This is a genomic window from Dietzia sp. IBK-p2-15D (assembly GCF_057773105.1).
In genome coordinates this window covers 393,087-449,756 of sequence record NZ_JBYMTK010000001.1, presented here as the reverse complement: position 1 = coordinate 449,756, position 56,670 = coordinate 393,087, and the positions used below count along the sequence as shown (strand labels likewise).

General features: G+C 72.1%; 53 protein-coding genes, 4 tRNA genes and 1 pseudogene (2 of these 58 running past the window's edge). 24 read left to right on the top strand and 34 right to left on the bottom strand.

Annotated features, from left to right (window positions below; genetic code table 11):
• On the bottom strand, window positions 1-507 hold the 5' portion of the coding sequence (gene rplJ / locus AC3DEV_RS02175; protein WP_260488502.1) for a 50S ribosomal protein L10. It extends 6 nt beyond the left edge of the window; the window shows 507 of its 513 coding nt (coding positions 1-507); it begins with the start codon at window positions 505-507; its stop codon lies off the left edge, out of view.
• 344 nt (window positions 508-851) lie between these two features.
• Here rplJ and AC3DEV_RS02170 point away from each other — a divergent pair, with 344 nt between their 5' ends.
• Complete coding sequence (locus AC3DEV_RS02170) at window positions 852-1,838, top strand: diacylglycerol/lipid kinase family protein (RefSeq protein ID WP_096907022.1); 987 nt, start codon at window positions 852-854, stop codon at window positions 1,836-1,838.
• Window positions 1,839-1,866: 28 nt separating this feature from the next.
• Here the strand turns inward: AC3DEV_RS02170 and AC3DEV_RS02165 are convergent, their stop codons facing one another.
• Both AC3DEV_RS02165 and AC3DEV_RS02160 read right to left on the bottom strand, forming a co-directional pair.
• A complete protein-coding gene (locus AC3DEV_RS02165) occupies window positions 1,867-2,457 on the bottom strand; it encodes a TetR/AcrR family transcriptional regulator (RefSeq protein WP_488371162.1) in 591 nt (196 codons plus the stop codon).
• 39 nt (window positions 2,458-2,496) lie between these two features.
• Entirely contained in the window at window positions 2,497-3,330 is an 834-nt protein-coding gene (locus AC3DEV_RS02160; protein WP_488371161.1) for a lipase family protein, read from the bottom strand.
• A gap of 212 nt (window positions 3,331-3,542) precedes the next feature.
• Here AC3DEV_RS02160 and AC3DEV_RS02155 point away from each other — a divergent pair, with 212 nt between their 5' ends.
• The 8 genes from AC3DEV_RS02155 (at window position 3,543) to AC3DEV_RS02120 (ending at window position 13,813) form a co-directional block, all read left to right on the top strand.
• Entirely contained in the window at window positions 3,543-5,354 is a 1,812-nt protein-coding gene (locus tag AC3DEV_RS02155) for a multicopper oxidase family protein (protein WP_488371160.1), read from the top strand.
• Window positions 5,354-6,514: an alpha/beta hydrolase family protein gene (locus tag AC3DEV_RS02150; protein WP_488371159.1), complete on the top strand. Its 1,161-nt coding sequence runs from the start codon at window positions 5,354-5,356 to the stop codon at window positions 6,512-6,514. The genes AC3DEV_RS02155 and AC3DEV_RS02150 overlap by 1 nt, the downstream gene beginning before the upstream one ends.
• Window positions 6,511-7,833 carry an oxygenase MpaB family protein gene (locus AC3DEV_RS02145; RefSeq protein WP_488371158.1) on the top strand — a complete coding sequence of 441 codons (1,323 nt, stop codon included), beginning with the start codon at window positions 6,511-6,513 and terminating at the stop codon, window positions 7,831-7,833. The genes AC3DEV_RS02150 and AC3DEV_RS02145 overlap by 4 nt, the downstream gene beginning before the upstream one ends.
• Window positions 7,834-7,956: 123 nt before the next feature.
• Complete coding sequence (locus AC3DEV_RS02140; RefSeq protein ID WP_472982301.1) at window positions 7,957-9,027, top strand: lipocalin-like domain-containing protein; 1,071 nt, start codon at window positions 7,957-7,959, stop codon at window positions 9,025-9,027.
• Window positions 9,024-10,349, top strand: coding sequence for a homogentisate 1,2-dioxygenase (gene hmgA, locus AC3DEV_RS02135; protein WP_488371157.1), 1,326 nt, complete (start codon window positions 9,024-9,026; stop codon window positions 10,347-10,349). The genes AC3DEV_RS02140 and hmgA overlap by 4 nt, the downstream gene beginning before the upstream one ends.
• 90 nt (window positions 10,350-10,439) lie before the next feature.
• Entirely contained in the window at window positions 10,440-11,918 is a 1,479-nt protein-coding gene (locus AC3DEV_RS02130) for an aldehyde dehydrogenase family protein (RefSeq protein WP_488371156.1), read from the top strand.
• Window positions 11,919-12,012: 94 nt separating this feature from the next.
• Window positions 12,013-13,191, top strand: a complete 1,179-nt coding sequence (locus AC3DEV_RS02125) for a CaiB/BaiF CoA transferase family protein (RefSeq protein WP_488371239.1) — start codon at window positions 12,013-12,015, stop codon at window positions 13,189-13,191.
• Window positions 13,181-13,813, top strand: coding sequence for a hypothetical protein (locus AC3DEV_RS02120; protein ID WP_488371155.1), 633 nt, complete (start codon window positions 13,181-13,183; stop codon window positions 13,811-13,813). The genes AC3DEV_RS02125 and AC3DEV_RS02120 overlap by 11 nt, the downstream gene beginning before the upstream one ends.
• A gap of 8 nt (window positions 13,814-13,821) precedes the next feature.
• Here AC3DEV_RS02120 and AC3DEV_RS02115 read toward each other — a convergent pair whose 3' ends face one another.
• Window positions 13,822-14,757 (bottom strand): beta/alpha barrel domain-containing protein, encoded by a 936-nt coding sequence (locus AC3DEV_RS02115; RefSeq protein ID WP_488371154.1) that lies wholly within the window; start codon window positions 14,755-14,757, stop codon window positions 13,822-13,824.
• Between the two features lie 59 nt (window positions 14,758-14,816).
• On the opposite strand from AC3DEV_RS02115, the gene AC3DEV_RS02110 reads away from it, so the two are divergent.
• Window positions 14,817-15,293, top strand: coding sequence for a hypothetical protein (locus AC3DEV_RS02110; RefSeq protein ID WP_488371153.1), 477 nt, complete (start codon window positions 14,817-14,819; stop codon window positions 15,291-15,293).
• Window positions 15,294-15,397: 104 nt separating this feature from the next.
• Here AC3DEV_RS02110 and AC3DEV_RS02105 read toward each other — a convergent pair whose 3' ends face one another.
• The 15 genes from AC3DEV_RS02105 to hadA all read right to left on the bottom strand — a co-directional run bounded on the left by AC3DEV_RS02105 (window position 15,398) and on the right by hadA (window position 28,748).
• Window positions 15,398-16,720: an MCE family protein gene (locus AC3DEV_RS02105; RefSeq protein WP_488371152.1), complete on the bottom strand. Its 1,323-nt coding sequence runs from the start codon at window positions 16,718-16,720 to the stop codon at window positions 15,398-15,400.
• Between the two features lie 17 nt (window positions 16,721-16,737).
• A complete protein-coding gene (locus AC3DEV_RS02100; protein WP_488371151.1) occupies window positions 16,738-17,934 on the bottom strand; it encodes an MCE family protein in 1,197 nt (398 codons plus the stop codon).
• The gene (locus AC3DEV_RS02095; protein ID WP_488371150.1) at window positions 17,931-19,196 is read right to left on the bottom strand and encodes an MCE family protein; all 1,266 of its coding nucleotides are present in this window, start codon (window positions 19,194-19,196) and stop codon (window positions 17,931-17,933) included. The genes AC3DEV_RS02100 and AC3DEV_RS02095 overlap by 4 nt, the downstream gene beginning before the upstream one ends.
• Entirely contained in the window at window positions 19,193-20,287 is a 1,095-nt protein-coding gene (locus tag AC3DEV_RS02090; RefSeq protein WP_488371149.1) for an MCE family protein, read from the bottom strand. Before AC3DEV_RS02090 ends, AC3DEV_RS02095 begins: the two co-directional genes overlap by 4 nt.
• On the bottom strand, window positions 20,284-21,486 hold the full coding sequence (locus AC3DEV_RS02085) for an MCE family protein (protein ID WP_488371148.1): 1,203 nt from the start codon (window positions 21,484-21,486) through the stop codon (window positions 20,284-20,286). Before AC3DEV_RS02085 ends, AC3DEV_RS02090 begins: the two co-directional genes overlap by 4 nt.
• Window positions 21,483-22,658, bottom strand: coding sequence for an MCE family protein (locus tag AC3DEV_RS02080; RefSeq protein WP_488371147.1), 1,176 nt, complete (start codon window positions 22,656-22,658; stop codon window positions 21,483-21,485). Before AC3DEV_RS02080 ends, AC3DEV_RS02085 begins: the two co-directional genes overlap by 4 nt.
• 1 nt (window position 22,659) lies before the next feature.
• Window positions 22,660-23,472, bottom strand: a complete 813-nt coding sequence (locus AC3DEV_RS02075) for an MlaE family ABC transporter permease (RefSeq protein WP_488371238.1) — start codon at window positions 23,470-23,472, stop codon at window positions 22,660-22,662.
• 59 nt (window positions 23,473-23,531) lie between these two features.
• Entirely contained in the window at window positions 23,532-24,284 is a 753-nt protein-coding gene (locus AC3DEV_RS02070; protein WP_488370503.1) for an MlaE family ABC transporter permease, read from the bottom strand.
• Between the two features lie 466 nt (window positions 24,285-24,750).
• Window positions 24,751-25,479 (bottom strand): 50S ribosomal protein L1, encoded by a 729-nt coding sequence (gene rplA, locus AC3DEV_RS02065; RefSeq protein ID WP_163375563.1) that lies wholly within the window; start codon window positions 25,477-25,479, stop codon window positions 24,751-24,753.
• A 91-nt stretch (window positions 25,480-25,570) separates the two neighbouring features.
• Window positions 25,571-26,005 (bottom strand): 50S ribosomal protein L11, encoded by a 435-nt coding sequence (gene rplK / locus AC3DEV_RS02060; protein ID WP_096907015.1) that lies wholly within the window; start codon window positions 26,003-26,005, stop codon window positions 25,571-25,573.
• 248 nt (window positions 26,006-26,253) lie between these two features.
• Window positions 26,254-27,222: a transcription termination/antitermination protein NusG gene (gene nusG / locus AC3DEV_RS02055; protein WP_488371146.1), complete on the bottom strand. Its 969-nt coding sequence runs from the start codon at window positions 27,220-27,222 to the stop codon at window positions 26,254-26,256.
• Window positions 27,223-27,285: 63 nt separating this feature from the next.
• Entirely contained in the window at window positions 27,286-27,627 is a 342-nt protein-coding gene (gene secE / locus AC3DEV_RS02050) for a preprotein translocase subunit SecE (RefSeq protein WP_256820289.1), read from the bottom strand.
• Between the two features lie 36 nt (window positions 27,628-27,663).
• Window positions 27,664-27,736: transfer RNA gene (locus AC3DEV_RS02045), tRNA-Trp, on the bottom strand.
• Window positions 27,737-27,900: 164 nt separating this feature from the next.
• A complete protein-coding gene (locus AC3DEV_RS02040) occupies window positions 27,901-28,350 on the bottom strand; it encodes a MaoC/PaaZ C-terminal domain-containing protein (RefSeq protein ID WP_488371145.1) in 450 nt (149 codons plus the stop codon).
• The gene (gene hadA / locus AC3DEV_RS02035) at window positions 28,347-28,748 is read right to left on the bottom strand and encodes a (3R)-hydroxyacyl-ACP dehydratase subunit HadA (protein WP_096907011.1); all 402 of its coding nucleotides are present in this window, start codon (window positions 28,746-28,748) and stop codon (window positions 28,347-28,349) included. The genes AC3DEV_RS02040 and hadA overlap by 4 nt, the downstream gene beginning before the upstream one ends.
• Before the next feature lie 181 nt (window positions 28,749-28,929).
• On the opposite strand from hadA, the gene AC3DEV_RS02030 reads away from it, so the two are divergent.
• The 6 genes from AC3DEV_RS02030 (at window position 28,930) to AC3DEV_RS02005 (ending at window position 35,494) form a co-directional block, all read left to right on the top strand.
• A complete protein-coding gene (locus AC3DEV_RS02030; RefSeq protein ID WP_410494220.1) occupies window positions 28,930-30,603 on the top strand; it encodes an acetolactate synthase in 1,674 nt (557 codons plus the stop codon).
• 6 nt (window positions 30,604-30,609) lie between these two features.
• Window positions 30,610-32,130, top strand: coding sequence for a molybdopterin-dependent oxidoreductase (locus AC3DEV_RS02025; protein ID WP_067716827.1), 1,521 nt, complete (start codon window positions 30,610-30,612; stop codon window positions 32,128-32,130).
• 1 nt (window position 32,131) lies between these two features.
• Window positions 32,132-32,395: a hypothetical protein gene (locus tag AC3DEV_RS02020; protein WP_067716829.1), complete on the top strand. Its 264-nt coding sequence runs from the start codon at window positions 32,132-32,134 to the stop codon at window positions 32,393-32,395.
• Between the two features lie 12 nt (window positions 32,396-32,407).
• The gene (locus AC3DEV_RS02015; protein ID WP_082923936.1) at window positions 32,408-33,148 is read left to right on the top strand and encodes a Crp/Fnr family transcriptional regulator; all 741 of its coding nucleotides are present in this window, start codon (window positions 32,408-32,410) and stop codon (window positions 33,146-33,148) included.
• 136 nt (window positions 33,149-33,284) lie between these two features.
• Window positions 33,285-33,521: a heavy-metal-associated domain-containing protein gene (locus AC3DEV_RS02010; protein ID WP_271799461.1), complete on the top strand. Its 237-nt coding sequence runs from the start codon at window positions 33,285-33,287 to the stop codon at window positions 33,519-33,521.
• Between the two features lie 47 nt (window positions 33,522-33,568).
• Window positions 33,569-35,494, top strand: a complete 1,926-nt coding sequence (locus AC3DEV_RS02005; protein WP_488371237.1) for a heavy metal translocating P-type ATPase — start codon at window positions 33,569-33,571, stop codon at window positions 35,492-35,494.
• Between the two features lie 76 nt (window positions 35,495-35,570).
• On the opposite strand, the gene AC3DEV_RS02000 is transcribed toward AC3DEV_RS02005, so the two are convergent.
• Together AC3DEV_RS02000 and AC3DEV_RS01995 are read right to left on the bottom strand one after the other, a co-directional pair.
• Window positions 35,571-35,644: transfer RNA gene (locus AC3DEV_RS02000), tRNA-Met, on the bottom strand.
• A gap of 42 nt (window positions 35,645-35,686) precedes the next feature.
• Window positions 35,687-35,759 (bottom strand) — tRNA-Thr (locus AC3DEV_RS01995).
• 131 nt (window positions 35,760-35,890) lie between these two features.
• On the opposite strand from AC3DEV_RS01995, the gene AC3DEV_RS01990 reads away from it, so the two are divergent.
• Window positions 35,891-36,625 (top strand): glycosyltransferase family 2 protein, encoded by a 735-nt coding sequence (locus tag AC3DEV_RS01990; RefSeq protein WP_271799460.1) that lies wholly within the window; start codon window positions 35,891-35,893, stop codon window positions 36,623-36,625.
• Between the two features lie 42 nt (window positions 36,626-36,667).
• Here the strand turns inward: AC3DEV_RS01990 and AC3DEV_RS01985 are convergent, their stop codons facing one another.
• The 6 genes from AC3DEV_RS01985 to AC3DEV_RS01960 all read right to left on the bottom strand — a co-directional run bounded on the left by AC3DEV_RS01985 (window position 36,668) and on the right by AC3DEV_RS01960 (window position 42,163).
• A complete protein-coding gene (locus AC3DEV_RS01985; protein ID WP_308202008.1) occupies window positions 36,668-37,969 on the bottom strand; it encodes a prenyltransferase in 1,302 nt (433 codons plus the stop codon).
• Window positions 37,966-38,343, bottom strand: a complete 378-nt coding sequence (locus AC3DEV_RS01980; protein WP_488371144.1) for a lycopene cyclase domain-containing protein — start codon at window positions 38,341-38,343, stop codon at window positions 37,966-37,968. Before AC3DEV_RS01980 ends, AC3DEV_RS01985 begins: the two co-directional genes overlap by 4 nt.
• Entirely contained in the window at window positions 38,340-39,995 is a 1,656-nt protein-coding gene (gene crtI / locus AC3DEV_RS01975) for a phytoene desaturase family protein (RefSeq protein ID WP_488371143.1), read from the bottom strand. The genes AC3DEV_RS01980 and crtI overlap by 4 nt, the downstream gene beginning before the upstream one ends.
• A complete protein-coding gene (locus AC3DEV_RS01970) occupies window positions 39,992-40,852 on the bottom strand; it encodes a phytoene/squalene synthase family protein (RefSeq protein ID WP_488371142.1) in 861 nt (286 codons plus the stop codon). Before AC3DEV_RS01970 ends, crtI begins: the two co-directional genes overlap by 4 nt.
• Window positions 40,849-41,883: a polyprenyl synthetase family protein gene (locus tag AC3DEV_RS01965; RefSeq protein ID WP_488371141.1), complete on the bottom strand. Its 1,035-nt coding sequence runs from the start codon at window positions 41,881-41,883 to the stop codon at window positions 40,849-40,851. Before AC3DEV_RS01965 ends, AC3DEV_RS01970 begins: the two co-directional genes overlap by 4 nt.
• Window positions 41,884-42,081: 198 nt before the next feature.
• Window positions 42,082-42,163, bottom strand: a tRNA-Tyr gene (locus tag AC3DEV_RS01960).
• A gap of 193 nt (window positions 42,164-42,356) precedes the next feature.
• Here AC3DEV_RS01960 and AC3DEV_RS01955 point away from each other — a divergent pair.
• From AC3DEV_RS01955 to AC3DEV_RS01940, 4 genes are all read left to right on the top strand, one after another.
• Complete coding sequence (locus AC3DEV_RS01955; RefSeq protein WP_067716850.1) at window positions 42,357-42,851, top strand: YajQ family cyclic di-GMP-binding protein; 495 nt, start codon at window positions 42,357-42,359, stop codon at window positions 42,849-42,851.
• A gap of 10 nt (window positions 42,852-42,861) precedes the next feature.
• On the top strand, window positions 42,862-43,644 hold the full coding sequence (gene modA / locus AC3DEV_RS01950) for a molybdate ABC transporter substrate-binding protein (RefSeq protein WP_488371140.1): 783 nt from the start codon (window positions 42,862-42,864) through the stop codon (window positions 43,642-43,644).
• Entirely contained in the window at window positions 43,641-44,435 is a 795-nt protein-coding gene (locus AC3DEV_RS01945) for an ABC transporter permease (protein WP_488371139.1), read from the top strand. The genes modA and AC3DEV_RS01945 overlap by 4 nt, the downstream gene beginning before the upstream one ends.
• A 91-nt stretch (window positions 44,436-44,526) precedes the next feature.
• On the top strand, window positions 44,527-45,654 hold the full coding sequence (locus AC3DEV_RS01940) for a sulfate/molybdate ABC transporter ATP-binding protein (RefSeq protein WP_488371236.1): 1,128 nt from the start codon (window positions 44,527-44,529) through the stop codon (window positions 45,652-45,654).
• A 284-nt stretch (window positions 45,655-45,938) separates the two neighbouring features.
• On the opposite strand, the gene AC3DEV_RS01935 is transcribed toward AC3DEV_RS01940, so the two are convergent.
• Window positions 45,939-46,985, bottom strand: coding sequence for a polyprenyl synthetase family protein (locus AC3DEV_RS01935; RefSeq protein WP_132063049.1), 1,047 nt, complete (start codon window positions 46,983-46,985; stop codon window positions 45,939-45,941).
• A gap of 157 nt (window positions 46,986-47,142) precedes the next feature.
• Between AC3DEV_RS01935 and AC3DEV_RS01930 the strand changes: the two genes are divergently transcribed.
• Window positions 47,143-48,441 (top strand): geranylgeranyl reductase family protein, encoded by a 1,299-nt coding sequence (locus AC3DEV_RS01930; RefSeq protein WP_488371138.1) that lies wholly within the window; start codon window positions 47,143-47,145, stop codon window positions 48,439-48,441.
• A 69-nt stretch (window positions 48,442-48,510) separates the two neighbouring features.
• Here AC3DEV_RS01930 and AC3DEV_RS01925 read toward each other — a convergent pair whose 3' ends face one another.
• The 5 genes and pseudogenes from AC3DEV_RS01925 to AC3DEV_RS01905 all read right to left on the bottom strand — a co-directional run bounded on the left by AC3DEV_RS01925 (window position 48,511) and on the right by AC3DEV_RS01905 (window position 53,874).
• Window positions 48,511-49,200, bottom strand: a complete 690-nt coding sequence (locus AC3DEV_RS01925; protein WP_132063053.1) for a demethylmenaquinone methyltransferase — start codon at window positions 49,198-49,200, stop codon at window positions 48,511-48,513.
• 160 nt (window positions 49,201-49,360) lie between these two features.
• Window positions 49,361-50,593, bottom strand: a pseudogene (locus AC3DEV_RS01920) (glycosyltransferase family 4 protein); the annotation flags it as partial.
• A 37-nt stretch (window positions 50,594-50,630) separates the two neighbouring features.
• On the bottom strand, window positions 50,631-51,116 hold the full coding sequence (locus tag AC3DEV_RS01915) for a DUF3592 domain-containing protein (RefSeq protein WP_132063057.1): 486 nt from the start codon (window positions 51,114-51,116) through the stop codon (window positions 50,631-50,633).
• The gene (gene menD, locus AC3DEV_RS01910; protein ID WP_488371137.1) at window positions 51,113-52,864 is read right to left on the bottom strand and encodes a 2-succinyl-5-enolpyruvyl-6-hydroxy-3-cyclohexene-1-carboxylic-acid synthase; all 1,752 of its coding nucleotides are present in this window, start codon (window positions 52,862-52,864) and stop codon (window positions 51,113-51,115) included. Before menD ends, AC3DEV_RS01915 begins: the two co-directional genes overlap by 4 nt.
• A gap of 11 nt (window positions 52,865-52,875) precedes the next feature.
• Window positions 52,876-53,874: a helix-turn-helix transcriptional regulator gene (locus tag AC3DEV_RS01905; protein WP_120284184.1), complete on the bottom strand. Its 999-nt coding sequence runs from the start codon at window positions 53,872-53,874 to the stop codon at window positions 52,876-52,878.
• A 107-nt stretch (window positions 53,875-53,981) separates the two neighbouring features.
• Between AC3DEV_RS01905 and AC3DEV_RS01900 the strand changes: the two genes are divergently transcribed.
• Window positions 53,982-54,539, top strand: a complete 558-nt coding sequence (locus AC3DEV_RS01900; protein WP_396444321.1) for a DinB family protein — start codon at window positions 53,982-53,984, stop codon at window positions 54,537-54,539.
• A gap of 96 nt (window positions 54,540-54,635) precedes the next feature.
• The gene (locus AC3DEV_RS01895) at window positions 54,636-55,253 is read left to right on the top strand and encodes a mycothiol transferase (protein WP_488371136.1); all 618 of its coding nucleotides are present in this window, start codon (window positions 54,636-54,638) and stop codon (window positions 55,251-55,253) included.
• 71 nt (window positions 55,254-55,324) lie between these two features.
• On the opposite strand, the gene AC3DEV_RS01890 is transcribed toward AC3DEV_RS01895, so the two are convergent.
• Window positions 55,325-56,670 carry the 3' portion of a WS/DGAT domain-containing protein gene (locus AC3DEV_RS01890; RefSeq protein ID WP_488371135.1) on the bottom strand. Its footprint extends 145 nt past the window's final position, so 1,346 of the gene's 1,491 nt are visible here — the last part of the coding sequence; its start codon lies beyond the right edge, outside the window — the gene reads right to left on this strand; it ends in the stop codon at window positions 55,325-55,327.

Here is a 56,670-nt window from a genome sequence, read left to right as displayed (position 1 = left end):
CTTCTTGTCCTGGAGCGCCGCGAACAGACGTGCCAGCTGCGAAGCGGGCGCGTTGAACAGGCCGGCGGCCTTGGCCTGGTTGCCCTTGAGGGCACCGGCCATCTTCGCGAGCAGGACCTCGCGGGATTCGAGCTCGGCGATCTTGTCGAGTTCGGTGGCGGACAGCGGGGCGCCGTCCATGACACCGCCCTTGATGACGAGCGCCTTGTTGTCCTTGGCGAAGTTCTTGAGCGCCTTGGCGGCGTCCACGACCTCACCGGTGACGAACGCGATGGCGGTGGGGCCGGACAGGAGGTCGTCGAGACCCTCGACTCCGGCTTCCTCAGCCGCACGCTTGACCAGGGTGTTCTTGGCCACGGTGTACGTGGCCGCGTCACCCAGCGTCTTGCGCAGCTCGGTGACCTGCGGAACGGAGAGTCCGCGGTACTCGGTGACCACGGCGGTCGTGGAGTTCTGGAAGTGCTGCTTGATCTCCTCGACGGCCTGGACCTTTGCGGGCTTTGCCATGTTTCGCCTCCTTTCTGCATCATCTCGCCCGAGAAAACACGAACGCCCCGTGCGCAGGCGGCACGGGGCGTGGAGGAGCTGGCACGGATCCTGGGGATCCACTGCACATCCGACGCTGACCGGTGTTCTCCTGCGCGGGCCGTCCGGGCGCTCCCGGACCCTTCGACCACCCCCGGCGGGAGCGGCGACCTGCGGTCTTCGGTGAAACTTGATCAGGTATCCGAGGGCAGGACCCCCGGACGTTCAAACTTCGGCCCCAAGGATATAGGCGGCCGCCGTCGCATACCAAATCGGCCCGGGGGCGACGAATGGCGGGCCGGTCGGCTTTCTGACACATTGGTGCGGTGTCCCCAGCCCCGTCTCGCCTCGCCGTCGTCTACAACCCCACCAAGGTCGGAATCGACGAGGTCCGCCGCCTCGCCGAGGAGCGGGCGTCCAGGCACGGGTGGACGGATCCCGTCTTCTACGAGACCACCGAGGAGGACCCGGGCACCGGTCAGGCGGCACGGGCGGCCGCCGACGGTGTCGGACTGGTGATCGCGTGCGGCGGCGACGGCACCGTACGGTCGGTGGCGCAGGGCCTGCTCGGCACCTCGGTGCCGATGGGAGTCGTCCCCCTGGGAACCGGGAACCTGCTCGCCCGCAACCTCGACGTCCCGTTGGACGATGTCGACCGTGCGTTGCGTGTCGCCATGAGCGGTCGGAGCCGCGCGATCGATCTCGGCGAGGTCCACTACACCGACGGCGACGGCGTGTCCCACGATGACGTGTTCCTCGTGATGCTCGGCGCCGGGATGGACGCCGACATGATCGCGGGCACCGACGACAAACTGAAGGCACGGGTGGGCTGGCTCGCGTACGTCGGCGCGTTCGCCAACACGCTGTTGCGCGGCCACCGGATCCGGGTCGAGTACGCCCTCGACGACGGATCGCCGATCCAGACCCGCGCGCGCACTCTCCTGGTGGCCAACTGCGGGATGCTGCAGGCGGGGATGGTGCTGTTGCCCGACGCCGTCATCGACGACGGACTCCTGGACGTTCTCGCTCTGCGCGCCAAGGGCCCTCTCGGGTGGGCGCAGGCGGGTGCGGTGCTGGCCCATCACACGTTCCAGCACCGGCTCAAGCCGATACTGCGGAGGAACTCCACCCCGGAGAGCGGGAAAGAAGAGCATCGGACCCGGCCACTGGATTTCCGCCAGGGCGTGGGGATCACCGCCCGCGTGTTGGAGAAGCCGGCCGCGTTCCAGATCGACGGCGAGGACTGCGGCACCGTGACCGAGTTCTCGGCCCGGATCAAGCGGAGGGGGCTCACGGTCCGGGTGGCGGTCTGACCCGCGCTCCCCGACCTGGCCCCGGAGGTCAGGTCTCGGGCTTCACCAGCAGCGCCAGGACGTCGTGGATCTCCTCCACGGTGGGCACGGGCAGCGCTGAGCGCCCGTAGACGAACCCGATGCCGGCGTACACCAAGACGCCGGCGCGGATCCTCGCCCCCCGTTCGGAGAACCCGAGTTCGACGAACGCGTCGTGGACCACCCGCAGGATGCGTTGGTCCAGTTCGGCAACCGCCTCGGCGACGGTCTCGTCCGCCCTGGCCCATTCGCGGATCGCGGCCTCCCCCTCCCAGGCGCGGGATTCCACGAGCATCGCGCTCATGGTCTCCAGCCGTGCGTCGGGTGGCATCTCCTCCATGGTGACCAGACCACGGGCGGCGTCCATCTCCTGCGAGAAGTAGAGCCTGGCGATGGCGGCCATGAGCGCGTCGAAGTCGGCGAAATGCCAGTAGAAGCTACCCTTCGTGACGCCGAAGTCGGCGCACAGTCTGCTGATCTTGACCGCGGACCTGCCCTCGGTCATGAGCAGGTCCAACCCCGCGCGGGCCCAGTCCTCCGCCGAGAGGCGCCCCGTGCGCGGACCGGTCGGCCGCGCGGCCCACGTCGACCCCTGGGTCATCGGCCCGCCGCACCGTGTCGTGTCGTCATCGTCGTCAGCCTACGTCGGACCCAGAGCCTCCACGACCAGACCGCGTGAGTCCGGGTCCCGCCCGAGCTCGCCGTGCCACACGGGCCGGCCGCCCGCGAACGGCCGGACGACCCGCACCTCCGTGCCGGGCGGGGACTGTTCCAGCGGTGGGTGCACGAGCAGGTCGACCGTCGAGACGATGTCGGTATAGACCACCCCGCGCGTCCGGAGGCCGTCCGCGTGGAGCCGGACCAGCAGGTCCGAGCCACGTACGGCCTCCCGGCACCCCTCGCAGACCGGGTCCATCCAGGTGCGCTCCCATGCGAGGACCGCCTCGAAGGTCCCCAGGGCGCGGCTGAGGTCCTCGAGGTCGGCGATCCCCAGCACGTTGGTGCCGTTCCACAGCGGCCCAAGCGTGATCAGCGCGCTGATCGGCGGCCCGGCCCGGCCGGTGCGTCCGACGGCGAGTTGGACGGCGCGCTGGACCACGAGTCCGCCCACCCCCCTGGCCACCACCGGTACCCGCTCCGGCGCCCACCCCGTCTCGGCCCCGGTCGCGTGCGCGCCGGACCGCATGAAGGTCCAGCCCCGGTCGCCGGCCAGTTCGACCGCCGCCGCGTCCACTCCGGTGAGGCCGCCGACCGGGAGCGGGACGTCACCCGGGCGGGGGCGTCCCCAGTCGACGGCGACGGGGCACCACCCGGCCGACCGCAGGTCGGCGGCGAGCAGGTCCCAGTCCCCTGGCGTTCCCGCCAGGTCATGGACCAGCAAGACCTCGGGGCCCGTGCACGCCAGGCGCCCCACTGTCGCCGTGCCCGCCGGCGCCGCCAGCGCCGCCGCCGACCCCGCGAGGAGCAACGTCACGCAACCGACCATCAGCTTCCTGCGCCAGCGCATCTCCCCTCGAGCCATCTCTCCCCCGGTAACTCGGTGAACCCCACCTCCACACCATACCGTAGGGTACTGTGACTCGCGTCATAGCAACGGGAGGTCTCATGGTCGGGTTCGATGGCGGCGCTCGGGGGCCCGTGGTGACGCGGCGAAGGCTCCTCGGCACGGCGGCTGGTGTGGCGGGCATGGGTCTCGTCGGCGCGTCCGCCACCCGCGCGCAGGTCGGCCCGGGGTCGCTCGGTCCGAGCCCCCTGTTGTTCCACTCCCCCGTCCTCGAGCCCTACGTGGACGAGCTCCCGCGTCCGGACGTCCTGCGCGGAGAGTCCCTGGAACTGTCCGCGCGGACGGGCACCCACCTGTTCCACCGGGATCTCCCGCCGACGATGACCCTGGGTTACGGCGCGGCCGGTTACCTGGGTCCGGTGATCGAGGCCCACGCCGGAGTGCGGACGACGCTGACCTACCGCAATGAGATCTCAGCCCACCCACACGCCGCGGACATCGACACGAGCCTGCACGGACTGTCGGAGTCGGTGCGTACCCGGGTACCCACGTCGCTACACCTGCACGGCGGGGTCACCGAGCCCGCCAGCGATGGCCACCCGGAGCAGTCGTCCCTCCCCGGGCAGGGCCACGTCCACCACTTCGATAACCGGCAGGAGGCGGCCGGGCTCTGGTACCACGACCACGCCATGGCCATCACCCGCCTCAACGTCTACGGCGGTCTCGCGGGCGGCTACCTCCTACGCGACCGGTTCGACACCGGACGTCCCGACAATCCGCTGGGACTGCCCGCCGGCGAGTTCGAGATCCCGCTCGTCCTGCAGGAGAAGATCGTCCGCCCCGACGGCGCGGCGTCCATGCGCTCCACCCCGATCGTCCCGGAAGGGCGCTGGGAAGGCGGGGCGGTGGGCGACGTCGGACTGGTCAACGGGGTGATCTGGCCGAGTGCGGAGGTCGCCCGCGGGCTCTACCGGCTGCGCATGGTCAACGCCGCATCGTTCAGCAACTGGATGCTGCACCTGTCCCGGCCGCTGGCCATGTGGGTGATCGGGATGGAGGGCGGCCTGCTCGCCGCGCCCGCCAGGGTGGACGGATTCCGGCTGGGCCCGGGTGAACGGGCGGACGTGCTCGTCGATTTCTCGGGTCTCGCGCCCGGCGAGACCGTGGAGCTGCTCAATGCGGAGGAGGCCGCTCCCCAGGCCGCCCAGATCGGAGCGGTGAAGCTCGGGAGTCTCATGCGGTTCCGGGCCACGAACGCCAGGGGCCACACGGGACCCGTCCCGTCGACCCTGCGCGGCGGCACCGGCCAGCCCCCGGCACTCGCGCCGGTCACCCGCGCACCGGCGGTGCGCAACGTCTCTCTGAGCCAGCCCAGCGACATTCGGATTCCACCGTCGATGATGAGTCTGAACAACCTGCGGTGGTCCAGTGAGCAGATCGAGATGCCACGCCAGGGGTCGGTGGAGATGTGGAACATCGTCAACGCCACCCCGGATCCGCACCCGATCCATATCCACCTGGTGCACTTCCGGGTGCTGTCCCGCCAGGCGGTCGACACCATCGCGATGTGTCTGCGGCAGCCCCAACCTCCCACCGGGATCAAGTGGACACCGGACCCCGATCCCTTCGTGGTGGGACCCGTCCGTGCGCCCGAGCCGTGGGAGACGGGGATGAAGGACACCGTCATCGCCGACCCCAACTCCGTGACCAGGGTCCTGGTCCACTTCCCGACCGCCGACGACCTCGGGTTCGACCCCGACGCGACCTTCCCGGCAGCGGTGTCCCTCGGCGGACACGAGGCCGGGGGACACGGAAACGTGCACGCACACGGAGCGGAACCCCGGGTCGACCGCCTCGGAGGCGATTACATCGGGTCCGTCGCTCCCCCGGCAGCCCACCACCGCAAGGACACGCTGCAGGGATACGTGTGGCACTGCCACATCCTCGACCACGAGGACCACGACATGATGCTCCGCTACAGGACGGTGACCTGATGCCCACCGAGACCACTCCCACCGAGAGCCGGCCCGTCGACCACTTCCAACGGATCCCCTATCAACCGGCCACCGACGGCCGTATCGAGATGCACTCCGGTCTGTCGCGTCACTACCCGACCCTGCACGCCAACCTCGTGGAGATCCCGGGGGCCTCGCGCCGTCGCGGGGTCATCATGTGTCACCCGGCGTCGAACTTCCTCAGCCATTTCCTGCTCGCCGCGCTCGCACGGGCGGGCCAGCCCGCGATGGGCCTCAACACCCGGTACGCCAACAACGAACCCGCACTGCTCATGGAGCGGGCGGCGGCGGACCTGGGCACCGGCATCCGGTGGATGCGTGAGGAGCTGGGTTTCGAGGAGATCGTTCTGCTGGGCTTCTCCGGCGGGGGCTCACTGGCGACGTTCCACCAGTCGCGCGCCGACGGCGTCGAGGCCGCCGACGCGCTGATGCTGGTCGGCGCGCACCCCGGCCGGGCACGGGTCCTGAGTCACTGGATCGACCCGGCGGTGACCGATGAGGACGACCCCTGGTCGGTGGACCCGGAGCTGGACCTGTTCGCCCCCGGCCGCACCGCGCCGTTCGACCCGGAATGGGTGGCGCGCTACCGCGCGGCGCAGGCGGAGCGGATGCGCCGGATCGACCGACGGGCCGTCGAGGCCCTCGCGCGTCTCGAGAAGGACGGCGGATCCGACCGCGGGTTCGTGGTCCACCGGACCACTGCCGACCCCCGCTTCCTCGACCTCACCCTGGATCCCAGCGATCGCGAGGCGGGATCGATGTACGGCGATCCGAAGGCGGCCAACACCGCGGCCGGCGGGCTCGCCCGCTTCGTCACCGCCCGCAGCTGGCTGAGTACCTGGAGCCCGGAACACACCGCCGCCGACGCCCTCTCCGACCTGCCCCGCATCACGGAACCGACCCTCGTCGTGAGTCTGCTCGGCGACCAGGCCGCGTTCGCCGAGGACTCCCGGCTCATGGCCGCCTGTTCGGCGGACCCCGAGGTCGAGTTGGTGGAGATGCGCCACCTCAACCACTACCTGGTCGACCAGCCGGACGGCCTCGACCGTGTCATCGCCGGGCTCCTCGGGTGGATGGACGGAAGGCTCGGTCGCTCACCCGCACCCCACACCGCGCAGGACGAGGAAGGACTGTCATGACCAGAACCAGCCACGACTCCGTGACCATCGACGTGGGCGACGAGGTCGGCATCCACTCCGACCGGGCCGCCGTGCCCGACGGCGTCCGCTGCCCCACCCGGTTCGCCTACTGGGAGGGCCGCGAGAACCCCGCGTTCCGTCGCCTGCGCTCCGCGATACTCAGGGTGACCGGGTTCGACCTCCTGCCCACCGACGAGCAGGCGGCCGCCGTCTGCGAGGACCTGTTCTCCGGCGATCCCGTCGCAGAGCGGTTCGTCGACGAGGTGTACCACGGCGAGACGGGGCCCGAGGAGACCAGGCGGATGCTCGACCGGGCCCTCGCGGACGGCATCGACTCGCTCGACGACGTGCCGGACTCCATGCGGGAGCTGTTCGCGGAGTTCGAGACCATCCCGGACTGGGTCGACCCGGCCCTGATCGAGGAGGGCGCCAGGATCTGGCGGCGCTGGGGGACCATGCTGTTCAGCTTCGCCGGCGCCGAGACCCTGGAGATCTACACGGAGTCGGCGGTGGCCACCCCCTTGTCGTTGGCGGGCGGGTACGCCGGGGACAACGCCCTACGGCGCTTCCTCGAGACCTGCCGGTTCTGGATCGACGTGTCCGAACCGGGGGCGCTGCTCCGACCCGGCTCGCAGGGTCGGGCCACGGCGATGAAGGTCCGGGTCATGCACGTCTCGGTCCGCTCACGGGTCGCCTCGCACGGGGAGTGGGACATCGAGAAGTGGGGGCTGCCGATCAGCCAGTCCTACATGGTGCTCACGCTCATCGCCGGCTCCGTCACCCCGGGGTTCGGTCTCTGGGCGCTCGGCTACCAGACCAGCCTGCGCGAGATCCGGGCCCTGATCCACTTCCAGAAGTACATGGGCCACCTGCTCGGGGTGCGGATGCGGTGGTACCCGGAGACCATCGCCGACAGCGTCCGCATGCTGCTGATGGCGATGCTCTCCCGTTCCCACGACTCGGGGGGACACGGGCGCGAACTCATCGAGTCCTACCCGCAGGCGTTCGCACCCCGCGAGGGCCACACCGGCCTGCAACGCCTCCGTGAGCACTACAACTTCCGGATCAATTCGGTCTACTCGGCGATGTTCATGGCCCCGGGCACACGCCGGAAGTACCGGATGCCCGCCGCGCTGCCGTGGGCGCTCATCCCGGTGGCCCGGTTCCCGCTCATCACCGCCGTCGAGATCGCCCGGCGGGTGCCTCCCGTCGGCCGGGTGCACGAGCGCGTCATGTGCTGGCACCGCGAGAACTGGTACCGCGCACAGATGGCCGGCCGCGAGGCCGCATTCGATGCCTCCGGCGCCCTGCGGCGCTGATCCCGTGGCCCGGTGCCGACCGGACCCGAACCGGCCCCGGTGCCGGCCCCGGTGCCGGCCCCGGTGCCGGCCCCGGCCCACCGATTCCCCTGCTCCCCTGCTCCCCGACCGAGAGAGATCCCCATGACCCTCCTGCAAGGCCCGTCCCTGAACATCGTCGAGGCGTGGAACGGTCCCGGTCGCCGGGACGGTCACCTCACGGACGTGGTGCCCGCGGACAATGCCGCCCACCTCGACTCCGACAAGCAGGCGTTCGAGCACTGGTACTTCGACGCCCACCTCGACGACGGCCGGATCGTGGTGGTCATGCTGCAGAGCCGCGAGCTCGTCCGGCGCCGACCCGGTGTGGAGATCCACCTCTACTCCCCGGACGGTCAGCGGAGGGAGTCCAACCGACACCACTCCGACGCCGAGCTCAGCGTCTCCACCGAGAAGGTCGACGTCGCGATCGCCCACCACAGTGCGGTCCTGGTCGACGAGGTGGACGGTCTGCCCGTCTACCGGGTCAAGGCCGAACAGGACGGCATCGGCGTGGACCTGACCTTCCATGCGGAGGTGCCGCCGTGGATGCCCGGTCGCGGCCGCACCAGTTACACGGACCGGGAGTACTTCGCCTGGTGCGTGGGCGCGCCCCGGGCACGGGTCGAGGGCACCGTCAGCGTCGACGGCCGTGCCGAGCAGGTGAGCGGCCGCGGGTACCACGACCACAACTGGGGCGTCGGGGACATGAAGCGCATCATCTCCAAGTGGTACTGGGGGCGCCTCTACACCGACGAGATCTCTCTGGTCTACGCCATGGTGCAGACCACCGGGCGCTACGGCTCCCACTGGTCCCAGCCGATCATGGTGGCCCGGGGCCGCGAGGTGATGCTGTCCGAGGGCGGGGTCGACATCACCGAGGGGCCGGCGGTGTTCGACGCCGTCGCCGACCGCTCGTACCCGTCGTTCCTGCGCCTCGAGGTCCCGGGGAAGATCGACCTCACCCTCACCGTGCGGGAGATCGTCCACGCACACGATCTGCTCTCCGATATTCCGGTGGTGGGTCGCCCGCCACTGAACAAGCTGGTCAAGAAGGCCGTCGGGCACCCGGGATACTTCCGGTTCCGCTCCGACTTCGACCTCACCGTGACCATCGACGGTAGGCAGGAGACCCACACCGGACAGACCCTCCACGAGATGGTCGCGCTGTCGTGAGCCCCGACAGCACCTCAGCCTCGGGCGTCCCGCGACTCGACTACCTGCACGGTTTCGCCGGCCACCACCAGACGGAGGCCGAACCGGGCGCGCTGCCACGTCGCCAGAACTCGCCGCAGCGCGCCCCCCTCGGCCTCTACGCGGAGCAGCACTCCGGCACCGCCTTCACAGAGCCGCGGGCGGTCACGCGCCGCACCTGGAGCTACCGCATCCGGCCGTCGGTCGCCCACACCGCCTTCCGCCGGCGCGCCGGGCTCGACGGCTGGCAGGCCGCACCCTCGGCCGCGGGGATCGCCTCCCCCAACCGGCTGCGCTGGAACCCGCCGCCGGTGCCCGCCCCGGGGGTCGACTTCCTCGACGGGATCCAGACCTACGGGACCTGCGGCGACGTCGGACAGCGCACCGGCGTGGGCATCCACTGGTACGCGGCCTCGGCGTCGATGACCGACCGCTACATGGTCGATGCCGACGGCGAGCTGCTCATCGTGCCGCAGGCCGGGCCGATCATGCTGCTCACCGAGTTCGGACGGCTCGTGGTCTCCCCCGGCGAGTTCGCCGTGATCTGCCGGGGCGTGCGGTTCCGCGTCGACCTGCTCGGTGAGACCGCCGCGGGTTACGTGCTGGAGAACTACGGTGCCGCACTGACCCTGCCCGAACTCGGCCCGATCGGCGCGAACGGCCTGGCCGACGCCCGCCACTTCCGCTACCCCACCGCCTGGTACGAGGACCGTGAGGAGCCCGTCGAGCTGTGGCAGCGGTTCGGGGGTCGCTGGTGGTCGGTCGAGCTGGACCACTCCCCGCTCGACGTGGTGGCCTGGCACGGCAACCACGCCGCGTACGTGTTCGACCTCGACGACTTCTGCCCCCTCAACACCGCGCTGTGGGATCACCCGGACCCGTCCGTGTTCACGGTCCTGACCTCACCGGGTCCGTTCGAGGGGCAGGCGAATGCCGACTTCGCGGTGTTCGGCGACCGCTGGGTCGTGGCCGAGGACACCTACCGGCCTCCGCACTTCCACCGCAACCAGATGTCCGAGTTCATGGGGCTGGTCCGCGGCTCCCACGACTCCAAGGCCGAGGGATTCGTCCCGGGCGGGGCTTCACTGCACAACCAGTGGTCCGCGCACGGTGCCGACCGCGAGACCTTCGAGATGGCCGGCGAGGCGGACCTGGTGCCGCAGAAGCTCACCGGCTCGCTGCCCTTCATGTTCGAGACCAGGTTGGCCCTGGCGGTGACCGACTCCGCCATGGACGCCGGCCACCGTCAACCCGACTACGACTCGTCGTGGACCGGGATAGAGCGTCGCTTCCGCCGCGGATGACCTCGCCGTCGTCGTCGGAGTCGTCACCACCCCGACCCACCCGTCCCGCCACCACCTCGTTCCACCACCACCCTCTATAGGAGTAAAGCAATGACCGCGACGTTCCCCGAAGTAGCACCTCTGACCCTCCCCGACACCGGGCTACGCATCGGCGGCCGGGCCGTCGCCCCCGCCGCCGGCGGGACCCTCGACGCGGTCAACCCGGCCACCGAGGAGCGGATCACCGGACTCGCGGCCGGCACCGCCGAGGACGTGGACCGGGCCGTCGCCGCCGCCCGGGTGTCGTTCGAGTCCGGGGTGTGGTCGCGCATGCCCGGTGCCGAACGGGGGCGGATCCTCATGCGCGCCGCCGACCTCATCGAGGAGCACGCAGGCGAGCTGTCCACCCTCGAGACCACGGAGATGGGCAAGCTCTACCTGCACACCGTCGGTGGGGACATCCCCGCCGCCGCCGGGGTGTTCCGCCACTACGCCGGCTCCGCCGACAAGATCTACGGCCAGAGCGCGCAACTGCCGAACGTCGGCGACCAGCGCCGGTTCGGGTTCACCCTGCGCCAGCCCCTCGGCGTGGTCGGGGCGATCACCCCGTGGAACAACCCCACCGTGGTGGCATCGTGGAAGGTCGCCCCGGCCCTCGCCGCCGGGTGTTCGGTGGTGCTCAAGCCCGCCGAGGACGCCTCACTGGCCCCGCTCCGCCTGGCCGATCTGCTCGCCGAGGCCGGAGTGCCGGACGGGGTGTTCAACGTGGTCACCGGTACCGGGGAGACCGCCGGCGCCGCGTTGGCCGCACACCCGGGCGTGGACAAGATCACCTTCACCGGTAGCCCGCGCGTGGGGCGTCAGATCCAGATGCTGGCCGGGGACAGGTTCCGAAAGGTCACCCTCGAGCTGGGCGGCAAGGCCCCGCAGCTCGTGTTCGGCGACGCGGACCTGGAGACGGCCATGCCGTGGATCGCGATGGGCAACTTCTACCATCAGGGCCAGGTCTGCGCGGCCGGCACCCGCGTGGTGGTGCACGAGTCGATCGCTGATCAGGTGGTCGAGGGACTGGCGGAGTTCGCGCGGTCCTCGGTGGTGGGCGACCCGTTCGATCCCGCGAGCACGCAGGGCACGATCGTCAGCCAGCGCCAGTTCGACCGGATCATGGGGTACATCGACGCGGGCCGGTCGGAGGGCGCGGACCTCGTCACGGGCGGTGGCCGGGTCGGCGACCGGGGCTACTTCATCGAACCCACCGTGTTCCGCGGCGACAACTCGCTGACGATCGCCCGCGAGGAGATCTTCGGCCCCGTTGCCACGGTCATCACCTTCTCCGACACCGACGAGGCCGTGCGCATCGCCAATGACACCCCTTACGGGCTCAACGCGTTCATCTTCTCGCGCGACCTGTCCACCGTGCACTCGGTGATCCCGCAGCTGCGGGTGGGTACGGTCTGGGTCAACGGCTGGGGCGTCCCGGACCCGTCGCTGCCCTGGGGCGGCCGCGAGGCCAGCGGCATCGGGCGCGAGCTCGGGGTGAGCGGCCTGGAGGCCTTCACCGAGGAGAAGACCGTGCACCTAGGGTTCTGAGAAGACCGACCCGCGGGACGAGGAGGCACCGGACGTGACAAAGGGTGTGGGCGAACAGGGCGCAGATCAGGCGCGGACGGGCCCGTTGGCCGGGATGCTCGTGCTGGAACTGGGCACCCTCATCGCCGGGCCGTTCGCCGGCCGCCTCCTCGGCGACATGGGCGCGCGCGTGGTCAAGATCGAGGACCCCGGCCGCCCGGACCCGCTGCGCACGTGGGGCCAGGGCGAGCGTGACGGTCGTCGCCACTTCTGGACCGTCCACGCCCGCAACAAGGAGTCCGTCACCCTCGACCTGCGCTCGGACGAGGGCGCGGCGCTCTTCCTCGACCTGGTCGCCCGCGCGGACGTCGTGGTGGAGAACTTCCGCCCCGGCACGCTGGAGAAGTGGGGGCTGGGCCCGGACCGGCTGCACGAGATCAACCCGGGTCTGGTGATCGGGCGGGTGTCGGGCTACGGCCAGACCGGGCCCCAGGCCACCCGCGCCGGGTACGCCTCAGTCGCCGAGGGCGTGTCGGGCCTGCGACACCTCAACGGTTTCCCAGACATGCCCCCGCCGCGCATGGCCCTGTCGATCGGCGACACCCTCGGTGGCATGTTCGCCGTCCAGGGGATCCTCGCCGCGCTGCTGGCCCGCACCACCACCGGCCGCGGCCAGGTGGTCGACGTCGCGCTGACCGAGTCGTGCCTGGCGGTGCAGGAGTCGGTGATCCCCGACTATGACGCCGCCGGGGTCGTGCGCGGCCCCTCCGGAACCCGACTGGAGGGCATCGCGCCGTCCAACCTGTACCGCGCCGCCGACGGGCCGTGGGTGATCATCGCCGCCAACCAGGACACCGTGTTCCGTCGGCTGTGCGCCGCGATGGGGCGTCCCGACCTGGCGGAGGATCCCCGCTTCGTCGACCACTCCGCGCGCGGGGTGCACCAGGACGAGATCGACGCGATCATCGCCGACTGGGCCGCCGAGCGCACCGCCGAGCAGATACGCGAGACCCTCGAGGCCGCCGGCGTGGTGGTGGGCCCGGTCAACACCGTCGCGGACGTGGTGCGCGACGAGCAGTTCCTCGCCCGCGACATGATCGTGCCGCACACCGTGCCGGGCGTCGACGACACCGTGCTCGGCCCCGGCGTGGTGCCCGTCCTCGGCGACACCCCGGGTTCGGTCCGGCGCGGTGGGACGCCGGAGCCCGGCTTCGACAACGCCGCCGTCTACCGCGACCTGCTCGGCATCGACGCGGATCGCCTGTCCGACCTGGCCGCCCGCGGTGTCATCTGATCCGCCGCGCGGAGCGGCCGGAAGGCGTCCGGCACTGACGACCGTGCTGGTGGTGGCCCTGGTGCTCGCCGCCGCGATCGCCGTGGCCGTGCCTACGTCGTCGGTGTGGGCGCGCCGCGCCGCCGACGCCGACCGCGCGCGCCTGACCTCCGTCGCCACCGAGGTCGCCGTACTGCTGTCGTCACTGTCCACCGGCGACGCCCAGGCCTCCCTGGATCGGCTCACCGCCCTGGGTACCGGCCGGTTCCGCGAGGAGGTGACCGGACGACGGGCGGAGGTACTACGCCTTGTCGACGACGACGAGGTGCGCTCCAGCGCGCGGGTGGTCGCTTCCGGGGTCGAGCAAGACGTGGCCGTCCGCGGCATCCTCGACGGTGGGCTCGTCGACAGCGGGGACGAACCCGCACGGGCTCGCCTGCTGGTGGCGGTCCGGTCCGAGGTGAGCAACACGCGGACCGAGGCCGCGCACGCGAGATCCGAGGCGCGCGGCGATGCCGGTGCCGACGACGTCGACGACACCGGTGAGGGCGACCGTGCCGGTGAGCGGCTGTGGCGCTGGCGGATCGAGGCCGTGATCGAGGACGGCCGCGCCGTCGTGGCCTCGGCCGAGGTGGCGGTGTGAGGGCGAGGTCAACCCCGGGGCAGGGTCCAGTCGAACTCGCGGCCGTTGCCGTGCGCACCGGCCGAGGCCCGCGACCGCGAATCCTCGCCGAGCTCGCCCAGCATGCGATCGGATGCCGCGACCAGCTCGTGGAACCGGCCGGGGTCCAACCAGTCGGGGCGCAGGGCGAACAGCACGTCCTCGGTGGCCGTGTTCCCGGACGCGCCGGGGGCGAACGGGCAGCCCCCGAGGCCGCCGAGCGCCGCGTCCACCATCCGTGCCCCCGCGTCCACGGCGGCGAGGGTGTTGGCCACACCCATCCCCCACGTGTCGTGGCCGTGGAAGACGATCCGGCGCTCACCGGCCGGCTCGACAGCGGCGGCGACGAGGTCGCCCACCTGCCGCGGGTGCGCCTGGCCGAGGGTGTCTGCCAACACCACGTCGACGGTGCCCTCGCCGCGCGGGTCGGCAACCAGCTCGAGCACGCGCGCCGGATCGACCGGCCCGGTGATCGGGCAGGTGAACGTGGTCGCCAGGCAGAGCTGGACGGTGCCGCCCACCGCCGCGGCGGCCTCGACGGCCTCCGGAAGCGCGTCCATGCTCGTGGCGGTGTCGCGGCCGATGTTGGCCGTGTTGTGCTCGTCGGTCACCGACAGGCAGTACTGGAACCGGCGGACGCCGGCGTCCGCGGCCCGGCGGACGTGGCCCGGGGTCGCGACCCACACCCAGCAGCGGTCGCGGTCGGACTCCTCGAGGGCGCCGACGACGTCGAGGGTGTCCGCCAGTGCCGGGACGAGGTCCGGCCGGGCCATGGACCCCACCTCGAGCTCCGGGACCCCGAGGCCGAGCAGGGTCCGCACGAGCTCGACCTTGGAGGTGGTGGACAGCCTGCCGTCGGTGAGCTGGAGCCCGTCGCGCAGGGCGACGTCGCGGACGGCGACGGAACTCATCGGGTGCGTGGTCATGGGGTCATCCTCCCGTATCGGCGTGCGGCGGGGGGCCTGACATGGCGGGTGGCGGCACGGTGAGCCGCGCGCGGGTCAGGACCGTCCTGGTCGTGCTGCTGGTGGTGCTGGCGGTCGCCGCGGTCGGCCTGACCGTGGTCGACCGACGGGCCGCGGAACGGCAGCGGCTGGCCGCCGGTGCGGTGGCCGCGGCCGAGACCGCCTCGCTGGCGGTCCTGGACTACCGGCCCGAGACCGTGGCCGAGGACCTCGCCGCCGCCGAGCCACTCCTGGCCCCGCCGTTCCTCGACCACTTCCGCGAGCAGAGCCGGCAGGTCACCGTGCCGCGCAGCACCGCCGGTCAGGTGGCCTCCTCGGCGCGTTCGGCGGGCTCGGCTCTCGCGGGGCTGGACGGGGACGACGCGCTCGTCGTCGTCTTTCTGGACCGCCACACGATCGGCGCCGACGGCATCCCCCATGTACTCCAGACCGTGGTCGAGGTGGGGCTGATCCGCGACGGGGACCGGTGGCTTGTCTCGGGGTTCACGCCGCGCTGACCCCGGCGACGGCGCGCTCCTCCGCGGGGGTCGCACCTGGGGCTCGCACATCCGGGGCGTGTACAACCGGGGTCGGCGTCACCGGCGCGGACATCGACGCCGGCTCACCGGGGCGGGGACAGCAGATCACCGACGTCCACCGGGCCGGTCGGACGGTCGAACGCCGAGACCCCCGCGCCGGCGGTGGGATACACACCGGTGCCCCGGTCGTACGAGCGCGGCGTGGCGACCACGGAGACCCCCGCGGCCCCGGCCTTCTCCCGGCACAGCGTGACCGTGGCGGCACGGACCCCGGGGTACTCCATGCACGGCATGTTGCGGGCGCCCCGCACCGCGACGGGCGAGTCCTCCGGCACCTTGCAGTACAGGTCGCGGGGCGTCTCGGGCACGTCGAGCTCGGTCGGCGAACGCCGCTGGTCGGCCGGCAGGAATCCCGTGGTGCACGGCGGCGGGTCGTTGTAGCTGTTGACGAAGAAGGTGTTCTGGGCGGGCATCACGTCACCGGAGTTGGGCAGCGCGGCCGACTGGGTGGAGTCCATGATGGCCGGGAACAGCACGAGGATCTGCTCGATCGACGGCGTGTACACGGCCGCGACCTGCTCGACGGTCACCAGGTTGGACAGCAGCAGCGGCCACGTCGGCGACAGTTCCTGGAAGGCCCTGATCGTCTCGCCCGCCGCGGCCGGCGCACCGGTGATCACCCCGCGCAGCGCCGGGTCGGCGGCGGCCACGTCGCCCGCCACGCGGTCCACCGCCGCGGCCCACTCGCGCACGTCCGGCGACGACGCGGCCTGCGCCTCGAGCAGCGGCGCCGTCTGCCGGAGCAACGCCGCCCACTGCTCGCGATCGCGTCCGGCACCCTCGGCCAGCAGGGTGAGCGCGTCGACGGAGGAGGACAGATCGCGTCCCGCGCCGCCGACGCCGCGCGAGGCCTCGTCGACGAGTGAGGTCAGTCGCGCCGGTCCGACCGAGTCCAGGGTGGCCTCGAGAAGGTCCACTGTCTCGGCCACCGACACCGGCGGGCGGACCCGGTCGGCGCTGATGACGTCGCCGTCGGAGAGGTGGGGGCCGCCGGTCGCTTCGGGGACCAGGTCGACGATGAGCTCCCCCACCGCCGACATCGCGCCGACGTACGCCGTCGCGTCGACGGGGATCAGCGCGTCGCCGTCGATCAGCAGCGTCGCCCGCGCACCGGCCGGGGTCATCTCCAGGTGACGCACCCGCCCCACCTCGACCCCGCGGTAGAGGACGTTGGCCCGCGGATACAGCCCGGACGCGTCGCGCATCTCCAGCGCGACCTCCACGCGGCCCCATCCGAGGTGCTGTGGGATGCGGGCGAACGAGAACACCACCAGCACGAACGCCACGGTGCCGACCAACACGAACGCCAACAGCTTGAGCGCCATCGTGCGGTCGGCGCCGCTCATCCCCCGCCAACCCCGCCTCATGCGCCGGCCTCCCCTGCGGGGGCGGGCGCGGCCTCGGGCGACGGCGGCGCCGGGTGCGGGGGCGACTGCGGCGGGGGTGGCGGGGGCGGGGCGAGCACGTCGCCGAGCCCGTCGCGGGCCGGCTCCACGGGTGGGGCGGGTACGCCCAGGATGGTGTCGAGCGAGGCCAGCGACCCCTCGAACGGTGTGCCGATGAGCAGCGCGGTGTCCAGGACCGGCAGCCGAAGGTCGAGGATGACCGTGCCGTTGGCGTAGTCCCCGCGCACCGCGTTGCGGTAGGTGTCCAGCGGGAACGGGAAGGTAGCCAGGTAGCGCAGGGACTCGGTGAGCGAGTCCCCCGAATCCGCCAGTCCCTGCAGGACGGGGTCGAGGGACTCCAGACCGGCACGTAGGTCACCGCCGGAGGCCTCGACGACACGGCCCGCGGTCGCGGTGACGGTGTCCACCGCGCGAGTGGCCTCGACGAGCCGCTGCCGGCGCTGCGCGAGGACCTGGAGTGCGGGCCCGAGGTCGGCGACCCCGCCCTCCACCTCGTCGCTGCGGACCGCGAGTTCGGTCGAGAGCCTCTCCAGTGCCTCCAACGCCTCCACGATGTCCTCCTTCTGCGCCTCGAGCCCGGTGAGCAGCTCGCTGAGGCGTCCCACCACCGCCCGGACCTCGTCGGTGCGGCCGGTCATCGCGACGTCGAGTTCCCCGAAGACCTCCGCCGCCTGGGCCAGGCCGCTGCCGCCGAGGGCCGCCGCGAGCGTGGCCAGCGTCTGCTCGGTGGTGGGGTACCCGCCGCTGCGTTCCACCGGGACGAGGTCGCCGTCGGACAGCGTGCCCTCGGCGGGTTCGCCCGGAGGTGCCGCCAGCTCGAGGTGGGACGCGCCGAGGAGACTGCTCTGCCCCACCCGGGCCGTGGCGTTGCGCGGCAGGCGGACCTCCCCGTCGAGGTCGACCGTCACCTCGGCGAACCCCGGGCCGAGGCCGATGTCGGCGATGCGGCCCACCGTCACGTCGCCGACCCGGACACGGGCATTGCGGTCCAGGGTGGTGACGTCGGCGAGCTGCACCGTCACCGAGTAGCCGTCCGGCCCGCCACCGGCCGTCCCGGGCAGCGGGAGACTGTTGAGCCCCTTCCAGTCGCAGCCGCTCATCGTCGTCGTCGACACCACCAGCAGCGCCGCGCCCACGGCGCGCCGCCCGGTCACCGGACGCCCTCGGTGAGCAGGTCGGTCACGCCGACGCGACCGTCCGCCGGGCCGGCGGGGGTCGGGGACGCGTCGGCGGGGGTCGCGAGGGCGGGAGCCGGCCGCAGGTGGTCGTGGGTGTAGTCGAGCTGGTGCGGCAGCGCCCCGACGCCGCGGCTGGGATTGATCGCCACGGGCGGGTAGTCCACCGCCAGCGCGGTGAGCGTGGGGCCGAGCAGTCGCACGCACTCCTCGGACGCGGTGTGCACGTCGGTCTCCTCTGCAGCGGCCAGGGCGGAGCAGATGAACTGCATCGGGTTCGCGAAGTTGGTTAGCGCGAGGGACGAGATCACCGCGTTCTGCGACGGCTGGTAGATCCCCTGCAGGTTCGACAGCGCGGTGGGTGCGACGTGCAGGATCTGGGCGATGTCGTCGCGCTGCTCGGCCAGCACCGTCAGCAAGTCGGTGGTCGTCCGGGCGGTCTCGATGCCCACCTGCCGGTTGTCGCGGACGAAGTCGCGGACCTCGTCGACGGCCAGATCGAGCTCGGTGAGCGCCGGGCCGATCTCCCCCCGGCCGCGAGACACCGAGACGGTCACCGCCGCCATCACCTCGTTGAAGGTGGTGATCTGCTCGCCGGAGCCCTCCATCGCGGCGGTGAAGGCCTCGAGATTGCGGACGGTGGCGAAGAGGTCGTCGCGGCCGTCGGAGACGGTCTGCAGCGCCGCGCTGAGCTGACGGACCGTATCGCGGACGTCGTCGCCGCGATCGTCGAGCACCTCGTCCGCGGCGGCCACCGCGCGTCCGGCTGGGCCCGTCTCGTCGCCCGGGGACGGGCCGAGAGTGCCCGACAGGCGGTGCAGCTGGGTGACGAGTTCGTTCCACTCCACCGGGACAGCGGTGTGCTCGAGGCCGATGGTGGCACCGGGATCGGTCACAGGTCCGCCGGTGTAGGGCGGGCTGAGCTGGAGGAACCGGGCAGCGACGAGAGTCGGGGCCATGACGACGGCGTCCACCTCGGCGGGCAGAGGCTGGTCGCGGCTGACGAGGAAGTCCACCACCACGCGGTCGCCCCGCGGTTCGATGTCCGTCACCCGGCCGACGGGCACGCCCATCACCCGGACGTCGTCGCCCACGTAGAGGCCGCGCGCGGAGACGAACTCGGCGGTGTAGGTCTCGTACGGGCGCCAGGGCACCCGCAGGTCCACCAGGCCCGCGGCGAGGAGCAACACGAGCATCCCCGCCACCCACGGGGCGACGGCCGCGGCGACGCGGCGGATCATCGCGGGCCTCCCACGGGCGGAGCCGGGGCAGGCGGCACGGGCGGGGCGGGCGGGGCAGGCGGGGCGGGCGGCGCGGGCGGGGCGCCGATTCCGGCGCGGGTGAGGGCGTCGTTGAGGGCGGGTTCGATGACCTCCACCGGCAGCAGGTTCTGGATGTAGGAATTGAAGAACGGCCCGGAGGCCACGGCCTCGCCGAGCTCGGTGGCGTACGGCCCGAGCCGCCGGATCGCCTCGGCCAGCCCGTCCCGGTGCTCGAGGACCAGTTCCTGCAGGCCCTGGACCCGCTCGAGGGTCGGGGCGAGGGTGCGGTCGTGGTCGCTGATCAGACCGCGGATCTGGACGGTGAACGCCCGCAGGTTGCCCGCCAGGGTCTCCAGTGAGTCCTGCTCCTCGCGCAGCGCGGCGAGCAGGACGCGGGCATCACGCAGCAGCGTGTCGATCTCCTCGCCCCGCCGGGCCAGCAGGCCGGAGAGGGTCTCGGCGTCGGCGAACAGTTCACGCAGGGCGGCGTCGCGTTCCGCGATCGAGGTGGACAATCGGCCCACCCCGTCGATCGCGGCATCGACGTGCTCGGGCGCGCGGTCGAGGCTGTCGGTGACGGTGTCCAGGGCGACCGCGAGCTGCTCCATGTCGATCTCCTCGCCGGTCCGCCCGAGCCGACCCAGGGTCTCGGCGAGGTTGTAGGGCGCGGTGGTGCGGTCCAGGTCGAGCACCGCCCCGGGCTCCAGCAGGCCGGGGCCCGCCGGCAGGACGCGGAGCTCGCGGGCGCCGAGTGCGGTGGCCGTGGCGATCTCCGCGCGGGTGTCCGAGCCGAGGCCGAGCTCGCGGTCCACCGTGAAGTCGATGCGCACGGCGTCGCCGTCGATCGCGACGCCCGTGACCTGCCCGGCGTCCTTGCCCGCGATCCGCACGGGGTCGCCCACCCCCAATCCGCCGGTGTCGACGAACCGGGCCGTGTACCCCACCGTCCTGTCGACGCCGGGCAACGCCCGCAGATTGAGCGCGGCGAGCACCACCACCGCGATGAGCACCGTGCCGATCAGGCCCACGAGGAGCGGGTTGCCGTCGCGCAGTCGTCTGTGGATCCTCATGCCGGCGCGCACCTCCCGCCCTGCTGCGTGAACAGCGGGCTGGTGGTGGACCCACCCCGCAGATCCGACACCCGGATCTGGAGCCCGCACAGGTAGTAGTTGAAGAACCCGCCGTAGGCCCCGAGCCGGGTGAGGGACCGGTAGGTCTCCGGCAGTTCGGTGAGCAGCTGGGTCAGGGTGTCACGTCGCGAGTCCACCTGGCGGGCCACCGCGTCGACGCCGTCCATGTCCGCCCGCAGCGACGGCCGGATGTCCTCGGCGAGGACGGCCAGCTCGGCGGCGGTGTCGTCGAGGTTCCGGGTCGCCGAGGCGACCGTGTCCGAGTCGGCGGCGAGCGCGGAGGTGAGCTCCCGCGCGTGGACCAGCGACTGCTCCAGCGCGGGTTGCTGCCGCGAGAGGGTGTCGAGTACCCGCCCCAGCTGGGCGATGACCGAGCCGATCACCCGGTCGCGGTCGGCCAGGTGCCCGGTGACCTCGCCGATCGCCCGCACGATCGCCCCGACATCGTCCTGTTGCCCCTGGAGGACGGCGATCAGCTCCCCGCTGAGCCGGTTGACCTGGCCGGGCTCGAGCACGCGGAACAGCGGCTGGAAGCTGCCCACCAGGGCGTCGAGGTCCAGCGCCGGGGTGGTCCGGTCGACCCCGATCGTGGCCCCCTCCGGTAGCGGGGCGGGCGTGCCGACGGCGACCGCCGGGTCCGCGGGGTCCGCAGGGTCCGCCGGGTCCGCGGGGTCCGCGGCATCTGCCGCATCGAGCAGCTCGAGGTAGCGGTCGCCAACCAGGTTGAGGTAGCGCACCGTCGCCCCCGTCGTGCCGCGGGGCCGGTAGTCGTCGTGCAGGCTGAACCGCACCGTGACCGACGGCGCACCGGCACTCTCCCCCGGCCCCGGATCGGCGGCCGGCGCCGCGTACTCCACCGCGTCCACCCGCCCCACCTCCACGCCGTGCACGCGGACCGTCTCCCCACGCTCGAGACCCGAGACGTCGGTGAACTCGGCCGCGTACGACGCCGACTCCCCGAACCGCACCTGAGCGAACACCACCCACAGCCCGGCCAGGACGAGCAGCATGACCAGGGTGTAGATCGCCGCGGGAATCGTCGATCCGGACCGCCGGCGGTGCGGCCGCGAGGCCCGGTGCGCCGCCGCCCGAGCGGTCCATTCCCGGTGCGCCGCCGGAGCGGCCTGTCGCGGTCTCATCCCATCCCCTCCGTGAGCAGCACCCACAGCGGGGCCGCGTCGAACTCGGGCGAGGTGTTGCCGCGCTCGAAGGGGTTCATCCCGACGTCGGCCACCAGATAGTTCGCGTTCCCGTCCTCGGGCGTGCGCACGGGCAACTCGCCGCACCGTGGACCGCCGCCGGCGCGCACGACGGGCAGGTCGTCCGGGTAGCGGTACGGGTCGACGCCCAGCAGCAGGGTCGAGTTGAGCACCATCGAGTACCCGTTGGCCCCCGACGCCGGCTCCGCCAGCTGCCGCGCCCGGTCGGCTCCCCGGAAGAAGCACGGGATGACCGGTGCGTAGTACTCCAGCAGTTCGGCGGTGGGCCGCAGGTAGCCGAAGGCGTCGGCGATCTCCTGTTCGTGGGGTTCGAGCAGCGCGTTGCCCTCGATCGCGACGCCGGCGATCGCCGGCAGCAGCACGTCGAGGGTGGCCGCCTGGTCGGTGAGGGTCCGCGCGGGCACCCGCAGACCGCCCAGTGCGGAGACCAGGTCCGGGGTGGCCGCCGCGAGACCGTCCGCCGCCGCGGCCCCCGCCCGGAGGTCACGCTGCAGCGGGCCCAGTTCCGGGGTGACCGCCCCCGTGAACTCCGACAGCGCCACGGTCGCCCGTCCGAGCTCCTCACCCCGCCCCCGCACCCCCTGTGCGAGTGCACCCGTGACGGCGGCCGCCTTCTCCGGCTGCACGGCCACCATGACTTCCGTCAGCGACTGGAACACCGTCTGGGTCTCCGTGGTCACCGACTCCGCCCGGAGCGCGTCACCCGAGGCCAGCACGGCGGTGGAGGCGCGACCCTCCTCGTCGTCGTCATCATCCGAGAGCACCACCCGCTTACCGCCGAACAGGGTGCTGGAGGTGATGTCCGCCGTCGTATCGGAGGGCAGCGCCGACGAGTACTCGCGGTCGAGCTCGAGCTCGATGCGCGCACCGTCGCCGTCGGGGTGGACCGACGCCACCGTCCCGATCCGGACCCCGTGCCTCATGACCATCGCGCCCGGCTCCAGCACCATCCCCGATCGGTCGGCGTGGAGGGTGAGGTCCATGGTGCGCGCCCACCCACCCCGGAAGGACACGGCGACGACGACGAGGACCGCCACCACCGAAACCAGCGCCGCCAGCACGGTCAGCCGACCTTTCGCGCGGGCGCCCACGTCAGCCCGCCAGCCTCACCGTGGGCGCGTCGCCGTAGAGGGCGAGCGAGATGAGCAATGTGACCAGCACGACCGCGGTGAGCGACATGCGGACCGCCCGGCCGGTGGCCACGCCCACCCCCGAGGGCCCGCCGGTGGCCGTGAAGCCGTAGTAGGTGTGAATCACCATCACCGTCAGGGCCATGGCGATCGCCTGCGCGAACGACCACACCACGTCCACCGGGTTGAGGAAGGTCTGGAAGTAGTGGTCGTAGACGCCCGGCGACTGGCCCAGCACCGCCACCGTCGCGACCCGACTGGCCAGGAATGACGCGAGCACGGACAGGGAGTACAGCGGGATCACCGTGAGCAGGCCCGCCACGATGCGCGTGCCCACGAGGTAGCGGACCGGGTCGACCGCCATCACCTCGAGCGCGTCGATCTCCTCACTGATGCGCATCGCGCCCAACTGCGCGGTGGTGCCGGCGCCGATGGTCGCGGCCAGCCCGACGCCCGCGGTGACCGGGGCGACGACCCGGATGTTGACGTAGGCGGCGAGGAACCCGGTGAGCGCCTCCACGCCGATGTCGCCGAGCGAGTTGTAGCCCTGGACGGCCACCGTGGCGCCGGCGAACAGGGTGATGAACCCGAGGATCGCCAGGCTGCCGCCGAACATCGCCAGGACACCGGTGCCGAGGCCGACCTCCGTGGTCACCCGCAGCGTCTCGCGGCCCTGACGCACCGGAGCGGAGAGGGCTGCCCGCAGGGCGCGGGCGACGAAGAGCAATGCGGCGCCGAGGTCGTCGACGCGGTCGAGCGGGCCGCGTCCGCCCATGCCGCGGTCGAGCGGGCCGCGCTGCCGCGTCCGGCGATGCTCCCCCGTGCCGCTGGCGCTCACCGGCCGGTCACCTGGATGCCGATCGCGGTGAGGACGAGGTTCGCCAGGAAGAGGGCGACGAACGAGAACACGACCGTCTCGTTGACCGCGTCGCCGACACTCTTGGGCCCGCCCGTCACCGCCAGGCCGCGGTAGCAGGCGACCAGACCGGCGATGAGCCCGAACAGTGCGGCCTTGACCTCGGACAGGATGAGTTCGGCCGGACCGACGAGCAGCGTGACCCCGGCCGCGAACGCCCCGGGGTCGACGTGGTTGAGGTACACGGAGAACATGAACCCGCCGGCCAGGCCGATCGCGCAGACCGCCGCGTTGAGAGTGGCCGCCACCAGCGCCGAGGCCAGCGCCCGGGGCAGGACGAGGTGGGTCGCCGGGTCGAGTCCGAGGACCTCGAGCGCGGAGATCTCGTCCCGGATCGTGCGAGATCCGAGGTCGGCGGCCACCGCGGTCGCTCCGGTTCCCGCGACCACCAGCACCGTCACGAGCGGGCCGATCTGGGTGACCGCCCCCAGGCCCGCCCCGGCGCCCGCCATGTCGCTGGCACCGATCTCACCCAGCAGGGAGTTGAGGGTGAACACCACCAGCACGGTGAACGGGAGCGCCATGAGCACCGTGGGCACCAGGGAGACACGGGCGATGAACCAGTACTGGTCCACGAATTCCCGCCAGCGCCACGGACCGGTGACCATCCCGGCCAACGCGTCGAGGGACAGCGCGTAGAAGTCGCCGACAGACCGCACCGCGGTCGTCATCCGACCCACCATCGCCGCCCCCTTCCCGTGTGCGTGGCCGGCTCAGCGCGTTCCCACGCTGCGTGACCGAACCATACCTGAGGGTATTGTCGTGCGGGTGGGCTAGGTCACAGTGTGCTCCGGGCTGCCGTACCGCGCGTGCGAACGCGAGGGAATCCGTGCCCGCGGCCGCTCGTTGCGATGGCGTCTCGCCCTCGCCGCAGCCCCATCTCGCCCACAGCCGCGCCCGAACATGGCGTCTCGCACGCCCCGAAGTGAAGGCGAGACGCCATCGCGAGGAGCGGCTGCGTGGGGGGCGGGCATGCCAACACGCGAGACGCCATCGGGAGGAGCGGCTGCGGACCGGGAGGCCGGGCGGCCGGGCGGCCGGCGGCTCCAGGCATGCCGGGAAATGCGGGAAGGCCCCGCGTCCGGATAACCGGTCGCGGGGCCTTCAGCCGAGCTGGTGGCGTCTCAGCCGAGCAGATCAGCTCGCTGCGGAGTCGGAACCCGCCTCGAGGAGCTTGGAGATCGCCGACGGATCGACCGGGATGCCGGGGCCGGTCGTCGTGGAGATGGTGACCTTCTGCATGTAGCGGCCCTTGGAGGAGGACGGCTTGAGGCGCATGACCTCGTCGACCGCGGCCTGGTAGTTCTCCGTGAGCTGCTCCGTGGAGAAGGAGGCCTTGCCCACGATGAAGTGCAGGTTGTTGGCCTTGTCGGTGCGGAAGGTGATCTTGCCGCCCTTGATGTCGCCCACGGCCTTGGTCACGTCCATCGTGACGGTGCCCGTCTTGGGGTTGGGCATGAGGCCACGCGGGCCGAGCACGCGGGCCACACGGCCGACCTTGGCCATCTGGTCCGGGGTGGCGATCGCGGCGTCGAAGTCGAGCCAGCCGCCCTGGATGCGCTCGATGAGGTCCTCGGAGCCAACGACGTCGGCGCCGGCGGCCTCGGCCTCGGTGGCCTTCTCGCCCGCGGCGAAGACGATGACGCGGGCGGTCTTACCGGTACCGTGCGGAAGGTTCACGGTGCCACGGACCATCTGGTCCGCCTTGCGGGAGTCGACGCCAAGTCGCATGGCGACCTCGACGGTGGCATCCATCTTCGTCGAGCCGGTCTCCTTGGCCAGGGCCAGGGCGTCCAGAGGCGAGTACAGCTTGGTGCGGTCGACCTTCTCAGCTGCGGCCTTGAAGGCCTTGCTGTTCTTGCTCATGTCAGTTCCATTCCTGCCGCGTCTTCACGCGCGACGGTCGGGTGTGGTGCGGGCCTGAGCTGCCCTCCCACAGATGTTCGGGGGGTGGAGGTCAGGCCTCGACCGTGATGCCCATGGAACGGGCGGTGCCGGCGATGATCTTCGCGGCCTGGTCGATGTCGCTGGCGTTGAGGTCCTCCAACTTGGTCTGCGCGATCTCGCGGACCTGGTCCATGGAGACCTTGCCGACCTTGGCGGAGTGCGGGGTGCCGGAGCCCTTCTGCAGGCCGGCGGCCTTGAGCAGGAGCTTGGCGGCCGGCGGCGTCTTCAGCTTGAAGTCGAACGACCGGTCCTCGTAGACCGTGATCTCGACCGGCACGACGTTTCCGCGCTGGTTCTCGGTGGCGGCGTTGTAGGCCTTGCAGAACTCCATGATGTTGACACCATGGGCACCCAGAGCCGGACCGACCGGCGGGGCCGGGTTGGCTGCGCCGGCCTGGATCTGGAGCTTGATGAGCCCTGAGACCTTCTTCTTCTTCGGAGGCATCGTCTTCCTCAGTCTTCCTGATTCTTCGACTGGATCTCGGCTCCGCGCTGTACACGCGGGAGGCCGACTGTCGTGTGCACCCGGTTCCCCACACGACCCCGGAAGGGCAGGCGGGAACACAGGCGCAACCTTGGAGAGTCTACGCGCGCGGCCGGTCGGAACCCTAATCGCCGACACCGGCCGGGCTGACAGACGAGCGACCCGCCCCACGCCGGGCGCGGGACGGGTCGTCGTGGGAGTTTCTCGGGTCAGTCGATCTTCTCGACCTGCGTGAAGCCGAGCTCGACCGGGGTCTCGCGACCGAAGATCGACACGAGGACCTTGAGCTTCTGCGCGGCCGGATCAACCTCGGAGATGGACGCGGGCAGCGTGGCGAACGGGCCGTCCATGACGGTGACCGACTCGCCGACCTCGAACTCCACCTCGACGGCCTGCGGGGCGAAGCCCTGGTCGTCGGCGGTGCCCGCGGCGGCGGACTTCTTCTCCGGCTTGGGGGCCAGGAACTTGGCCACGTCGCTCAGCGAGAGCGGGGTGGGCTTGCCGGCGGCGCCACCGGTCGCGCTGACGAACCCGGTCACGCCCGGGGTGTTGCGCACGACGCCCCAGGACTCGTCGTCGAGTTCCATACGCACCAGCACGTAGCCGGGCAGGACCTTGCGGTTGGCGACCTTCTTCTGGCCGTTCTTGACCTCGGTGAACTCCTCGACCGGGACCTCGACCTGGAAGATCTTGTCCTCGGCACCGAGGGTCACGGCGCGGGTCTCGAGGTTGGCCTTCACCTTGTTCTCGTAGCCGGCGTAGGAGTGGATGACGAACCAGTCGCCGGGAAGCTTGCGCAGCTGACGCTTGAAGGCGATGATCGGGTCGATCGCGGGCGCGGCCGCCTCGTCGGCCGCGGCCTCCTCGGCCGGAGCCCCCTCGGGCGCCTCGCCGGAAGTCTCGAGCGCCGACTCGGCGAGCTCGTCCTCCGCAACGGTCTCGTCGCCCTCGGGGACGGTCTCACCCTCGACATCCTCGTCGAGCTCGGTCTCGACCGCGTCAGTGGCGGCGTCCTGGTCCAGCTCGGCGCCAGCCGCGACGGTGTCGGCGGCGTCAGCCTCGGCGTCGGTGTCGATGGTGTCGGCGGGATCCGCAGCCGTGTCACCGAGCACCGCGTCCGCCTCGGTCGCGGCCTGCTCGGCGCCCTCGGCCTCGGGGCTCTGATCGATGTCGCTCACGGAAATGCGGTCCTCTCGAAGTTCGGCGGTCCGGATCACGCCCCGGACCCCAGCGGCAGGTCTCTAGCGGTCGAAGACGAGCTCGACGAGCTTGCCCGCGCCGAAGTCGACGCCCGAGACCAGCGCGGTCATGAAGATGAGGAACAGGAACACCACGATGGTGTAGGTGACCATCTGGTTGCGCGTGGGCCAGATGACCTTGCGCAGCTCCTCGACGACCTGCCCGATGTACTGGAACGGATTCGTGCGGGCGGTCCGCGTGTCCTCCGGCTTGTCCGCGTCCGTACGGACCCGTCCGGCCACGGCGGTGTCGCCGCGCCCCGCCTTGCCGGTGGGGACGGCGGCAGCGGCGTCGGAATCGCGGACGCCGCTGACGTCGACGTCGTCGTCGCGATCCTGGCTCACGCGGCTACCTCCGGGTCGTCTGGTGTGCGGTAAGTGCAGGGGCGACAGGACTTGAACCTGCAACCTGCGGTTTTGGAGACCGCTGCTCTGCCAATTGAGCTACGCCCCTTCGGCCGGTCTCCCGGCCACCCGTGCCCTCCCGCGCCTGCGGGCCGCACGAACGCCTCGACTCTACAGTGTCGGCGACTGCCTGGCGGCAGCGCGGTCCGCGACCGCGTTCGGTCGGGCGTCCCAGTGTACGACAGGCGGCCGGTGGCCCGAAATCGTCCGGCGTCACCCCGCGAGCGAGACCGTGACGATCGCCTTGCCGAACACCTTCGACCCGCCACAGGTCACGGCGAGCGCGACGTCCGCGGTCGAGCCGTCCTCGGCCACCTTCCTCACCGACCCCGCCACCTCGAGCCGGGCGGGCGCGTCGGCCGGGACGACCACGGGACCGGCGAACCGGAACGAGGTCGCCACCACATGATCGGCCCCGCCCGCCCAGTCGGCCACGACCCCGATCGCCAGCGCGGAGGTGAGCATCCCGTGCGCCACCACCCCGGGCAGCCCGAGCGCCTGCGCCGCGTCATCGTCCAGGTGGATGGGGTTGTGGTCCCCCGACGCCTCGGCGTAGCGGCGCAGGTCGTGCCGCGAGATCGGCAGGGTCCGCGACGGCAGGACCTCCCCGGCGACCGCGGTCCTCGTCGTCGTCCCCCGCACGTCGTCGCCCCGGTCGGTCATGCCTCCACCTCCGCGGTGAGCAACGCACTGGTCAGAGTCTGGACGGGCTCGCCGGCGGCGTCGCGCAGCACGGTGTCGAACCCGATCATCCGCCCGCCGCGCGCCGACCGCACCCCGGTGACCGTGGCGGTGGCGGTGAGGACGTCGCCGACGCGGATCGGTCGGTGGTGCTCGCTGGACTGCGCGGTGTGGAGGGTCCGCGCCAGGTCGATGCGCAGGGCGGGGTGCTCCATCACCGCGCGTTGGACCGGGGCGGTCAGCGCGGCCGCGAGGGTGGCGGGGACCTGGCCGGTCGGCGCGCCCACCGCCTCGGCGAAGCGCGCCACCACCGCGTCGGTGACCGTGACCGGATCCCCGACGACGACGACGACGAGGTCATCAGCGTTGTCTGTGCTCACAGGCGCCGACGCTACCCGAGGGCGAGTCCGCCGAACCGCTGATACGACCCGTCCGCGCCTCCTACGGTGGGGGCAGTCGAGCAGGGAGTGCGATGTGAGCCACGACGAGCCGGCCCCGCGGGCCGGGCACGAGAAAGCTGGGCGATCGCCGGGCGGGCCCGGCGGAGACGCCCCCACACCGGTGGAGGGGCACGGCGGATCCCACGCCACGGCCGTCGCCGCCGCGCACGGCGTGCGGACGATGTTCACCCTCTCCGGGGCGCACGTGTTCCCCATGTACGACGCCGCGGAGAAGGAGGACCACGGCGTGGCACTGCTCGACGTGCGGCACGAGCAGACGGCCGCATTCGCCGCCGAGGCCACCGGCAAGCTCACCCGCTCGCCCGGCCTGGCCGTCCTCACCGCCGGTCCGGGGGTGACCAACGGCGTGTCCGCGCTGGCGCAGGCCTCGTTCTCCGGCGCCCCGATGGTGGTCCTCGGCGGACGCGCACCGGCCGGCCGCTGGGGCACCGGCAGCCTGCAGGAGTTCGACCACGTCCCGGTGGTGCGGTCGGTGACCGTGTCCGCCGAGACCGCCCGCGACACGGCCGATATCGCCGCCGCCACCCACCGCGCGTTCACCGCCGCCCGCACCGCGCACCGCGGGCCGGCGTTCCTCGACGTGCACATGGACCACTTCTTCGACCGGTGCGACTCCGTCCGGCCCGGACCGGGGCGGGCCGGCGACGGCTCCCCCGCCGCCGCGCCGGACCGCTCCCCCGACACCGACGCCGTCGACCGGATCGCCGACCTGCTCGTCGGCGCCGAGCGTCCCGTGCTGGTGCTGGGCTCCGACGTGTGGGCAGATCGCGGCGAAGACGCAGCGCTGCGGTGCGTCGAGTCGCTGGGCCTGCCCGTCATCCCCAACGGCATGGGCCGCGGGATCGTCCCGGCCGGGCACCGGCTACTGGTGACCAAGGCGCGCGGGACGGCGTTCGGCGCGGCCGACGTGGTGCTCGTCGTGGGCACGCCCCTGGACTTCCGGCTCGGCTACGGGGTGTTCGGCGGCAAGGAGGGCGCGACGCCGGCGAAAGTGGTGCACATCGCGGACTCCCCCGGGCAACTCGGCCACCACGCGTCACCGGCCGTGGCCACCGCGGGCGACCTGGGGCTCGTGCTGGACGCGGTCGTCGAGGCCGTACAGCGCCGATCGGGGGCGGCGCGCCCGGACTGGTCGACCTGGGCGACCACGCTGCGGGAGAAGGCCGATGCCACCCACGCCGCCGACCTGCAGCTCCTGGGCGCCTCGGCCGACCCCGTCCATCCCGCGCGGATCTACGGCGAGCTGCTGCCGCGCCTGGCCGAGGACGCCGTGGTGATCGGCGACGGCGGCGACTTCGTCTCCTATGCCGGCAAGTTCATCGAACCCGCCCGGCCGGGCAACTGGCTGGACCCCGGCCCGTTCGGGTGCCTCGGCGCGGGACTGGGCGCGGCCATCGCGGCCCGCATCGCCCGACCTTCCAGTCAGGTGGTCCTGCTGCTGGGCGACGGTGCTGCGGGGTTCTCCCTCATCGACGTGGACACCCTCGTCCGGCACCGACTGCCCGTGGTGATGGTGATGGGCAACAACGGGGCGTGGGGCCTGGAGAAGGGCCCCATGCAGATGCTCTACGGCTACGACGTGATCGCCGACCTCGCGCCGCGGACCCGCTACGACGAGGTGGTGAAGGCCCTCGGCGGGGCCGGCGAGATGGTCACCGATCCCGCGCAGATCGGCCCGGCGCTGGACCGGGCGTTCGCCAGCGGCGTGCCGTACCTGGTGAACGTGATAACCGATGTAGAGGCCATGTATCCCCGCTCGACATTTGGAGTCTGAACTGACGTGATCAACCCTGATTTCCCGCTGTGGCTACGGGCCTCCCACCTGATCAATTTCATCCTGATCGGCATGTTGCTCCGCTCGGGCTGGGAGATCCTGTCCTCGATGCCGCGACTGTGGTGGCGCAACGACTGCAAGCCCGGGACCGAGTGGTTGCGCTTCACCCGCCGGAAACTGCCACGGGAGGAGGGCGTGTACACCTCCCTGATGGACGAGAAATCCCTGTCGCCGCTGATCGGCCTACCTGGTCGGGAGAACATCGGGCTGGGCCGGCACTGGCACGGGATCTCGGTGATGCTGTGGGTGCTCAACGGCCTGGTGTACGTGGTGCTGCTGTTCGCGACCGGACTGTGGCGCCGCATCATCCCCACCTCGTGGAGCGTGTTCGGCGAGGCGTGGGAGTCGATCCGGATGTACCTCGGGTTCCGGGCTCCGGCGATCGAACACTTCGACCCGTATGACGCCGCACAGATGCTGGCTTACACCGCCGTCATCTTCGTCCTCGCTCCGCTGCTCATCCTCACCGGCGTGGCCATGGCGCCGGCGGTGCGCTCGCGGTTCCCCTGGTACGTCAAGCTCTGGGGCGGCCACCAGGGCGCCCGGTCGCTGCACTTCATCCTCATGGTGCTCATCTCCGCGTTCATCGTCATGCATGTCGGGCTGGTGTTCCTGGTGCACGCCGAGCACAACGTCGTGCACATGGTGTTCGGCACCACCGACACGGCACGATCCGCCCAGGCCTTCACCATCACGATCGCCACCGTCGTGGCCGTGGTCCTGTTCTGGATCGCCCTGAGTTACTGGTCGCTGGCCGACCGCGCCCGGGCGCAGCGGTTCACCGCCGGGGTGTCCGAGATCGGCCGCCGCCTCTTCCTCAACCGGATGCGACCGCGGATGGGGCGGCAGAACACCTACACCGACGACGACATCTCCGAGTTCCACTGGACCAACGGCCTGCCGCCCACCGAGGACGAGTCGCCGGAGTGGGTCGAGGCTCGCGACGATGCCTGGCGCGGCTATTCCTTGACCATCGGCGACGACCTCTCGGGCGCCGAGAAGACCCTGGCCCTGGACGAGCTCACGGAGCTGCCGCGCACCTCTTATGTAGCGGTGCACACCTGCATGCAGGGCTGGTCCGCCACGTCCCGGTGGACCGGCGTACGACTGCGGGATCTGCTCGAGGTCCTCGGCCCCCAGCCGGAGGGAGCCCACTACGTGCTGATCGACTCCTACGGTCTGGCCCAGAAGATGTATGACAACCGGCCGCGGGAGCCGTTCTACGCGGTACTCGACCTCGACACGGTCTACGAGGACGACACGATTCTGGCCTACGAGCGCAACGGAACCCCTCTCGAGACGCACCTCGGCGCCCCCGCCCGCCTGCGGGTGGAGTCAAACCACGGCTACAAGCACGTCAAGTGGGTGCGCTCGATCCGGTGGATAGCCGACTACGCGGAGTACGGTGACGGCCGAGGCGGGACCCGCGAGGATTCCGCGCTGCAGGCGTTCAACGGAAGGATCTGACGTGTCCCACATCGTCTCGTGCCGCTTCGAGGTCAGCGGCGTCCGGAACGACAGGGACGTCAAGAAGGCCCTCCAGGCGCTCTACGACATCTTCGCCGAGCACGGACTGGGCCAGGCGACCTTCGAACTCACCGGGGCCGAACACGCGCAGCTGTACGTCAAACACCCGGACACGGTCCGCCCGGACCCGGCGATCATCGAGAAGGCCCTCGCCCGCGCGGGAGACTTCCGGGTGGTCTCTACCCATCTGCACTCCTCGAACTGAATCGCTGCACCGATGTCCCGAAACCCGGTTCGGCGCAACTGCGCACACCCGCACTCCTGCTCGGACGAGACCCGGCTGCGGGTACTAGCCGATGCCCCACTGACCCGGGAGCTCTCACCTGATGACCGGCGCGACCTCAACGGGCACCTGACCGCCTGGTCCTGGGCCGAGGGCGATCCGATGGTGCTCGCCGGGGATGAAATCCCCGGTTCGTATCTCGTCGTCTCCGGCCGCGCGCGGGTTACCCGGGACACCGCCGATGGCCGGGAGCTCACCGTGGACATCGCCGCCCCCGGAGACACCGTGGGGCCGTTGCACACGGAGGCTGCCGTCGCGACCGAGTCCGCCTGGGCGATGGAGACGACCTGTGCGCTCTTCCTGCCCGCTCACGCGCTGGCGGAGGTGGTCGGCGACCACCCGAGCCTCGCCCTGGGCCTGATCCGAATGCAACAGGATCGGCTCGCGCAGGCCCGGGAACAGGAGATCGGGCACACCACGCAGTCGGTGGAGCAGCGGGTCGGCTCGACGCTGCGGCACCTCGACCGCAAGCTCGGAAGCCTCCAGCGGGACGGCTCGAGTCTCCTCCAGGTCCGACTGCGCCGCGACGACATTGCGGGGATGGCCGGCACCACAGTGGAATCCGCCTCGCGCGCGATGGCGCGGATGAAGAAGGCGGGCGTCATCGACTCCGGCCGCGAATGGGTCTCGGTCCTCGACCGCGCCGCACTCGAGAGGCTGATCGCGGGCGATTAACTGGTCGGCGCCGCTTTCCCGTTGATTGATTGGCGTCAAGGAAGTCTTCTCCGGTTGCTCCTAGGTTCGGAGATGCACGTAAGGAACGTGCACCGTTCCCCCGAGGAACAGCAACCGTAGAGGAGCTGGGATCACCATGAGTGTCCGCGAAGAGGTCAAGAGCATCGTTCTGCGTTCGGATGAATTCTCGTGCCCGTCGTGTGTGGCGAAGATCGAGAACAAGTTGAACGGTCTGGACGGTGTCGAGTCCGCGGAGGTCAAGTTCGCCTCCGGACGAGTACTGGTCGACTACGACCCCGCGAAGGTCTCGGTACGTGACCTCGTCGCCGCGGTCGCCGAGGTCGGCTACGCGGTCAAGCCGTCGGCGTTCTGACGCGACCGCACCGACCGCACTTCGACGAGCGAGGAGACAGGACAATGCTGAAATCATGGAAGACCTGGGGCGTGGTGGCGGCCTCCGGCCTGCTCATCATCGCCTCCTGGCTGGTCGGCCGACTCACCTCGGCCGACGCGGCGGCGGACGGCCTCATGGTCGCCGCCGCCCTGGTGGCCGGCTACCGGATCGCCGTCTCGGCGGTCCAGGCCCTGCGGATCCGGATGATCTCGATCGACCTGTTGGTCGTGGTCGCCGCGGTCGGGGCCATGTTCATCGACAACTACTGGGAGTCTGCGGCGGTCACTTTCCTCTTCGCCCTCGGCAAGGCCCTGGAGAAGGCGACTCTCAACCGCACTCGCCGGGCCCTGTCCGACCTCGTCGACTCGGCGCCCGAGACCGCCACCATCCTTCGTGACGGCGAGCCGGAGACCGTCGAGGTCTGGGAACTCGAACCCGGCGACCTCGTGCTGGTGCGCAACGGGGAGCAGGTCCCCGTCGACGGCCGGGTGCTCTCCGGCAACGGCGGCGTGGACGAGGCCACCATCACCGGCGAGTCCGTCCCGGCCGAGAAGTCCGAGGGCTCCGAGGTGTTCGCCGGCACCTGGCTACGGTCGGGAGTCCTGCGTATCGAGGCCGTCGGCATCGGTGCCGACACCACCCTCGCCCGGATCGTCCACCGGGTGGAGGACGCCCAGGACGACAAGGCCCGCACCCAGACCTTCATGGAACGGTTCTCGACCTGGTACACCCCCGCCGTGATGATCTCGGCGCTGGTGGTGGCCCTGATCCCCTGGTCGTTGGTCGCCACCATGGGCAACATCGAGCTCGCGCTCACCCTCCTGGTGATCGGCTGCCCCGGCGCCCTGGTGATCTCGATCCCCGTGTCGATCGTCGCCGGGATCGGCCGCTCCGCCAAGGACGGTGTTCTCATCAAGGGCGGCGAGTACCTCGAGAGTGCGGCCCGGGTCGACGCGGTCGTCGTCGACAAGACCGGCACCCTCACCAACGGTCGGCCGGTCCTGACCGACGTGGACGTGCTCGACGACGACTATTCGCGTGAGGACGTCCTGAGGCTGGCCGCCCGAGCCGAGACCGCGTCCGAGCATCCGCTCGCCGAGGCGATCATCTCGGGTGCCCGGGAGGCGGGACTGGAGATCGACCTGGTCGAAGCGGCCGAGCCCGTCGCCGGCAAGGGCATCCGCGCCGAGGTGGATGGCCGAGTGGTCGCGGTGGGCTCCGCGGATCTACTCGACCACCGGCCTGACAACGCACGGATCCTCGAACTCAACGACCAGGGCAGGACCGCGATGTTTGTCGGGGTCGACGGACGGGCGGTCGGGATCGTCACCGTCGCCGACACCATCCGTGACGACGCCCCGGCAGCGGTCAGGGCACTGCACGACGCAGGGATCAGGGTCGTCATGGCGACCGGCGATGCCCAGCGGGTGGCCCGTAATGTCGGCGCCGAACTCGGGGTCGACGAGATCCGTGCCGAGCTCATGCCGGAGGACAAGGTCGAGATCGTGCGCGAGCTGCAGTCCCGCGGCCACACCGTGGCCATGGTCGGTGACGGGGTCAACGACACCCCTGCATTGGCACTGGCCGACATCGGGGTGGCGATGGGAGCCGCCGGCTCGCCGGCCGCGATCGAAACCGCCGACATCGCGTTGATGGCGGACAGGCTCCCGCGGCTCCCGTACGCGCTCTCCCTGGCCAAGCGGACCGTCCGCACCATGCGACTCAACATCGCCATCGCCCTGGTGACCGTTGCCGCGCTTCTTGCCGGGCTGTTCCTCGGGGGCGTGACCATGTCGATCGGGATGCTGGTCCACGAGGTGTCCGTTCTCGCGGTGATCGCGATCGCGATGCTCCTCCTGCGGCCGACCCTCGAGAAGGACGGAACCGGGATCCCGGGACACGCGGGGGACCTCGTCCTCGGGACCGGAGCACGGGACGTGAGCCGGGTGTAATCAGACCCTGATGCCGTAGGAGTCGAGAAGACGACGAAGGCCGCCCGCGGCGAGCGGGCGGCCTTCGTGTTGAGAGTACCGGTGGGGGGACTCGATCCCCCGACCTCACGATTATGAGTCGTGCGCTCTAACCAGCTGAGCTACACCGGCATGCCCTGCCAGTCGGACGATCGAGCCGCCCCGCACAGTGCGAGCCCCCTGTCGGAATCGAACCGACGACCTTTTCCTTACCATGGAAACGCTCTGCCGACTGAGCTAAGGGGGCGGGCCGCGCTTCGCTGTTGGTCACCCAACCGCTTGGCGCGTAAGCCTTTAGCAGATTACACACACGGCCGAACGCGGCACAAATCGCCCGGTGAGACGCAGTTGCGCCGGTCCCGCTGGCAGGATGGTCCGGTGCACATCTCCGTGGTGATCCCCGTCCTCGACGACGCCCGCGAACTCGAGGGATGCCTGGCCTCCCTCGCCACGCAGACGCGGTCGCCCGACGAGGTCGTGGTGGTGGACAACGGGTGCTCGGACGCCAGCGTCGCGGTGGCGTTGGCGGCGGACGCGCGGATCGGGGTCCGGGTGGTCGTCGAGCCCGTGCGGGGCATCCCCGCAGCGGCCGCGGCAGGCTACGACTCCGCGACGGGCGACATCATCGCCCGACTCGACGCCGACTCCCGGCCCGGACCCGAGTGGCTCGCGCGGATCGAGGTTGCGTTCACCGCCGATCCCGAACTCGTGGCCGTCTCCGGCCCGGGCGAGTTCATCGGCCTGGAAGGGTGGCGGGCCCGCGCCGCGAAGCTGCTCTACATGGACGCGTTCTTCGTCTCCGTCGGCGCCGCCATGGCCCACCCCGTCTTGTTCGGCTCGAACCTGGCGATGCGTCGCAGCGCCTGGGAACGGGTGCGCGACGGGGTCAACCGCACCGACCCGGAACTGCACGACGACATCGACCTGTCGTTCCAGTTCGGCGCCGACGACCGCCTGCTGGTTGACCGTTCCCTGACCGTGGGGATCTCGGCCCGACCCTTCGACGACCCCGCGGCCATGCGGCGACGATTCTCGCGGGCATTCCGGACGATCTTCCTCAACTGGCGGTCGAGCCCGCCGTCGCGGCGGTGGCTGGAGCGCGTCCAGCGCTGACCCGGCCCGGTCGGCCGAATCAGCCGGTGAGGCGGCGCGGGCTCACGCCCAGACGAGCACCGACCAGAGGATGAGCTGCGTGACGCAGAAGCCCGCCAGCATGTTGAGCACTAGGAAGCGCTTCCAGCCCTCGTTGGTCGCCTCGGCGGTGGCGTCGGTGACCCGCGTGTAGGCGGCCACCGTGGCGAGGTACGGCAGGATCGCGAACGCCGCCCCCGACGCGGGCCACGGCGCGGCGATCAGCAGCACCAGTACCGCGGCGGCGTAGCAGGCCAGCGCGAACCACACGGCTGCCCGTGCGCCGAGGACGGTAGCGACCGATTTCAGGTCGGCCTCGCGGTCGAAGCGCACGTCCTGCACGGCGCCGAACGCCTGGGACGCCGCGCCCCACAGCATGAACGCGATCAGGCACGCCCACACCCCGCCGCCGAGGTCGGCGCCAGCGATGGTCCAGCCGACGATCGCCGGGGAGACGAAGTGGAACGCCGAGGTCACCGAGTCCAGGAAGGGGATCTCCTTGAACCGCAGACCCTTGGCACTGTAGGCGATCACCGCGAACGCGCTCGCCGCCAGCCACAGCGACGACTCGAGCGTCCCGACCACCACGAGGTAGACCAGGAACGGCACGGTCGTCACGGCCGAGGCCACGAGCGTCGCCGTGTGCCGCGACCGTGCCAGCACCGAGCCCTCCACGCCGCCCTTGCGGGGGTTGCGCAGGTCCGACTCGTAGTCGAAGACGTCGTTGATCCCGTACATCGCGAGGTTGTACGGCACCAGGAAGAAGAGCGTGCCGATCACGCCCAGCAGGTCGAACCCGCCCGTGGCCAGGAAGTACGCCAGCGCGAACGGGGCGGCGGTGTTCACCCACGAGACCGGGCGGGACGACCAGAAGAGGGTGGTGAGTAGACCCGGTGTCGCCGGCCGCTCGGGGGTGCGGACCTTGTCGTCGTCGTTCTCCCCCGGTTCCGGGGTGCCCGCCAGCGCGACGTCCCCCCGACCCGACACCGTCGGGCTGCCCACCACGGCACCGGCCCGCGGCCGGGCGGTGAGCACGAACCACACCGAGGGCATGAACACGGCCACGGCCACGGCGTAGGCGAAGTCCTCGATGGGGGCCACGCCCAGGCGGATGCCGCTGGTCAGCGCGTCGTCGTAGGCCACGAGTCCGGCGGAGATCATGACGTTGTCGAAGATCGCCGTGAGGACGAGCAGCACCACGAGGGAGCCGCCGACCGCGATCAGCCAGCGTCGGCGCTCGGGCCCCCGCAGGCGCCACAGCGCGATGAGGGCGGCCGCGATCACGGGGATGGCCATCGTGGCGTTGATGGTCGAGTAGATGCTCACGGGCGCGCCCCCGCCCCGTCGTTCTGGGCGCCGCCGGACCGCGCGCCCCGCCGCCGCGAGACGTACTCGACAGCCGTGACCACGCCCGTCGCGCACACCAGTGCGAGGTGCGACAGGAACGCGAGGAACACGACCTCCTCGAGCGGGATCTCGGGCGCGACCAGCAGGCCGGTCATGAAGTCGGTCTGACCGCGGAAGAACACCCCGCTGCGCACCCCGAGGACGTCCCACGTGAGCAGCAACGCCACCGCTGCGGTCACGGCGAGGGCGGTCGCGGCCGGCGCGCGGAACGCCGCGAGCTTCCAGCGGTGGTCGATGACGAGAATGCCGGCGAACGAGATGACCTGGACCGCCAGGTAGGCCAGCCCGATCACCGGTCGAACACCGAGCCCCGATCGAACACCGTTCCCCCGCCGGGCTCGGCCACGGGTGCGGTACCCGTGTCGCCGCGCACGTGCTTGAGGATCAACTCGGCGCTGATCAGGCACATCGGCAGTCCGATCCCGGGGATGGTCGACGCGCCGGCGTAGTACAACCCGTCGACGTGCGTGCTGACGTTGCGGGTGCGGAAGAACGCGCTCTGCGCCAGGGTGTGCGCGGGCCCGAGGGCGGTGCCGCGCCACGCGCCGAGGTCGTCGGCGAGGTCGGCGGGGGCGATGGTGCGCCGCACGACGATCCGCTCGGCCAGGTCGTCGATGCCGGTCCAGTCGGCGATCTGGGCGATCGCCCGGTCGGCGGCCGCCTCGATCGCGGCGTCCCCCGCACCGTCGACGCCGCCGTGGCCCAGCGAGGGGTCGGCGGGGATGGGCACCAGGACGAAGAGGTTCTCGTGCCCCTCCGGCGCGATGCCCGCGTCCGGGTCGGTATCGGTGGCACTGGGGCGACAGACGTAGAGCGACGCCGGGTCGGGGATGTGGGGCGACTCGCCGAAGATGGCGTCGAACCCCTCCTCCCACCGGTCGGTGAACAGCAGCGTGTGATGGGCCAGCTGCGGGAGCTCCCCGCGGACGCCGAGGAGCATGAGCAGTGCTCCGGGCCCGGGGGTACGCGAGTCCCAGTAGGACTGTGGGTAGGTGCGGAGGTGCTCGGGGAGCCACCGGGTCTCGAGGTGGTGGAGGTCCGCGGCCCCGACGACGAGGCCGGCCGGCAGCGTCCGCTCCGTCCCGGCCCGGTCGCGCACCCGGACGCCCCTGAGCTGCGCCTTCGACCGGCGGGGCCCGCGACCGCGGGCGCCCTCGGATGTGGTGACCAGTTCGATCGCCTCGGTGCCCGTGTGGATGACCACACCCTGCTGCTCGGCGACCCTGCGGACCGCGGCGATCACCTCGGTGAACCCTCCGCGCGGGTAGAGGACACCGTCAGTGAGGTCGAGGTGGCTCATGAGGTGGTAGATCGACGGCGCCAGGTACGGCGAGGACCCGAGGAACACCGCGGGGTAGCCGAGGATCTGCTGGATGCGGCGGTCGCTGAACCGGCGGGCCACGAACGAGTGCAGCGGCTGGACGAGGCGGGCCACCAGCGAACCGGCCCGGGCCACCACGTCGGGGCGCACCAGGGCCGGGTACGAGGTGAAGTTGGTGTAGAGGAACCGCTTGAGCGCGAGGTCGTAGGTCGTCCGCGCCGAGTCGAGGTACCTGCCCAGCACGCGACCGGCGCCCGGCTCGAGCGACTCGAACAAGGCGGTCGAGGCCGCGCGATCCGAGCGGATGTCGACCGACTCGGGGCGGTTCTCGAAGTACACGCGGTACCCGGGGTCCAGGCGCACCAGGTCCAGCTGCTCGTCGGCGGAGGTACCGCAGAGGCGGAAGAAGTGGTCGAACACTTCCGGCATGAGGTACCAGGAGGGGCCGGTGTCGAAGCGGAACCCGCCCGCCGACCAGCTGCCCGCGCGCCCGCCGACGGAGTCGGTGGCCTCGACGAGCGTGACGTCGCGCCCCTCGTGGGCCAAGAGCGCGGCGGTCGCCAGGCCGGCGATGCCGCCGCCCACCACGACGACGGGCCCGTCCGGGGCCTGCCGGCGGCTCATCGGGCCACCGCCCGGCCACGACCGGCTGCAGCGCGGCCGATCACCGCGAGCTTCACCGGATCGGGCACCCGCACCCGGCCCGCGCTCACCCCGGATGCCCCGGCCGCCCGTAGGCGATCGTTGAGCTCGGCGAACAGGTCGTGGGCTGCGGCCACCGCCAGGCGGTCGCGGCCCGGGATCCGGTTGATCGCCGCCCGCGCGATGCGCAGGTCCGCGTCCACGTCATCGGCCAACTCGCGTACGTCCTTCTCCGTCAGTGCCCGCGGGTCACGGCCCGGGAGGTAGTTGCGACCGAGTTCCGTGAAGTCTTCCCGGATGTCCCGGAGGAAGTTCACCTTCTGGAACGCCGCTCCGAGTGCGCGCGCTCCGGCGGCCATCTCGTCGTCGTCACCCAGTCCCCCACCGGCGAACGTCCGCAGACACATCTCCCCGATGACCTCCGCCGACCCGTGGATGTACCGACGCAGCGACTCCTCGGTGTGTTCGGTGACGTCGATGTCGGCCTCCATCGAGTCGTAGAACGGATCCACCAGGCGCGCGTCGATCCCGAACCGACGCGCGGTGTCGGCGAAGGCGTGCGTCACCGGATCGGGGTCCAGGCCGCGCTCGATCGCGCGGTGTGTCCGGCGGCGCGCCTCGGCGATGAGCTCGCGCGCGGCGACCGGGTCGTCCATCGCCCCGTCGACGACCTCGTCCCCGACGCGCGCCCACGCGTAGATGGCGGCGACGTGCGGGCGGGTGGCGGGCGCGAGCAGTCGGCAGGCCAGCGCGAACGACGTGGAGTACCGGCGCAGGATCACCTCGCTGCACCGGCGGGCGGCGTCGGTGAACTCCGCGTGGGGGCTCTGCTGGGTCATCGGGTCCTCTCCAGGGCGGTGGCCAGGTGGGGGCCGAGGGCGGCCCGGACGTCGTGCGGCACGGCCGGGGAGTCCAGCGCGGCGCGGGCGGCGGTGATGAGGTCCTCGGCGATGCCCACCGCGTGCTCGCGGGCGCCGCACTCGCGCAGCAGCTCGCGCGCGGTGTCGGGGTCGGGCGTGGGGCCGTTCATCGTCGCGGGGTCGGCGGCCGGACGGCCGAGGGCGGCGTCGATACGCGGCCAATCGTCGGTGGTGGCGGCGTGGGCCAGCAGGACGGTCGGCGCGCGCCGGAGCAGGTCGCCCTCGTTGGACTTGCCGGTCACGGCCGGATCCCCGAACACGCCCAGCACGTCGTCGATCACCTGGTAGGCGGTCCCCAGGTGGCGGCCGGCCTCACGCAGCGGGGGGATGACCTCGTCGGGCGCGCCGCCGAGCATCGCGCCCAGCACGAGGGGCAGGCACACGGAGTAGGCGGCGGTCTTGGCCGCGCCGATCGCCAGCGCGCGCTCCCGGTCGGCGGGATCGCGCTCGACACAGCCGTGGACGTCCGCGTACTCCCCGGCGATCGACGCGACGACCGCGCCCTGTACCTCGTCGAGCACACGGTGCAGCAGCGGCGCCGGCACGGGCAGGCGGCCGAAGTCGGCCATCGCGGCCACGAGCAGCAGGTCGCCGCCGAGCAGCCCGCCGACCTGTCCGAGGTGCCCCGCGGCCTCGGTCCCGATCCCCCCGGCGGTGGCCCGCGCGGTGGTGCGGCCCTGCAGGTTGGGCTGGCCGCGGCGCTGGTCGTCCCCGTCCGCCAGGTCGTCGTGGACCAGGAACGCCTCGTGCAGCAACTCCAGAGCCTGGCCCGCGGCGGCCCGCACGGCCTCGTCGACGCCCCCGGAGGTGGTGTACACGGCGTCGAAGAGCGCGGAACGCATCCCCTTGCCGGAGCGGGTGGTCCGCCCGAGGTCATCGGCCCAGTCGTCCACTGCGGAACCCAGGCCCGCCGGCAGGTCGCCGGTCGTCATCCGATGTGCGGCGGTCATCGAAAGGAGTGTCATGTCCTGTGGTTCGGAGCCGGGGCCGTCGTGGATACGTCTCACCTCGATTCTTCTCGACGAGACGCGGCGTGACAGGTCGTGGGGTCGTGACACTGGGGACCGCGCGTGTTCACATTTTCACGGATTCCCGGGCGACAAGTCCCGAAATGCACGAAGACCCCCGCTTGTGGCAGGGGTCTCGCGTGCCAGATGATGGATTCGAACCAACGTAGGCTAAGCCGACGGATTTACAATCCGCTCCCTTTGGCCGCTCGGGCAATCTGGCGTGCACCTCAAGGGCGCTACGACACGATACAACGGCTGTGACCCCTGGTGCCAAATCGGGGTGCTCAGGGGTGGTGCGGCGGCGGCCTCCCGGGCCCGCCCGAGGCCGCCTCGAGCCCTGGCCGTGGCCGCCTCGGGCCCCGGCCGTGGCGGGTAGCCTGGCCGGGACATCCCCCAACGACAGGAGTACGTCCATGGCCTCGGAGTCCTCGTTCGACATCGTCTCGGAGTTCGACCGCCAGGAGGTGGACAACGCCCTGAACCAGGCCGCCAAGGAGCTGGGCACCCGCTACGACTTCCGCGGGACCGACGCGAGCATCGAGTGGAAGGGCGAGGACGCGGTGGAGATCGTCGCGAACTCCGAGGACCGTGTGCTGGCCGCCAAGGACGTCTTCGTGGAGAAGTTGGTGCGCCGCGGGCTGAGCATGAAGGCGCTCGAGGTGGGCGACCCGATGCCGTCGGGCAAGTCGTTCCGTCTGGTCGGCTCGCTCAAGCAGGGCATCGACAAGGAGAACGCCAAGAAGATCACCAAGCTGCTGCGCGACGAGGGCCCCAAGGGCGTCAAGGCGCAGATCCAGGGCGAGGAGATCCGTGTGTCGTCCAAGAAGCGCGACGACCTGCAGGAGTGCATCTCGCTGCTCAAGGGTGCCGACTTCGAGGTCGCGCTGCAGTTCACCAACTACCGCTGACCCGCCGACGGTGCCGTTCCGCATCGGCGCTGGGCGTCGGCTCCGCACCGCCTCGGTGGTCGCCGCCGTGGGCCTGTCCACGCTGGTGGGGTGCGCGTCCGGGAGCGACGACGACGAGGGCGCGCAGCAGCTGACCGTCTTCGCCGCCGCGTCGCTCAGCGGGGCGTTCACCGAGATCGCCGAGGACTTCGAGGCCGCGCATCCCGGGGTGTCGATCCGGCTGGGTTTCGACGGCTCCTCCGGCCTGGTGGACCAGCTGGCCGGCGGCGCCCCGGTGGACGTGTTCGCCTCCGCCGATGTCCGGACGATGGACCGCGCCGTCGCCGAGGGGCTGGTCGCCGGCGAGCCGACGCCGCTGGCCACCAACGTGCTCACCCTCATCACCCCGCCCGGCAATCCGGCGGGGATCACGGGTCTCGACGACTCGCTGGACGGCGCACGACTCGTGGTGTGCGCGGCCGTCGTGCCGTGTGGTGCGGCGGCCCGCACGCTGGCGGACGCCGCGGGGATCGACCTGGCCCCGGTGAGCGAGGAGTCCACCGTCACCGACGTGCGCGGCAAGGTCACCTCCGGCGAGGCAGACGCGGGGATCGTCTACGCCACCGACGCCCGCGCCGTCGCCGACCGTGTCGAGCGGGTCCCGATCGCCGGTGCCGACGCGGTGCCGAACGTCTACCCGGTGGCCGTTCTCGACCGCGCCGCGGATGCCGAGATGGCCCGGCGGTTCGTCGGGGCCGTCACCGGCCCCGAGGGTCGCGCGGTCCTCGCCGAGTACGGTTTCGGCCCGCCATGACCCGGCCCCCGCTCCCCCGCTGGCTGCTCGCGGCCGCGGTGCTCGCCGTCCTGCTGGCGGCCCTGCCCCTGGCAGGCCTCGCCGCGCGCGTCCCGTGGGCGCGGGTTCCCGAACTCCTCGCCTCGGAGGCCGCCCGCGACGCCCTGCTGCTGAGCCTGCGGACGTGCGCGCTCTCCACTGTCCTGTGCATCCTGCTCGGCACCCCGCTGGCGGTGGTGCTGTCCCGCAGCAGTGGGCCGCTGGCGGCACTGGCCCGGACGGTCACCGCGCTGCCCATGGTCCTTCCCCCGGTCGTGGCCGGCCTGGCCCTGCTCATCACGCTCGGGCGCACCGGCGTCGTGGGACAGCACCTGTCCGTGCTGGGCATCGAGATCGGGTTCACGACCGCGGCCGTGGTGATCGCGCAGACGTTCGTGGCGATGCCGTTCCTGGTGGTGGCGCTCGAGGGCGCACTGCGCTCGGTGGACTCCGGCCTCGAGCGGACCGCCGCCTCACTGGGCGCCTCCCCGACCCGGGTCCTGACGACCGTGACGTTGCCGCTGGTCCTGCCGGCCCTCGTCGCCGGCGCGACCATGTCGTTCGCCCGCGCTCTCGGGGAGTTCGGCGCCACCCTGACCTTCGCCGGTTCCCTGCAGGGCACCACGCGCACCCTGCCGCTGGAGATCTACCTCAGCCGGGAGGCGGACACCGAGACCGCCCTCGCCCTGGCCGTGGTGCTCATCGCGGTGGCCGCCGCGCTCATGGCGATCTCCGCGCTCGTCGCCCGCAGGGCGGTGGTGGGCCGTGGCTGACCACCGCGACGCGTCGCGTCCCGCCGCGTCGCATCCCGCAGCGTCGCATCCCGCAGCGTCGCGTCCCGCCGCGTCGCATCCCGCCGCCGAGCTGGACTGCCGGGTCGCCGCCCGCGACGTCGACCTCCACGTCAGCGTCCCCGCGGGCCGACGACTCGCGATCGTCGGACCCAACGGCGCGGGCAAGTCCACGGCGCTGTCGCTGCTCGCCGGGCACCTGCGGCCCGACTCGGGCGAGGTCCGGCTCCACGGCCGCGTCGTCGGCTCGCCCCGCACCCACCTGCCCGCCCACCGCCGCCGCGTGGTGTCGCTCGAGCAGCGTCCCGGGCTGCTGCCCCACCTGTCGGCCGTGGACAACGTCGCGTACGGCCCACGCGCCCGCGGCGTCCGCAGGCGGGCCGCGCTCGACCGTGCCCGCACCGAGCTCGAGGCCGTGGGGTGCGGCGACCTCGCCGACCGCAGGCCGCACGAGTTGTCCGGCGGACAGGCGCAGCGCGTCGCTCTGGCCCGGGCCCTCGCCGTGGATCCGGAGCTCGTCCTGCTCGATGAGCCCCTGGCCGCCCTCGACGTGGAGGTCGCCCCCGCGATCCGGCGTCTCCTCGCTGATCGGCTCACCGGACGGGCCGTGGTCCTGGTGACCCATGATCCGCTGGACCTCTGGGCGTTGGCCGACGATGTCGTCGTCGTCGCCTCCGGCCGCGTCACCCAGTCCGGCACGGTCGAGGAGGTCCTGGCCCGCCCCGCGTGCGACTTCGCCGCGCGCCTGGCCGGCGTCTCACTGGTGGAGGGGATCGTCGACGACGACGACCTGCGCACCCCCGGCGGCGACCTCGTCTCGGGGGTCCGCACGAGCGCGGCGGCGGGATGGCGGCCGGGGGCGCGGGCGGTGGCGACCGTCGACCCGCGGGCGGTGGCCGTCCACACCGACCCCGCACCCACCGGCTTCACTCAGGCCCCGACTTCGGCTCCGGCTCCCACGAGCCCCACGCAGCCATCCGCGCACGCGCCTGCGACGAGCCCGCGGAACTCCTGGCCCGCGCGGGTGGTCTCGCTCGTCCCCGCGGGGGCGTTGACGCGGGTGACGGCCGAGCTACGGGACGGTCAGCGCGTCGATGCCGAGATCACCAGCCGCTCGGCCGCCGAACTCGCGCTGGCCCCGGGTTCGCCCGTGATCCTCGTGGTCAAGGCCGCGCAGGTCGCGCTGTACCCGCGCCGCTGACCCCGGCGTCACTGAATCCCGCGCCGCTGACCCGCTGTCTGCCCTCGGCCACAGCCGCCCCTCGGCCACAGCCGCCCCTCGGCCACAGCCGCCCCTCGGCCACAGCCGCTCCTCGCGACGGCGTCTCGCCGTCACCGATGAGCACGCCAGACGCCATGGCAGCGAGCGGCTGTGATGGGGACTGGCAGGCGCGGGAGCGAGACGCCAGGCGCGGGAGCGGCTGCCGGGCCGTGCGGGAGCGAGACGCCAGGCCCGGGAGCGGCTGCCGGGTCGTTGGGGGAAGGTCAGCCGACGCGGTCGACGGTGAAACGCACGAGCCGACGCAGCGCCTCGTTGGCCGGGCCGGCGGGCAGCACGTCGAGCTCGGTCATGGCGTCATCGACGTACTTCTCGAGCGTGGCCCGCGCGCGCCGCATACCGTCGGACGCGCGCAGCAACTCGAGGGCTTCCGCCACCTCCGCGTCATCGGTGAGCGGCTCGGCGAGCAGCTCGCGCAGGCGTGCACTGTCCGAGGAGCCGGCCTCCATGGCGTAGATCATCGGCAGGGTGTGGACGCCCTCGCGCAAGTCCGTACCGGGCGTCTTGCCCGACTCGGTGGACGGCGAGGCGATGTCGATGATGTCGTCGGCGATCTGGAACGCGATCCCCACGGCGTCACCGAGGCGGCGCAGGCTGCCGATCTGCTCGGCGGTCGCCCCCGAGTACTCGCCGCCGAACTGGGCGGCCGCGGCGATGAGCGAGCCGGTCTTCTCCCAGATCACCCGCAGGTAGTGCTCGGCGGCACCCTCGTCACGACCGCCGACGCCCGGGCCGACGGTCTCGCGCATCTGCCCGGTGACCAGCTCGGCGAACGTCTGGGCGATGAGCTGCACGGCCTCGGGTCCGAGGTCGGCCAGGAGCATCGAGGAGTGGGCGAAGAGGAAGTCGCCGGCGAGGATCGCGGTGGAGTTGTCCCAGCGGCTGTTGGCCGACTCGACACCGCGGCGCATGGCGGCCTCGTCCATGACGTCGTCGTGGTACAGCGTGGCCAGGTGGATCATCTCGCACACCACGGCGGCCTTGACGAGCCGCTCGCGGTCGGGCGCGGGGCCCAGCGAGCCCGAGAGAAGGGTGACGACGGGCCGGAACCGCTTGCCGCCGGCGGTGACGAGGTGCAGTGCGACCTCGGAGAGGAAGTCCTCGCCGGTCTGGAGTCGGCTGACGAGCAGCTTCTCGACCTCGTCGAGCCGTTCGCGCAGGTCGGCTGCGAGGTCGGCGTCGCCGACGTCCACGCCCGCCACCGTGTGGTCGGTCGCCGTCTCCGCGGTGCCGGTCACTGAATCGCTCGACATCCCCACTCGTCCTCGTCGCCTGGTGAAGGGTCGGCGTGGCCCGCCCTTCCCGACAGACTACGGTCCCGCGTCGCGGGCGGTGGCACCCCACCCCGCCCGAGGTCCCGGCGACCGCCGCCCCCGTCGACCTGCCACCATGGAGCACATGGAGTCAGGTATGCGTCTTCCCGCGTCGACGGACGTCCTCGTGGTGGGCTGCGGCCCCGCTGGTTCGGCGACCGCCACGTGGTTGGCGCGTGCCGGTCGCGAGGTCACGGTGCTCGACGCGGCACGGTTCCCGCGCGACAAGACCTGCGGCGACGGGCTCACGCCGCGGGCGATGCTGGAGGTCGACCGGCTGGGTCTCGGCGGGTGGGCGCGGGACCGCATCACCATCCGCGGGCTCGAGTTGCGGGGCTTCGGCCACTCCCGCCAGGTGCCGTGGCCGGCCGGAGAGCACGGTGGGACCGGGTCGGCGGTGCGACGGACGGTGTTCGATGACCGGCTCCGGCAGGCGGCCGTGGACGCGGGCGCCGTGGTGCATGGCGGCGTGCGCGTGACCGGCGTGGAGAGGGGCGACGACGGCGAGGTGACCGCTGTCCGGACCGAGGGCGGTCGCGTGGAGTGCCGAACCCTCGTGGTGGCCGATGGCGTGCGGTCGCCGGTGGGCCGACTGCTCGGCCGGACCTGGCATCGCGACACGGTGTATGCCGTGGCCGCGCGATCCTACGTCCGGTCCGGGCGTCATGATCATCCGTGGATCGGCTCCGATCTCGAGCTCCGCGACGAGGCGGGCGCCATCCAGCCCGGCTACGGCTGGGTGTTCCCGCTCGGCGACGGCGAGGTCAACCTCGGGGTGGGTGCGCTGGCGACCTCGGCGCGGCCGGCGAACGTCGCGGTCAAGGAACTACTGCAGCACTACGCCCGTAGCGTCCGCGGCGACTGGGCCCTGGCCGGCGAGCCGCGGGCGGTAACATCCGCGCTGTTACCGATGGGCGGGGCGGTCTCGACGGTGGCCGGTCCCAACTGGGCGGCGGTCGGCGACGCCGCGGCCTGCGTGAACCCGCTCAACGGCGAGGGGATCGACTACGCGCTCGAGGGCGGCCGCCTGCTCGCCGAGCTGATCGTGGCGGGAGCGGGCGGCGGCCGAGGGGCCCCGGGCCGGAGAGCGGGCGCGGCCGGTTCGCACGCGCGGACCACCGCCGGTGACCTGACGCATGCGTGGCCCGCGGTACTCCGCGAGACCTACGGCGAGTCGTTCGCGATCGCCCGGGACGCCGCGCGCCTGCTCACCTATCCGAAGTTCCTGCCGCTGGCGGGGCCGATCGGGATGCGTTCGCAGGCGCTGATGACCGCCGCGGTGCGGTGCATGTCCAACACGGTCGCCGATTCGGACCGCGATGTGGTGGCCCGCGGCTGGCGGGCGGCGGGGTCGATCGCCCGCAGGCTGGACCGCCGGCCCCTCTTCGCGGACTGAGCTGGCCCCGGGCCTCCGCCTCGGCGGCGGGTGCGGGCGCGGCGGCGGTCGGGTCAGGCCACGTCGGGGTCAGGCGGGGCGGCGCGCCAGGTGGATCGCCGCGATGCCGCCGGTGAGGTTGGTGACGCTGCAGCGCTCCCAGCCGCTGGCCTCGATGATCTCGAGCAGTGCCTGCTGGTCCGGCCAGTCGCGGATGGACTCGGCGAGGTAGACGTACGCGTCCGGGTTGGACGAGACGCTGGTGGCGATCTTCGGCAGCGCCCGCATGAGGTAGTTCATGTACAGCGCGCGGAAGGGCGGGAACACGGGCGTGGAGAACTCCACCACGGCCAGCCTCCCTCCGGGCCTGACGACGCGGGCCATCTCCCGCAGTCCGGCAGCGGTGTCCTGCACGTTGCGCAGCCCGAAGCTGATGGTGGCGGCGTCGAAGGAGTCATCGGCGAACGGCAGCTTCATGGCGTCGCCCGCGACCTTGGGCACGTCCCGGCCGGAGCCCGCCCGCAGCATCCCCAGCGAGAAGTCCGCGGCCACGCACCACGCGCCGGACTTGGCGAGCTCGACGGTCGACACGGCGGTGCCGGCGGCCAGGTCGAGGATCCGCTCCCCGGGCCGCGGCGCGAGCAGCGAGCGGGCCCGCCGCCGCCACACGTGGTCCATTCCCCCGGAGAGGATGGTGTTGGTCAGGTCGTAGCGCTTGGCGACACCGTCGAACATCGACGCGACGTCGCGGGGCTGCTTGTCGAGATTGGCGCGGGACACGCCGTCGACGCTACCCGTCCCGGGTGGACGCGGCCGATCAGGCCACCACACGTGGGGCTCGGCTCCCGCCCACACCACCCGCGTTGGTCCGGTCGACCCCGATCGTGCGCGCGCCACTCCTGCCCATGCCACTCCTGCCCACGCCGACCCTGCCCATGCCACCCCTGCCCATGCCGACCCTGCCCGAATCGGACCGGGCGCCCGCCGCCGCGTAGTGGTCGAAGAGTTGGGCGCAGACCGCGTCCCAGGTGCGACCGAGGACGGTGGCGCGCGCGCCGGCGGCCAGTCGCTCGTGGTCGGCGAGCACCGCGTCCACGGCCGGCGACACCTCGGCGGCGTACCGGCGCGGGTCGAGCAGGACGCCGTTGACCCCGGCCTGCACGAGGTCGCGGGGCCCGCCCTGGTCCGGGCCGACGACGGGTACGCCGGACGCCTGCGCCTCCTGGATGGACTGGCAGAACGTCTCGAACTCACCTGGGTGGCAGAACACGTCCATCGTGGCGTAGGCCTGCCCGAGCTGGTCGCCGTGGAGTTCGCCGGTGAAGATCGCGTGGGGCATGGCGGCCTGGAGTGCGGGGCGGTCGGGGCCGTCTCCGACGACGACGAGGTGGAGATCTCCCCCCGGGCCCGACCGGTCGGCCAGCGACTGAAGGCGCTCGACGTGCTTCTCCGGGGCGAGCCTGCCGACGAATCCCACGACGGGCCGCCCCTGCGGGGACCACAGCGCGTGCAGGGCCGCACTGCGCCGGGAGGGTGAGAAGCGCTCGGTGTCGACGCCCCGCCCCCACCGGTACAGGCGCGGGATCCCGTGGGCCGCGAGATCCTCCATCGCGGCGGTCGACGGGGCGAGGGTGCGGTCGCAGCTCGCGTGGATGGCCCGGGTCCAGGTCCAGGCCGCGTCGGCGACGACACCGATCCCGTAGGCGTCGGCGAACCCGGCGACATCGGTCTGGTAGACGGCCACCGAGGGCACGCCCAGGGCGCGGGCCGCGGCGGCACCGGCGGCACCGAGCACGAACGGCGACGCCAGGTGCACCACGTCGGGGCCGAAGTCGCGCAGGGCGCCGAACACGCTCGGGCTGGGTGCGCCGACCGGCAGCGACGACACCACCGGCACCCTCACCGCGGTGACCCGGTGGACGGGATACCCCAGGTGGTGGTCGGGGCCACTGGCGTCCGGCCCGGGCCCGCCGAGCAGTGGTGCGACCGCGCTGACCAGCGGGTGCGCCCGGACGGCACCGGCGGCGCCCTGCCAGAAGCCGACCTGTCCGGAGGGGGCCACCACCAGACAGTCGTGCCCATGCCGACGCGCGTACTCCAGCACGCGCAGGACGGAGTTGGTGACGCCGTTGACGTTCGGCAGGAACGATTCGGTGACGATGGCTACGCGCACGACCCCACTGTCGCCGGGCCGGGACACGGGCCGGTGATCAGCGAGAAACGGTGCGTCGAACTCGTGGTGCCGCCCGGTGAACCCTCGGTGACGCGGCGGCGTAGGCGAGCGCCGCCAACGGGACGACCACCGCGGGCACGGACAGGGCGGGCACGACGGCGACGGTCCAGCTGCGTCCCGAGACCCGCACCAGATCCGGATTCGCGCGCCGGAACTCGACCTGCACCCGCTGCCCCTCGACGAGCCCGGTCGGGTAGAACACGCCGGTCACCGGTCGGACGGTCCGGCCGCCGCCGGCGTCGAACTCCACGGCGGCCCGCCGATCGGTGACCTCGGTGACGAAGGCGGTGGCGCTGCCCATGTCCCGGTCGATCCGCTGGTCGTTGATGAAGCACGCCAGCACGAGGAGCACGGCCGTGAGCAGCGAGAACACTCCCGCGGTCACGGCCACCACCCGCACGCCCCACCGGATACGGCGAGCGCGACGGATCTGCCGGGCCGAGACCGGGGCCGTCGTGGTCACCCGTCCGCCACGGCTTCCGAGCGCAGGGCCGCGTGGAGGTCGCGCAATCCCTGCCGGTCGGTCGCGACGCGCACCACCCGCAGGCCCTCGGGCACGACGTCGCGATGCCCGTGCGGGAACACGGGCTGCGCGAGCAGGGCCTCGAGCCCGGCCGGGTCGGTGTCGGTGAAGGGCACCCCGGCGCCCGCGCACAGGGCGCCCAGGTCGGCGCCGTGCGGGGTGCCGAAGACGCGCTCGAAGTCGGCGGCCAGGCGGGGGTCCCCCTGTTCGAGCAGGGAGAAGATGCCACCACCGTCGTCGTCGGCCACGACGATCGTCAGGTCGTCGGGGTGCCGCTCCCGCGGCCCGAGCAGCAGGCCGGACACGTCGTGCAGGAAGGTCAGGTCGCCCAGCAACGCGACGGTCCGCCCCGGCGCCGAGAGCGCGACCCCGATCGCGGTGGAGACCGTGCCGTCGATCCCCGACGCCCCGCGGTTGGCGTACATGGCCACATCCGGGTCGAGCGGGCCCACGAACGACAGGTCCCGCACGGCATTGGAGGCACCCACCACGAGGTTGTCCCCGGCCCGGACGCCGCGGGCCACGGCACGCGCCACGTGCAGTCCCGTCGGCGCGCCGGTCTCGAGATGCCGGTCCAGCAGCCGGTCCACGGCGGCGCGGGCGTGGGCGTCGGCGCGGGCCGTGGTCTCGGTCCATTCGGGGTCCACGCCCCACCCGGTGAGGACGGAGTCGGCGAGCTCGGCGGCGCTACCGGTGGGGTTGGGCGAGCGCGGGCCGGCGTCGAGGATCACGAGGTCGACGTCCGGGTCCGCCAGCAACCGCGTGACGGCGCGGTGCAGCGTCGGCCGGCCGGTGACCACCACCTGCTCGGGCCGCAGCGCCGGGATCGCCAGCGGGTGCACCGGGTGCAGCGGGACGGGGGCGCCGGGCTCGGCCACCGTCGGCACCGCCACCAGCCCCGACACCGGTGCCGCCCCGACCCCCGAGACGACCAACGTGGGCCGCGTGAGATCCACCGCCACGGCCGAATCGGCGGGCGCCGAGTCGACCCCCGCCCCCGCTCGCTGCACCCACGGACGACCGTCCGCACGCCCCTCCGGCAGACGACCGGCCTCCGGGCCGCCGCCGACCTCGTCGTCGTCGTACCCCGGTGCGTCTCCCCCGAGAGTGAAATCCTCGTCGCCCTCGCCCGGCACGAGCGGCTCGCGGAACGCGATGTCGACCTGCACCGGACCCGGGTCGGCCGCCGCGGTGGCGGTGAGGAGGGCACGGCCGATCGCGCTGCGCCAGTGCCGGTGCTCGGACTCGGGGTCCCCGGCCGCGCCGAGCTCGACGACCGCGCGCGCGTGCGGGCCGAACAATCCCACCTGGTCGATGGTCTGATTGGCGCCGGTACCGCGCAGTTCGGGCGGCCGGTTGGCCGTGAGCGCGAGGATCGGCACGCCCGAGTGGGCCGCCTCCACCATCGCCGGATGGAGGTTGGCCACCGCGGTGCCGGACGTGACGACGACGGGGACCGGCCGCCTCGACCCCAGCGCGAGCCCCAGCGCGGTGAACCCGGCGGCGCGTTCGTCGATCCGCACGTGCAGGGCGAGCCGGCCGGACCGCTCGGCGGCGGCCAACGCCAGGGCCAACGGAGCGCTGCGCGATCCCGGGCACAGGACCACGTCGGTGATCCCGTGGCGGATCAACTCGTCGACGAGGACACGGGCCTGCGCGGTGCTCGGGTTGCTCACGGTGGGGTTCATCGCCCCACAGCCTAGTCGGGGGACGTGCCCGGGTCGGCCGCATGCGCGAGCCGCCCGGCCAACCCCGCCAGCCGCTCCCGCAGCCCGTCCGGCGACTCCACGGCGAACGGGCCCGGCAACCTGGCGAGGTACCAGGCCAGCGCGTCGAGGTCGGCGGCCCCGGTCTCCAGCCGGCAGGCCGGGCCGTCCGGATGATCCTCGGCGCGCAGCTCGGTGACCGTCCCGTAGGTGGGCGGGAACTGCTCGACCACCTCCGCCGCGGGTGCGAACACCACCACCCGGGCCAGGTGTTGGTACGGCGCCGCGGTCACCGCGTGCTGCACGTGCGCGGCCGGATCGGGCACGTCGGGGCGGGGGGTGAAGCGCCAGCGGCTGCGGTGGACGGCCCGGATGCGATCGAGGCGGAAGGTGCGCCAGTCCGCGCGGTCGAGGTCGTAGGACAGCAGGTACCAGCGCCGGCCCAGCACGACGATCCGGTACGGCTCCACCCGACGCTCGGTGTCGCGGCCCGCGCGGTCGCGGTACTCCAGTCGCACCTGCTCGGTGCCGCGGACCGCGTGGCCCAGGTCGATGAGCAGCTCCGGCTCCACCGGGGTGTCCGAGCCGGGGACCGCGACCATCGACTCGGTGACGTCGGCGACCCGCTCGCGCAACCGGCCGGGCATGACCTGGTCCAGTTTGGTCAGGGCGCGCAGCGCGTGTTCGCCGACGCCCGCCACGGCGCCGCCCGCGGCCAGCCGCAGGGCGATCGCCACCGCCACGGCCTCGCGGTCGTCGAGCAACAGCGGCGGCAGTCGCCGGCCCGAGCCCAACCTGTACCCGCCACCCGCGCCGCGCTCGGATTCCACCGGATACCCCAGGTCACGGAGCCGGTCGACGTCACGGCGGATCGAGCGTGTGGTCACCCCCAGCTCGGCCGCCAGCTCGTCGCCCGTCCACACCGATCGCCGCTGCAGCAGGTCGAGCAGGCCCAGCACGCGCTGGGTGGTGGGCATCCTGTCCTCGGTCATGCCAGCAGTGTCCCACCCTCAGCGGACCGATACTGTCCGGATGGGCTGACACGCTGGGCGGACACCACCACCGTCAGGAGATCACCGTGACCACCACGACCCGTCCCATCGACTGGACAGCCCAGCTCGTCGACCAGCTCGATTTCCACTGGAACGGCCAACTGCGGCCTCGCCTGGAAGGCATGACCGACGATGAATACCACTTCTCCCCCGCCGCCGACGAGCGCACCTGGGACGTCCGACCCCGTGGGACCGGCACCGCGCCCATGCAGGGCGGCGAGGGCGAGTACACCATCGACTTCGAGTTCCCGGAGCCGGTGCCCGCCCCGCTGACGACCATCGCGTGGCGGATCGGCCACGTCGTCGTCGGCGTCCTCGGCGCCCGGTGGCACTCCCACTTCGGCGGACCGCCCCACGACTACATGACCCACACCTACGCCGGTGACGCCGCGGGCGGACTCGCCCAACTCGATCGCACCTACGCGGGCTGGATGGAAGGCGTGCGGGCGCTCGACGCCGAGGCCCTGGCCGCCCCCGTGGGCGAGGCCGAGGGCCCGTGGGCCGAGTACTCCATGGCCGCCCTGGTGCTGCACATCAACCGTGAGGTCATCCACCACGGCGCCGAGATGTGCCTGCTCCGCGACCTGTACGCCCACACCCGCTGACCCGGCGTCCCCGCCGTCGGCCCACGGCCCGCCCCGAACGCCCGCCCACCGGACACCGACCCCGAACACCCGCACCCCGTTACCAGAGGAGTCGTCATGCCCCTGTTCCCCACCACCCGCGACACCGAGCGGGAGAACCTGCTCGAATGGATCGACGCCGCGCTCGTCAACGCCCGGTCGATTGTCCACGGCCTCACCGGAGACCAGCTGCGCGTCCGCCCCGTGTCCACCAGCGAACTGACGCTGGGCTGGCTCATCCTGCACATCGGCGAGGTCGCCGAGAGCTGGACGGCCCGCGCCGCCGCCGCGCCCGACGCGCCCGCGACCGGGCGGTCGCTGCCGGAGGCGTTCGCCTGGGCCGAGACCGTCAACCGGGTCGACCCCGACGCCACCGCCGAGGAGATCCTCGCCGAATTCGACCGGCGGCACTCCGCCGCCCTCGACAACCTCCGGACGTGCGACCTCGACGCCCCGGTGCCGGTACCCGCCGAGATGCCGTGGTTCCCGCCCGGCCAGCCGTCGTTCAACGGACGCTGGGCGGCGATGCACGCGCTGAACGAGATCGCCCGCCACTCCGGACACGCCGACATCCTGCGCGAGGCGATCGACAGCCGGACGATGTACGAGTTGATCGCCGAGGACCAGGGCATCGACATGTCCTACATCGGAGCCTGGTTCGCCGCGCACCCGGAGGTGCCGGCCCCGCAGTGGTGACCGGCGGAGTGGTGACCGGCGCCGGGGTGGCCGGCGGCGGGGTGGCCGGCCCTCGGTGGCCGGCGCCGGGCTCAGCCCTCGTCGTACCATCCGTCGAACGTGGTGAACTGGCCCTCGATCATCCCGGCGACCGCTCCCGGTTCGGGGATGAGTTCGGCGTCGGTGGCGATGCCCACGGAGACCGTGCCGTCGTAGCTGAAGATGCAGATCCCCAACGCCTGGTCGCCGCTCATCGGCACCCACCCGAGCATCCCCGACACCGGCGTGCCGGCCAGCGAGACGGTGGAGACGGGCCCGGGCACCGAGGTCAGCTGGCCGACGGTCTTGTTGGCGAACAGGTCGATCACCGCGTGCGCCACCGGCCCGGGCGTGACGGCCACAGTGAGCATGGTGGCGAAGTTGACGTGCGGCTCGAGGGAATAGCGCACCCGCGTCATCGACGTGGTGATCGCCTCGATGAGCTCGTCGGTGTCGTCGACCCACAACGGGAGTCTCATGAGGATGAGCGTGATGTGGTTACCCAGTTCCTCCGGCAACTCGTCACCGACCGGGGAGACCGCCATCGGCACCATGAGATTGATGTCGGAGACCCGCCGGTCGCCCTGGGTGTCGAGGTACTCGGTGAGCGCCTTGGACACGGCGGCCAGCATCACGGTGGTGACGGTCGTGTCGTGCACCTTCGCCACCCGCTTGACCGCCGCCAGGTCGAGCCCCGCGATCCAGGAGACCTTCTTCTCCGCGTGCGCCTTTCCGCTCCAGGACAGTTCGGGGGATCGCGGCTCGAACAGCAGACGGAAGACGCCCCGGTAGGTGTTGGCGGTCCGGTTCTCCGCGTTGATGTTGTCCGTCAACGACTCCACGACGCGCGTCGGGACCCGCGTCAGTGACCGGCCGGGGGCCGCGACGTCCCGCGCCAGGCGGGCCAGCGTCAGCGGGAACCGGAGTGTGGCGCCGGTCACGCCCCGGGCGATCCCCCACGAGTCCTTGGCCAGTCCGGCACCCGCGCCGGTGACCGCCCCGAGGATGCCGCCGCCGGAGGGCGCGAGATCCCGGCCGACGCTGGGCAGGGACGAGTCGTCCTCGTGGTCGCACAGACCCAGCACGAGCTGGGTGAGCCGGATCCCGTCGACGACGCCGTGCTGGACGCGGAACAGGATCAGCGCCCCCTCCTGCTCGCCCTCGTGCCCGTGGTAGCCCTCGATGAACTCGGCCCGCCACAGCGGTTGCCCCTTCGGCAACTGCGCCGCCATCTGCTCGGCGATGTAGGCCTCGGCCTCGGCGCGACCGCCCGGCTCGGGAAGCCGGCTGCGCACGAGGTGGTTCGAGATGTCGTAGTCGGGGTCGTCGACCCAGTACCAGCGGCGGCCCCGGCGGACCGGGACGCGGTGGAACACCGGGTGGGCCTCGACCATCCGCG

Excerpts from the sequence above, each read along its gene's own strand:
- AC3DEV_RS02015 (WP_082923936.1), top strand. The coding sequence starts at position 32,408 with ATGTCCCGAAACCCGGTTCGGCGCAACTGCGCACACCCGCACTCCTGC.
- AC3DEV_RS02115 (WP_488371154.1), bottom strand. The coding sequence starts at position 14,757 with ATGACCACGCACCCGATGAGTTCCGTCGCCGTCCGCGACGTCGCCCTG.
- AC3DEV_RS01965 (WP_488371141.1), bottom strand. The coding sequence starts at position 41,883 with ATGACCGCCGCACATCGGATGACGACCGGCGACCTGCCGGCGGGCCTG.
- AC3DEV_RS02040 (WP_488371145.1), bottom strand. The coding sequence starts at position 28,350 with ATGACCGACCGGGGCGACGACGTGCGGGGGACGACGACGAGGACCGCG.
- AC3DEV_RS01955 (WP_067716850.1), top strand. The coding sequence starts at position 42,357 with ATGGCCTCGGAGTCCTCGTTCGACATCGTCTCGGAGTTCGACCGCCAG.
- AC3DEV_RS01935 (WP_132063049.1), bottom strand. The coding sequence starts at position 46,985 with ATGTCGAGCGATTCAGTGACCGGCACCGCGGAGACGGCGACCGACCAC.
- AC3DEV_RS02085 (WP_488371148.1), bottom strand. The coding sequence starts at position 21,486 with ATGAGACCGCGACAGGCCGCTCCGGCGGCGCACCGGGAATGGACCGCT.
- menD (WP_488371137.1), bottom strand. The coding sequence starts at position 52,864 with ATGAACCCCACCGTGAGCAACCCGAGCACCGCGCAGGCCCGTGTCCTC.
- AC3DEV_RS02155 (WP_488371160.1), top strand. The coding sequence starts at position 3,543 with ATGGGTCTCGTCGGCGCGTCCGCCACCCGCGCGCAGGTCGGCCCGGGG.
- rplA (WP_163375563.1), bottom strand. The coding sequence starts at position 25,479 with ATGAGCAAGAACAGCAAGGCCTTCAAGGCCGCAGCTGAGAAGGTCGAC.
- AC3DEV_RS01930 (WP_488371138.1), top strand. The coding sequence starts at position 47,143 with ATGCGTCTTCCCGCGTCGACGGACGTCCTCGTGGTGGGCTGCGGCCCC.
- AC3DEV_RS01895 (WP_488371136.1), top strand. The coding sequence starts at position 54,636 with ATGCCCCTGTTCCCCACCACCCGCGACACCGAGCGGGAGAACCTGCTC.
- AC3DEV_RS02130 (WP_488371156.1), top strand. The coding sequence starts at position 10,440 with ATGACCGCGACGTTCCCCGAAGTAGCACCTCTGACCCTCCCCGACACC.
- AC3DEV_RS02075 (WP_488371238.1), bottom strand. The coding sequence starts at position 23,472 with ATGGGCGGACGCGGCCCGCTCGACCGCGTCGACGACCTCGGCGCCGCA.
- AC3DEV_RS02010 (WP_271799461.1), top strand. The coding sequence starts at position 33,285 with ATGAGTGTCCGCGAAGAGGTCAAGAGCATCGTTCTGCGTTCGGATGAA.
- AC3DEV_RS01945 (WP_488371139.1), top strand. The coding sequence starts at position 43,641 with ATGACCCGGCCCCCGCTCCCCCGCTGGCTGCTCGCGGCCGCGGTGCTC.
- AC3DEV_RS01905 (WP_120284184.1), bottom strand. The coding sequence starts at position 53,874 with ATGACCGAGGACAGGATGCCCACCACCCAGCGCGTGCTGGGCCTGCTC.
- AC3DEV_RS02070 (WP_488370503.1), bottom strand. The coding sequence starts at position 24,284 with ATGACGACCGCGGTGCGGTCTGTCGGCGACTTCTACGCGCTGTCCCTC.
- AC3DEV_RS02095 (WP_488371150.1), bottom strand. The coding sequence starts at position 19,196 with ATGATCCGCCGCGTCGCCGCGGCCGTCGCCCCGTGGGTGGCGGGGATG.
- AC3DEV_RS02125 (WP_488371239.1), top strand. The coding sequence starts at position 12,013 with ATGCTCGTGCTGGAACTGGGCACCCTCATCGCCGGGCCGTTCGCCGGC.
- crtI (WP_488371143.1), bottom strand. The coding sequence starts at position 39,995 with ATGAGCCGCCGGCAGGCCCCGGACGGGCCCGTCGTCGTGGTGGGCGGC.
- rplK (WP_096907015.1), bottom strand. The coding sequence starts at position 26,005 with ATGCCTCCGAAGAAGAAGAAGGTCTCAGGGCTCATCAAGCTCCAGATC.
- AC3DEV_RS02140 (WP_472982301.1), top strand. The coding sequence starts at position 7,957 with ATGACCCTCCTGCAAGGCCCGTCCCTGAACATCGTCGAGGCGTGGAAC.
- AC3DEV_RS01970 (WP_488371142.1), bottom strand. The coding sequence starts at position 40,852 with ATGACCCAGCAGAGCCCCCACGCGGAGTTCACCGACGCCGCCCGCCGG.
- AC3DEV_RS02105 (WP_488371152.1), bottom strand. The coding sequence starts at position 16,720 with ATGAGCGGCGCCGACCGCACGATGGCGCTCAAGCTGTTGGCGTTCGTG.
- AC3DEV_RS02090 (WP_488371149.1), bottom strand. The coding sequence starts at position 20,287 with ATGAGGATCCACAGACGACTGCGCGACGGCAACCCGCTCCTCGTGGGC.
- AC3DEV_RS02145 (WP_488371158.1), top strand. The coding sequence starts at position 6,511 with ATGACCAGAACCAGCCACGACTCCGTGACCATCGACGTGGGCGACGAG.
- AC3DEV_RS02165 (WP_488371162.1), bottom strand. The coding sequence starts at position 2,457 with ATGACCCAGGGGTCGACGTGGGCCGCGCGGCCGACCGGTCCGCGCACG.
- AC3DEV_RS02150 (WP_488371159.1), top strand. The coding sequence starts at position 5,354 with ATGCCCACCGAGACCACTCCCACCGAGAGCCGGCCCGTCGACCACTTC.